Genomic DNA, 57,501 nt, shown 5'->3' with positions numbered 1-57,501 from the left:
TACCTATACTGCTGGCAGAGCTGGGGTCACTGCTCCTGATTTATAGAATTACAAAGTCAGTAGGGTACATAGAGGAGACGGCCCGACGGGCGGTACTACTGTATGGGTTAAACCCACTGGTACTTGCCGAGCTGACGGGCAATATCCACTACGAAGGCGTGACGATTTTCTTCCTGCTGGGCAGTCTGTACTTTTGGCAAGAGCAAAAGCGGAATCTTTCGGCCCTGATGCTGGCGGGGGCGGTGGGCATAAAGCTGCTGCCACTCATTTTTCTGCCCTTGCTGATAAGCCGGCTGAAGCTCCGGGAGCAGGTTAGCTACGCGGGCCTTGTAGGGATAGGTGTGCTGCTGTCGTTCCTGCCTTTCTGGGACCCGGCTATCTGGTACAACATGTCCGATAGCCTCGGGCTGTACTTCCGGCGCTTCGAGTTCAACGCCGGCCTGTACTACCTGCTGCGGTCGGCAGGTACCTGGCTGCTGGGGTATAACCCTATAGGTACTCTGGGACCGCTGCTGTCGCTGGTGAGTTTTTCGGCTATTCTTTTTCTATCCTTTTATAAAAAGATACACTTCTCGCTGTACGAGCGAGCCCTGCTCATCCTGACGGTGTACCTGCTGTGCGCTACCACGGTACACCCCTGGTACGTAACGCCGTTGGTAGCGCTGGGTGTACTCACCCGCTTCCGCTACGTGCTGGTGTGGTCGGCTTTGCTACCCCTAACTTACCTCGCCTACGGCAACGTTCCTTTCTCCGAAAACCTATGGGTAGTAGGGTTGGAGTACCTGGTGGTGGGAGGCTGGCTGGTAATTGAGGTAAATAAAACCAGGAATGAGTGGAGAGATAGAAGGTAGAGTATTTTCCTCCTTTTTACCTTTCCTGCTTTCTCCCTCTAATCGCTTATTCATTCTTTACGTACTCCGGATTCGGCTTCATCATCTGAGCATTTACCTCTTTGCCCCAGGTGTGTAGTTTGGCTGTGAGCAAGGCTGCCCGTTTGGGCTCCTGTTTCAGCAGATCATTCTGTTCGCTGGGGTCAGCTTTCAGGTTGAATAGCTCCTGCGAATGGTCTTCAAAGTACTCAATCAGTTTGTAGTCGCCTTCCCGGATAGCCCAGCCGGGCCGACCGCCCTGGTTGCTGTAGTGCGGGTAGTGCCAGTAGAGGGGGCGCTCCGGCAAGGTACCCTGCCGGAGCAGCGGAACCAGGCTTTTACCATCAGTAGTACCTCCACTCTCTACTCCTGCCAGGTCCAGAATGGTTGGGTACAGGTCGGTGAGGGTAACGGGTACCTGCGATACAAACGGCTGCTGGCGGGTACCTGGTAGTAGTACCAGCAGGGGCACCCGGATACCGCCTTCGTAGAGGTACCCTTTGCCGTCCCGCAAGGGGTAGTTGGAGGTTGCGGGGGTATTGGGCCCTTCCTTCACCGATAGCCCACCATTGTCCGACGTAAATATCACCACCGTATTTTTGTCCAGCCCCAGTTCTTCCAGCTTCCGCAGGATTCGCCCTACGCTCTGGTCCATGCTCTCGATCATAGCGGCATAAATGGCATTACGCTGGGTACCTTCGGAGGGTACTTTTTGCTGGTACTTAGCAATTAGGTCCTGCTTGGCCCGCAATGGAATGTGTACGGCATAGTGCGCCAGGTACAGCAGGAAGGGCCTGGCGAGGCCCGGTTCTCCTTTCTGTTGGGCCAAAAACTGCTCTGCCTCGTCGGTAAGGCGGTCGGTGAGGTACTCGCCGTCGGTACCCTGTTCGAGGCCGGGCATCTGGTCTTTGCCGGTCTGCCGGTTCCGGTAGGGGTAGAAGTAGTTGGTGGGACTACCGCTGTGGTTGCCGGCAATGTTGCTATCGAAGCCCTGCTGCTGCGGACCGTGGCCTTCGCCGCCCAGGTGCCATTTGCCAATATGCGCGGTGGTGTAGCCTGCTCCCTTAAGTACCTCGGGCAGGGTCGTAGCGCTGAGTGGTAGTTCGGGCAGGAGCTGCGCCCGGAGCATTTTCTGCGAGGGGCGGTCGGTACGGCCGGGTAGCCAGTCGGTAATCTGCAGACGGGCCGGGTGCTGGCCGGTCAGGAGAGAAGCGCGGGTGGGGGAGCATACCGGTGAGGGCGCGTAGGCCTGCTTAAACTGCACCGAGCGGGCCGCCATGCGGTCCAGGTTGGGGGTCTGGTAGTAGGTACTGCCGTTAAAGCCCACATCCGCCCAGCCCAGGTCATCCATCAGGATAATGATGAAGTTGGGTTTACCGGAGGCTCCGGACGTAGTAGCGGCTGTTTTTGTGCCGGAGCGCTGGCAGCCGGACTGGACAAACAGAAATAGACTTAGTAGTACCAGGAGGCAGTTTTGTGGCTTACGGCTCATACAGAGAAATAGAAAATAGCAGGCTCTTTTAGATAAAGCAAAATTCACTAACAATTTAATGGTAGTGGGTAGCTTGATGATTAGGTACTCCTACAAGACGTTCATAAAGGCCCTGCTACTGGTCGGCAGTAGTGCGCACTTCGATCTGTTTCTTGGCGTTGCGGGGAGGTAGCGGTATTATTCTACATCAACTTCGGTGAAGAAACTCTTATTGAGCAAAAGGCTGGTCTTGCGATCGCGCAGTTCTTGCTCGGTTTTTTCCTTTCCTTCCTTGGGTGTTGGGGCGTATCCATTCTCCAAACCCAATAACAAAAGGATGGTAATGCCTAAAATTTTGCAAGAAGTTTTATATTTTTTTTCATGCTTTTGGCAGTTTTTTGGAATGAAAATTATTTGGGCAACAGTACGAAGTCGTACTTGGTCTTTCCGCCCATGACTACAATACAACAGGTGCTCTTCTGGACACCATTTTCATAAATGAGCCGATTCTGAGAGCTATACTTGCTACTAAGTGACTCAAAGTCCAGGGACGATACAATACTAGCATACAGATACTTTTTCGGCACATCGACTACGATTTCATATGAACCATTAGAATCGGTCAAGGTCTCTTTTATAGGAACCCCGCCGCTCACTCCTTTGTGTCCTGCAAATAGTATGGTTACGCTATCTACCGGCTGCCCGGCCTGGTCGGTAACCCGTCCATAGACAACAGTAGTTCGGTCTAACTTGCGGATACACCCACTGGTATTAGATAAGACAAAGGATAAGAAAAGAAAGGAGAGAACACCCGACCAGCGGATTGATAAGCTTTTCATAAGAAATAGTTTTGTTGTAATACGGACTTAGAAGGCATAGCCTTCACGTTCGTGATAAAAGATTACCCCAGCAAATGCGGTTAGCACTTCTCTTTTTAAAGTCTTAGAGGCTTCTCTGGCTAACAAGTGGAAGTATCGTTAGATCGGGAAGCAGTGCATAGAGGAAAAGGTTTGGTGGTGGATTAATAAATTATTTGGGCAACAGTACGAAGTCATACTTAGTCTTTCCGCCCATGACTACAAAACAACAGGTGCCCGTTTGGACACCGTTTTCGTATACAAGGGATTCATAATACTTATCAAGCAATTCCTGCCGCCTACTAAACGACAGATTGATACTAGCAGAATGATACTTTCTCGGCACATCGACCACAAGTTCATATGAGCCATTAGAATCGGTCAAGGTCTCTTTAATAGGAAACCCAGCTCTCACTCCTATGGTACCAGCGAAGAGTATAGTCACGCTATCTACGGGTTGCCCAGTCTGGTCAGTGACTTTTCCATGGACAACAGTAGTTCGATCTAACTTGCGGATACATCCACTGGTATTAGAGAAGACTAAGGATAAGAAAAGAAAGGAGAGAACACCCGACCAGCGGATTGATAAGCTTTTCATAAGAAACAGTTTTAATGTACTGATTATCATCTTGTAAATTAACCAAATAAGCCGTACTATCTGACATGCCTGAAGTAGAGTTAGGTTATAAAGTTATGCATAAAGGAAGAAAATAGCGGTGGATTAATAAGTGTGGTTAAGTAGGCAGCAAGTATAGCTGAATAGTATAGGTAAAAGAATTGTTTGCAGAAAAAATTATCAAACGGTACTATTTTCATTATCCTGTTAAAGAAGTACCCAAAGCCAGAAGAGTCTGGCAGTTAGTGATGTATTTTGGAGTAAAGAAGCCAGGAAAGACCCCGAACGGCACGAGGTGACTATGGGGTAGTACTTAATAAAACAATAGCCCAGTACTTACATAGTACTGGGCCGGTCCGCTAGTATTTCTACGAGGGAATTCTGATAAGTAAATACTACTTCTGAGCAGTAATCCTTTTCTCAATCTGGCTGGGAGCGGGGGAAAGGTTAGAGGCGTGTTTTTTTACCATTTCCTCTATTTCCTGAATCACCTCCGGGTGCGCTTCGGCCAGATTGTACTTCTCCGACGGGTCATGCTGTAAGTTAAACAACTGGGGCTTTTCCAGCTTTTCTACCTTGGCCGGGTACCCGGTCGGATTGTTGCTGTAGTAGTACAGCTTGTAGTCACCTTTCCGGGCGGCAAATAGTTTTGACCCGTGGTAGTAGTACATATCATTGCGGGGGTTACCACCCTGTCCGTGCAGAACGGTAGTCAGATCATAGCCATCATAGACCCGGTCGGTGGGCAGCGTAGCTCCGGCCAGTTTACTGATAGTAGGCAGCAGGTCGAGGGTACTTCCCATACCGGAGATAACCGCTGGTTTTACCTTACCGGGCCCCCAGAAGATGGCCGGTACCCGTACCCCCCCTTCGTAGCTGGTACCCTTGGCTCCGTAGAGTGGACCCGCTGAGCCACCATGTTCGTTGAATATCGCCCAGGGACCATTGTCAGAGGTAAAGACTACGTAGGTATTCTTGTCCAGTCCCTGCTGCCGGAGGGTGTTCAGGATCTGACCAACGCTCCAGTCTATTTCCTCGATCACATCACCGTACAGTCCCCGTTCGCTCTTACCCAGGAAGTCTTTGGAGGCAAACAGGGGCACGTGCGGCAGTGAGTGCGCCAGGTACAGGAAGAAAGGCTTATTTTTATTCGCCTTGATATACTTCTGAGCCTCCTCGGTGTACCGCTTCACGATGGTGGTCTGGTCGGCTGGCTTCTCTATCACCTCGGTATTACGCATCAGAGGTACCTGGAAGTACTCGACTTTGGGGTTCAGGAAGGCTGCCTTGTACTCTACGTTGTTTACCCGATCCATATCGTTGCTGTACGGAATACCATAGTAGGAGTCGAAGCCGTGGCTGGTGGGCAGGTACTGGGGCAGGTGACCCAGGTGCCATTTGCCAATAGCGGCCGTACTGTAGCCTCGTCCTTTAAGTACTTTGGCAATGGTGTTTTCACTTTGGGGAAGTCCCGCGTCCGAATCCGGGAATAACACCCGGCGGGTATCGCTGTACATTCCGTTTCTTACGGGTAGTCTGCCGGTCAGCAGTCCGGCCCGCGAAGGGGTACATACGTTGGCGGCTACGTAGAAATTGGTCCATTTCTGCCCTTCGGCCGCCATGCGATCAATATGGGGCGTTTTGATGGAAGGATGGCCGTAGCATCCCAAATCGCCATAGCCCTGGTCATCGGTAAAGATGATGATAAAGTTGGGTTTGGCGGTGGTTTTTTGGGCCGCTGCTTCGTTAGGTCGGGCTATACACACTAAAAACAGAGTAGCTGCCAAAAGTGAATACAGCCACTTATTGGACTGTCTGGTAACGCTTACGTATTTCATAGTCTTTGATTTTGGTAATTACGGAGAAATAAAAATATAATTTTCAGGTATTGGCTGGCTTCTGCCAGGGTACTCTACCTCCATTCTGGATGTGCAGCATCAGCAGGCTATTGAGCTTTTTATAGACTTCGGGTTGCTCTTTTAGTACATTTCGGGTCTCCATGGGGTCGTCTTTCAGATTGTACAGTTCCATGGGTTGAAAAGGCTTGTTTTTCAGCAGCTTCCAGTCGCCCAGCCGCAGGGCATAGCTGCACTGACCGGCGTAGTCGGTACCACCTTCACGGCGGGTAAAGTAGAGCGGGCGATCCGCTTCGTTCATCTTTTCGCCTAATAAAGTTTTCTGAAAGCTTCGTCCCTCAATCGGATGGGGACTTTTAACACCGGCTATTTCCAGTAAGGTAGGATAGATATCCATGGATAAATTAACCTGGTCAGACACAGACCCTGCCTTTATCTTTCCCGGCCAGACTATACTGGTAGGTACCCGTAGCCCGCCTTCGTACATGCTCTGCTTCCCGTCGCGGGTGGGGCCATTGTTAGCGAGGCTGGGCAAATGTCCTCCGTTGTCGCTGGTGAAGATGATGAGCGTATTGTCGTACTGCCCACTTTCTTTCAACGCTTTTATAACCTGCCCGATACCGTCATCCATGTGTTCGATAAAGGCTACCAGTTCGGCCCGTTTTTCTGGCAGGCCCGGCTCCCGCTGCTTTACTTTCTCTAACCACTCTTTGGGCGGTTGCACCGGAAAATGCGGGGCGTTATAGGTCAGGTACAGGAAGAAAGGCTGCTTGTCTTTTGCCTGCTTCTTGATGTAGTCGACCGACCACTGCGTAAACAGATCGGTGGCGTGTCCTTTGGGGTCAATTGTCTGCTTGTCCTTCCGCATGTAGTTGATGTCGTGCCGGCGGTGCGTCAGGTAGTCGTCCATCATGTCGCCCAGCCAGCCGTGGAAGTAGTCAAAGCCGTGCTCGTTAGGTAGGTTAGGAGACTCAAGGCCCAGGTGCCATTTACCAATGATAGCCGTATGGTAGCCCGCTTTTTTGAGCAGGGCGGGAAGCAGCTTAGCCTTGGGGTCCAGGTACCCCCAGCTTTCCTGCGGATAGGTGCGGATAACCCCCGGTACTCCTACGTGATCCTGATAGCGTCCCGACAGCAGGGCCGCCCGGGTGGGAGAGCAAACGGTACTATTGGCGTAGAAGTTATCAAACCGCATTCCGTCCCGCGTGAGCTGGTCAATATGCGGCGTGCGCAGGTCCTTAGTCCCGTAGTAGGAGACATCGTGGTACCCCTGGTCGTCCGTCAGGATCAGCAGGATGTTGGGGGCAGTGGCTTTGGGAATAGCAGTAGCTTTGGGAGTATCAGTACCTGTATAAGAGGCGCAGATTACTGCAACCAGAACGGTTAAAAGTCCGGTTAAAATAAGCCTGCTACCTTTGATTCGCTTGTTCATAAAGAGCGTAAACTGTTTTAACAGTATAAAGGGGCATTTTGAGAAAAACTCTCTAAATGCCCCTTTACTATCTTTAATAACCCGTGTTCTGCTCTAAGTTAGCATTGGCATTAAGCTCGGTAATGGGCAGCGGGAACAGTACGTGGAAAGGCTGCGCATTTTTCCCCTTGGCTTTGGCATTGGAAATAAATTTCCCGTGGCGGATTAAATCTTCCCGGCGTTTCATCTCCGTGTAGAATTCCCATTCTCTTTCCTGAAGAATGTGGTCGCGCAGGGTTTCTTTGGTGAAGTTACCCAGCGTCAGAGGTGCGGCTCCCGCTCTGGTCCGGACTTTATTGATCAGGTCAATGGCTTCCTGGGTGGGGCCATTCAGCTCATTCAGCGCCTCCGCCCGGGCCAACAGAATATCCGCGTAGCGTACCACCGGAATATCATTACCCTGTACAGCGCCCGCCGCGTTGGGGTCAAATTCGTACTTGCCTGATAAAGACTGATTAATACCCAACAGTTTGGTGTATTTACCTGATGTGTTGGTATATTCCGTAACTATCAGATTCTTACGGGTATCACCGGGGCCAAACGAATTAACAAAGTTGTCAAAGAAGTACGAGCGGGCGGCAAACACCTGCTGGTTAGGCTGGGGCAAGGGGTAGTCGGTAGGGAAGGTAAGGGCTACCAGGTTGTGCCCCGCCTGGGCCGAGGCCGGGATTACCCACAGCATCTCGGCGTTACCTTCGTTGGCCAGCGCAAACACATTCTTATAGTTAGGAACCAGGGAGTACTTGTTCAGGTCCATGATCTGCTTGGTCATGTCCGCGGTTTTTTGCCACTGCTTAGTATTCAGGTAAAACTTAGCCAGTATTCCCATCGCCGCTCCTTTGGTGGCCCTGCCGTACTGAGCCTGGGAGAGTGGCAAAATGGCTGCTACCTCGAGTAATTCTTTTTCAATGAAAGACTTCATCTCCTCATCGGTAGCCCGGGCCAGCCTGAACTCGTCCGGAGTGGAGGTTAAATACAAAGGTACCGGTCCAAACCAGTCGTAGAGGTGATTATAGGCGACGGCGCGCACAAAGCGGGCTTCGGCATTAAGCTGCTTGTCTAAGGCAGAAGCATCCGCAGCGCTGGTATTATCAATAACGATATTGGCGTCGCGAATAGAAGCGTACAGTTCCCCCCATGCCTGGTTAAAATACTGGTGGTTACTGTCCCAGGTAAAGTTGGTCAGCGGCGTCAGGAGGGCTTCAATACTGCCACCCTGGTTCCAGACTTCCTGTGAGGTGTGGCCTGATAGGAAAAGATAATAATGTCCCCGCATCTGCAGGTTACCGTAGGCAGAGGTGAGTACAGCCTGTTTTCCGGTAGTTGTATTGAGAAAGTTGCCGGGCGTCAATTCAGAATAGACGTTTTCTTCCAGTACACTTTCACAGCCCGCGCCTTGTAGGAGTAGTACCAGCAGGAGTGCTTTTAAGCTATTTTGTTTCATATTAATTTCTGAATTTTACGATGGATCAATTAAAAACCTACATTAACGCCCAGCATCCAGGTACGCGCCAGCGGATAACCGTTGTAGTCTACCCGCACGTTGCTCCGGCCGAAGGCATTGGCCTCAGGGTCAAAACCTATGTAGTTGGTGAAGGTAGCCAGGTTCTGCCCCACGACGTACACCCGCGCTGACTGAATGAATTTCAGCTTCTCAACGGGCAGATTATAACCCACCGAGAGGTTGCGCAGACGTATGTAGGACGCATCCTGTAGGGCTAGTGTAGTCACTTTCCCTGCACCATAGGCTGTAGGTTGTACGCCAGAAGGCCACTTAGCCGTCGGATTCTGGGGAGTCCAGCGGTCAAGTACCTGCTCCGTAATCCGGTTCCGGCGGGCATTGTTGGGGTACATGCTTTCCAGTACATTTATATTCAGCATATCAGCCCCTTGCTGTCCCTGAAAGAAGAAGTCCAGCTGGAACCGCTTATAGGTAACGTTATTACTGATACCAAACGTAAAGTCGGGGAAAGGATTACCTATGATCTGCTGATCCAGAGGTGTGATCTTGTTATCCCCGTTTACATCCCTGAATATGGGGTAGCCGGGCTTGGAGCCAGGCTGAGCCGAACCGGCAATATTATCACCCTGCTGGAAAAGTCCCGTTACTTCATAACCGTAGTACGAGAACGCCGGATACCCTACCGTCACGATGGAGGTAGGCCCAATGGATTCAATAGAGCCCGTTATGATGTTTGTTACATCACCCAGGTCGGTTATTTTGTTTCGAATGGCGGCGAAGTTCAGGGTGGTACTCCACGAAAACTGTCCCTTCTTTACATTGGTAGAGGTAAGCATTACTTCCACCCCCTTATTCTGCATTTTACCTACGTTGGACAGTATGGAGTTGAAACCAGTAGCCCGTGGTAAAGGCAGATCAATCAGCATATCCCGCGTATTCTTGATGAAGTAGTCAACGGTAGCGCTGATACGTCCCTGCAGGATACTGGCGTCAATACCAATGTTGGTCTGCTCGGTCGACTCCCATTTCAGGTCAGGATTGGCTATGCGCGAAGGCCTGGTTCCTACATTAACCGCGTTATTGAATACAGCAGTAGCTCCGGTCGTGTAGGTAGTCAGCGACGCATAATTGTTTATCTCCTGGTTTCCGGTCAGGCCCCAGCTGGCCCGAAGTTTCAGGTCGTAGAAGAAGCTTGGTAAAAAGCCTTCTTCGCTCAGCCGCCATCCCAGGGCTACCGATGGGAAGTACCCAAATTTATTATTTGCTCCAAAGCGGGAGGAACCATCAGCCCGCAGGGAAGCCGTAAACAGGTACTTATCATTGAGGGTGTAGTTGACCCGGCTCAGGTAGGATAGGATGCTGTTGTCTTCCTGACCGCTGAACAGGTTATCAAGATTGGTATCACCCAGGCCCAGGTTATTGGTGGAGAGGGCATCGGAGGGAAAACCTCTGATAATTCCTGAGAAGGACCTGTTGTTAAAGTACTGGTAGGTAACCCCGCCCAGCAGGTTAAGCGTGCTCTTCTCGTTTAGCTGCCGGTTGTAGTTCATGGTATATTCCATCAGTACATTGGAACGTTCCAGGGTGGCAATGTTAGCTATACCCTTAGCCGAAAGTCCGTTAAGGGTCTTGGTGGAATTGAACAAGTCACGGCGGGAGGTCTGGCGGTCTGAGCCGAAATTCAGTTTGGCATCCAGTCCGGGTAGAATGGTGTACTTCACGAAGATGCTACCCATAGTCCGGTTTGTAGCGTTGGTACTTGACAAACCTTCTATTAGGCTTACCGGGTTGTTGATAGTCAGGTTCTTGGATTGTGAGAACCTGCCGTCCCCGGCAAAGATGGGCTCCGTGGGATCATACAGTAGGGCGGAGTTAATAGGGCCGGCGTTTTCGTTGTTGTTAACACCATCGATGCTATTAGCGTCCTTAACAAGGCTGGTATTGATGTTAACGCCAATAACAGCCCGCTCGCCCAGCTTTCTTTCCAGATTTACACGGGCTATGTACTTCTTTATTCCTGATCTCTTCACGACACCTTCCTGATTGAAGTAGTTAAGAGAAGAGAAGAAAGTAGTTTTATCATCCCCGCCGGATACGGATATGTTATGACTATTAAGCGGGGCCTTCTGATAAACCTGGTCCTGCCAGTCGGTACCGGCTCCAATCTGAGCAATGTCAGCAGCAGTAAATACCGGTGCCTTGCCTTCGTCCTTCGCCAGGTCATTCATGAACTGGATGTACTGGCTGGTGTTTAGTACGTCCAGTTTGTTGGGGACGGTCTGGATGCCGGTGTTGAAATCGTAGTTAACTCCGATCTTGCCCTTGTTTCCTTTCTTGGTGGTAATCAGGATCACTCCGTTGGCACCTCTGGACCCGTAGATGGCCGTAGCCGAGGCATCTTTCAGGATTTCGATGGAAGCAATATCATTAGGGTTGATGGAGTTCAAAGGGTTCCGGGGGTTGTTATTTGTTCCCGTACCGGCACCACCACTGGAAGCTGAAAGCAGCGAGCCGTTATCAATGGGTAATCCGTCAATAACGTACAAGGGTTCGCTGCCCGCGTTAAGCGAGTTGGCTCCCCTGATCCGGATGGATACTCCTCCTCCGGGCTCAGAGCTGGTCTGGTTGATCTGAACGCCCGCCGAGCGGCCCAGCATCATTTGATCTACGGAGGCGTTGGCACCGGGGTTAAAATCTTTGTCCCGTAAGGATGATACCGATCCGGTCAGGTCACTTTTCTTTTGGGTACCGTAGCCCACTACTACCAGTTCTTCCAGCGCCCGTTCATCGGATTGCATCCGGATATCAAGCACCGACTGGTTTCCTACGGGTACTTCCTGGGGAGCGTATCCCACAAAGGAAAAGATGAGCGTAGCACCATTATCAGGAACGGCCAGGCTAAACTTACCATCGGCATCGGTGGTGGTACCGCGCTGGGTTCCTTTGAGCACAACACTCACACCCGGTAGGGAGGCTCCTGCCTCATCGCGTACAGTACCTGTAACATTTCGCTCCACAGCCGCACTGATGCCAGGGGCATTCAGATTTCTTCCGTCTGCTGTTACACCTCTTCTGGAGGTACCTCCTAAGGCTTTTTCGTCGGTTTCAGTGGTACCTTCCTGAAATCGGGCATCGGCCTCAGCCTTGTTGGTAGTTTTTCTAGTCTCCGTAATCAGATAGGAGCTCTTGTTAACCTTTTTGTACTGCAGCCCCGAAGGTTTTAATAACCTTTCCAGGTTCTTTTCCAGATCCTGGCTTTTGTTAATACTGTTGGCAGGAGCAGTGAGTCCATCTACTACTTTCAGTTCAAACAGGATATCGACCTGATACAGATTCTTCAGGTCATTAAGTACATCTTTGAGTTTCAGGCTGGCCGCCTTTGTAGCTTGCTGAGGTACCTCCTGTAAATTCCGGGCCATGGCGACCGATTGGGCAAAGCCCGGTTGCTGCCCCATTAGTATTACTGTGAGAATGAGCCCCAAACCAGAGGCTCTGTGTAACAATTGTTTCATATAAAATGGATTAAGGGTAGTAGGTACTTCTTTTATTTATCAGAAAGCTGAACATGGTTACCTTGTCTGACTACATTAATATCCAGCAGTTCAGAAATGGACAGTAATAGCTCATCCATGTTATTAGCCTTGAAAGAGCCCATAAGTACCCTTTCGGATAGCTCCTTGTCTTTTATCTCTACTTCCAGGCCGTAGTTTTCCTGCAGCAGGCAGGCTACTTCTTCGAGGGTAGTCTCTTCAAAAACAAAGCGTTTTTCTTCCCATTCCGAGTATTTCTGGGCTTGCTGGGTGGTCTTCAGCTCGACCCGGTTTTCCCGGTCCAGCGTCACCAGATCGCCCGGCTTCATCATGACTTCCTTCTGCTTATTGGCTTCCTGGTAGCGAACCTGCACTTTTCCCGTTTTCAGTACCACCTTGGAGTTATGCTGGCGGGCGTACATGGTAAATTCTGTACCCAGTACCACTACTTCAAACTCTTTGGGGGTTTTGACAACAAAAGTCTGGTCGTCGGCGGTATGAACTATGGAGAAGTTCGCCTCCCCGGTCAGGTACACTTCTCTTGTATTCTTTCCAAAGCCCCAGCGGGGTACCCGGAGCGAGGAGTTGGTGTTGAGCTTTATGACACTGCCGTCGGAGAGCGTTATGGTTTTAACTTCTCCGTAGGCGGTCTGGTAGTTTTTGTAGAGCAGGTCATCCCGCAGTACCCAGCCTCCCAGCAGTAAAAATAGCCCTACGGAGGCCGCCAAGAGCCACTTTCTCCAGAATGACCGGCCGGTAGGTTCTCCGGAATCCGGTACTTCGGTTTTGGTTTCTTCTACAACCAGTGGATTAGTCTGCAAAAAAGCGGCGAAACGTTCCAGGGCTTGTTCGGTCTGAGCGACGTATTGCGGATACCGGCTTTCCCATTCTTCCAGCCACTCATAGTACTGTTCTTCGTGGGCTTCGTTTCGTAACCATTCTTCGATCATCTCCCGCTGAAGGGGAGACGTTTTACGAGCGAAATGGTCAAAAATCAGCTGTTTGGTTATACTTGTTTCCATGGATTGTCCCTGGCTATTTAAACATAAGACACTTTTGTATCTAATCCCTTAGTCTTATGGTGGTGGAATGTGTGGCTTACAGTATAGAAGTGATTTTTTAGCCGCTAGGCCAGAAGCAGGAGAAACACCGATACCAGCCAATGGTCTTTCAGCCCCTGCCGCATGGTAGTAAGGGCTTTGTGCATGTGTACCTCCACGGTCTTGACCGAGATACCCAGTTCGTCGGCTATATCTTTGTACTTGAATCCTTCAAAACGATTCATGAGAAAAACCTTGCGGCACTGCGGAGGGAGTGACTCGACCAGGACTTCAACGCGGGTGAGTACCTCTTCAAACTGGGTAATATGGTCGGGGCGCTGGCTCCGTGATGATTCCTGCATCTCTGCCATTTCTATTCCTTCCAGCTTATGAAACTCAAGCCTGAGGTAGTTGAAGGCTTCGTTCCTGATGCACCGGAACAAGTAAAAGCGGTAGGAAGTAGTTACCGATTCGTAGGCCCTGGTTTTCCAGAATTTGAAGAAAACTTCACTGACCAGGTCTTCGGCTATTTCTTTGGAATAGACAATGCGGACAGCATGGCTGCATAAAACCTTATGGTAACGCCGAAAAAGCAATTCACACCCCTTCTGTGGACATTCTTCAAAAGTCCGCCGAATGAATAGTTCATTATCGTTTCGAAGTTTCTGCGCCAGGTTACTCTCCTCATTCTGAACGCTCTGAGCCAGCATTTGCCCGTTCAGGGGAGAGGTGCCTTCGGAAGTACTTACGGGTAAAATTGCTCGCATAACCAACTCCTGCTAGTAAATGAATGCTCTATAAGTAGAGACAACATCTGTAAAAATTACCCTTAGTCTTTTTTGAATATTTCTATATTATTTTTTGCTATACCAAGTCCGTAACCTGAGTCTTCTCCCGCTTCTCTGCTTCCGGAATGTCCTAAAAACAGTAATATTCTCCGGGATGCCACTTTTGTTCTTAAATCCTCTTCCATGAACCATCCACTTGACCCGCCCCAAAACATCACCGGACAACTTAAGTACCTGGGCCCCGGCTTCATTATGTCAGCGGCCATTGTGGGCTCCGGCGAATTAATAGCTACTACTACGCTGGGTGCCAAGGCGGGGTTCGTTACGTTCTGGGTGATTATTGTGAGCTGTCTGGTGAAGGTGGCGCTGCAGCTGGAATTCGGCAAAAACGCCATTTATACAGGTACCTTTACCATGTACAATTTTAACCGGTTGCCCGGTGCCCGCTGGCGGGGTACCCACTGGAGTATCTGGCTGTGGCTGTCGCTGCAGGGACTCAAGCTGCTACAGGTAGGTGGTATCGTAGGCGGCGTAGCCATAGTACTTAACATGGCTTTTCCCGGTGTGTCCGTCAACATCTGGGCGCTGCTTTCGGCTTTGATAACGGCGCTGCTGGTGTACCGGGGCTACTACAAGCCTATTGAGAAAGGCTCACTAGTCATGATTGTGCTGTTTTCGTCGGTGGTACTTGTTTCACTGGGATTGTTGCAGGGCACCCCTTTTGCGGTGCGGTGGGAGGATATTCAGGAAGGAATCAGTTTCAACTTACCGCCCGAAGCCGTGGCAGTAGCCTTTGGGGCCTTTGGCATTACGGGCGTAGGCGGCGACGAGATCATGTACTACAACTACTGGTGCATCGAAAAAGGCTACGCCGCCTACGCCGGCCCCAACGACGGCAGCGCAGCCTGGGCCGAACGCGCCAAGGGCTGGATCAGGGTCATGTACCTGGATGCCATCCTGTCGATGGTGGTTTATACCGTCGTGACGGCGGCCTTTTATCTGCTGGGCGCGGCCGTGCTGCACCGCAGCGGCGAAGTACCCGAAGGCTACCGGATGATTGGTGTCTTATCGCGAATATTTACCGAAACACTGGGCCCCTGGGCCGAAACCCTGTTCCTGGTCGGGGCGTTTACGGCGCTGTACTCCACGCTGTTTACGGCTACGGCCAGTTGGGCGCGGGTGTACGGCGATGCATTTGGGCAGTTGGGGTGGCTACCTTTTGGGACGGTCGAGGAGCGCCGCCGTTCCATCGCTATTTTCTCCTGGGTGTTTCCGTTTGCCTGGTGTATTTTCTTCCTGTTCTTCCAGTCGCCCGTCATGATGGTGATTCTGGGGGGCATCGCCACCTCCGTACTCCTGATTCTTATCGTATGGGTGGCGTGGGTGTACCGCTACCGTGAGCTGCCTAAAGCGCTTACGCCTACCCGGCTGTACGATGTATTTTTTTGGATTAGCATTGCATCCATTCTGCTGGTAAGCGCGTATGGGGTGTGGCAGGTGCTGGGGTAGTGTGGTACTATATTGCAGCGTAAGCAGAGAATAAATACTTTTGCCGCATATGTAAACCACCATACCACCTACGCTCATGCGAATTCTTTGCCTTTCAGTTCTACTTGCGCTGTCTTCCCAGCTCTGTTTTGCCCAGTACGGTACTACTACCCGCATCGATCCATCCAGTAAGCTCTACGATAAGGCTACCGGCCAGCCGCTGCCTTACAAGGAGTTTGAAAAGCTGATGCGGGCGGACCCAACCGGCTACGTATTTATTCCTTTCTACGATAAATACGGACAGCTGGATTACCACTCGGTACATAAAAAGACCAAAGAGGAACGGGAGACAAACTATTTTAATCCTTTTGATGAGTACGAGAAACAAAAGGTGGGGCAGCCGGTAGCGCCCTTTGTCATGAAAGGAGTAGATGACAAGGTTTATAGCTCCAGTGAATTGAAAGGCAGTTACGTGCTGCTCAGTTTCTGGTTAAAGCTGAGTAAGCCTCATCTTAGTACGAATCTGGCTAAAGACCTGGGTACCTTGCTTACCAAGGCTGCGGCCAAAGGGATACCGGTGATTTCGTTGGGGGTAGTTAATTACAGCTCGGCTGAGGAGTGTCGGCAAGCCGTGGAGGAATTTAAGCTATCTTTTATTCCCATTCCGGACTCTAAGGGCTTCGTACATCGCTATGCTTTGCCTAATTCTCCCTCTTTCCTGCTAATCAGTCCGGAAGGAACGGTAATGGCTATTAGTGAGGGTGAGTCGCCTTTGAAGCTGGAAAAGTACCTTACAAAGAAAAATTAGCCCCTTCTCACTTCATCCGCCCGCCCGTACTGCTTCATCAGTTCAAGTACCTTCTGGCTTAGAACCTCGACGGAGGTTTTCTTTTGCTTAAAGGCCGTCAGCGTCAGGCCGCTATCCTTACAGGAATGTCGAAAGAAGCAAGCAGTGTAACTAATTCCTGTAGTAGCTCCTGGCGCATTGATTCATATTGAGCCTGCATAGAGGCATCCCGGCTTTGGTCGCGGTGAAAGGCGATCATTTTATTGAGTTCATCAATACTCTCTAGTATATCGGCAGTACGCGCTGCTCGTTCTGAGATAGTGTGAGCCATAGCTTTATGGAAAGTTTAGTTCTACAAACCCCTTATTAAATTTATGGCCTGCCCGGTTAGCCCTCGTCCGGCTGAACCAGTTGTTCCAGTAAGCCAAATCCATCTCGGTCTGCCATCTTCGTTCGTGGTGTTCAGGGTAATGCCTTATGGTATACGCATCTACTCCGTACAAGTTCCGTGCCCCCTGCAAGCGGAACCACTGCTCTATTAGCGCCTGGTGTAGCTGATAGATTTCAGCGTCTATAAGCGTAACAAAATCTATATCATTTGGATTGACGGAGGTACTTATAAAACTCCCATTTATCCACTGAGTAAAAGTTGGAGTTACCAAATTAGCAAAATCAGCTAAAAATTGCTCGTACCGTTTAAAAATAGGATACCGGGTTGAATCAGGTTCAAATGAATTAACGAATATCTGTTTTACATCGTCAATATTCAGATTAACCTTGTGAGCAGGCGTTACATTTCCTCTTATATCAAAGGTAAGCTCCATAGCAGACGTAGGGTACTTCAAATATACAATAGAAACCAGTAGATACCTACCGCCCGTACTGCTTCATCAATTCAAGTACCTTCTGCTTCGGCAGCGCCTCTACGGTATGACCCTGGGTACCCGTCATGGTTTCGGCCATGAAGAGGGAGTTGACGATGGCCTCCTCGGTCGCTTCAATGGCGGCCAGGAACAGGGGCGACATGTAGTCATTGTGCAGGAGCGTGACAGGGGCGGTGGGCTGGTTGGTATCGTGGGGGATACGGTAGGCCGTTGAGAAGGCAATGACGTAGTCGCCGCTGCCGTTGGAGGCGATACCGCCCGTGCGGGCCAGTCCCATAAACACCCGCTTAGCCAGCCGCTTGAGATTTCGGGCGTCAAGCGGCGCGTCGGTGGCTACCACCATCATGCAGGAGCCGTCGGACGACTTATCCAGCGATTCTTTAAACGAGTATTTGCCCAGTTCTTCCCCAATTGGTACGCCGTCTATCTGAAGTACACCACCGAAGTTGGTCTGCACCAGTACCCCTACGGTATAGCCGCCGAGTTTGGCGGGCAGCTTGCGCGAGGAAGTACCTATGCCCCCTTTCCACCCAAAGCACACGGTACCCGTACCGGCGCCGACATTGCCTTCGGCTACGGCACCACCCTGCGCTTTTTGTAGCGCTTCAAGTACGTGCTCTTTCCGGACATGCCGCCCCCGAATATCGTTGAGGTACCCATCGTTGGTTTCACCCACTACGGGATTCACCGAGCGTACCTGCTGATTACCGCCCTGGCTGAGTGTCCAGTCGATGAGGGCGTCGGTGGCGGTAGGTACGTTGAGGGTATTGGTTAGGACAACGGGGGTTTCGAGGGTACCCAGTTCCTCTACCTGCGTGTAGCCCGCCAGCTTTCCGAAGCCATTCCCGATGTAGATGGCGGCAGGTACTTTCTGCTGAAACAGGTTGCCCTCCTGCGGAAGAATGGCCGTGACACCGGTACGTACATCGGCCCCCTGTACCAGCGTTACCTGCCCCACTTTGACCCCGGCTACGTCCGTAATGGCATTATGCGTACCCGTAGGTAGTACCCCGATTTTTATTCCCAGTTCGCGGGGACGTTGTTGAGCATGTATATCCACAAAACAAAAAATGAGCAGTAAGGGTAGGAGAAAAAATCTCATAGAGAAGTCAGGAAGCGAAGGTTAGTTCCAGAGAATGGAAACTTGGGGTTGGTAAGGCGCTAATTTGTCATCCTGAGTAATAAGCGTCATATCTTCGGCGATAGCCTGTGCTATCAACATCCGATCAAAGGGGTCATTGTGGAAGAAAGGAAGTGATTCAAACGTTTCGTAATGCTTAAAATCAAAATCCAGAATTTGAAATTGATTCTGGATAACCAATCGCCGCAGTTCTAACAGCGAAACTGACATTTTGAGCTTTCCAATAGACGATTTTATAACTATTTCCCAAAAAGAGGCATGACTGACATAGACTATATTAGCCGGATTTCTAATGATAGCCAACACATTAGAGTTCAAGAGTGAACTTTCCTCGGCATGCCATATAAGGATGTGAGTATCAAGGAAATATTTCATTGTCTTCATCGAAGCCAGGGGGAATAAAATTATCGAAATCATCCGATACATAGGTAAAAATTCCCTTACCCCATCCCGGCTCTCTTGGAGCTTTAGGCAACGACTCTTCCAGTAGCAGCCCTACGGCTTCCAGGAGTTGCTCATCTTCCAGGTTGGCGATTTTGCTTATCAACGCTATTTTTTTTTGTTCGGTAGTCATAGCCAATAAGGTGATATACAAATATACCAATTTTTACCCTGATAACCCGCAGGCGACGGTTTACCCCTGACACTCTTCACAATAATAAGTACTGCGCCCCCCAACCCGAATCTGCGTGATAGGCGTATGGCAGCGGGGGCAGGAGCGGTGCTGCTCTTTATCTTCGTAAGGAGAGGTATCCCAGGCCCGGGCGTGGATGAGGTAGGAAGGCGGAAAATCGGCGTAGCGGGCTTCCTTTTCAATAGCTGTATGAAGTACTTGCTGCGTGGCGGCGTGCAGGGCTTGTACCTCCTGCTCCGATAGCTGATTAGCCGGTTTTTCGGGATGGATACCCGCCTGAAAAAGCAGCTCGTCGGCAATCCAATTCCCTACGCCGGCGGCGACCTGCTGGTCGAGCAGGGCCGATTTGATAGCGGTTTTACGGCTGGCCAGCACAATGGCGAAGTCCTCTACGGTCATCTCGAGGGCATCTTTCCCGATTTTCTTGTCGCGCAGGTAGGTTTCAATATCATGGACCAGCCCCATGCGTTCAAACTTGCGCGGACAGATAAAACCCAGATTGTACCCACTCCGGAAGTAGATGACGACACGGGCGTGGCGCGGGCGGTCCAGCGACTGGTGGTAGTACTCCAGGTCGCCGGTCATACCAAAGTGCATGTGCAGAACTACACCCGGCCGGTCTGTCAGCACAAACAGGTTTTTGCCGACCCGACGAGTACCCACGAAGGAGGCTCCGGCCAGCGTATCAAGCAGCAGGGCGTGCTCAGTAGTCAGTAATTTGGTGTCTTCTACGTCCAGGCCTTCAACGGGCTGGTGCAGCGAGGTGGCTTCCAGGTAGCGGCGGTATCCTTCTACTTCGGGTAGTTCGGGCATAGGGGGTAGCGGTAAGTTTATCGGTTGTGTAACCCCCTGCCGACCCAAATGGTTTGTCAGACAAAAGCCAGTGGATAGAGTCGCTGCTGCTCGCGCAGGAGTCCCTGATAAGCCATCACACCGGCCACCAGAAAGAGCCAACTCAGCCAGCAAAGCAGCGGAATGAGCAGCATCCAACCTCCCGATAGCGTAGGCAGCAATAGGATATAACTAATAAAAAAGCTCTGGTAGGGGTTGAAAAAGATAGCCGCCTGGAGCAGGCGGTAGTACTGAATTATAGAGAGTCTATATCCTTTTTTAGGTTGGCTTCTGATAAAAAAGAGGGTAGCCGCCACCCCCGCCGCCGCGGCCAGGGAGCCGTTAAGTAGCAGAAAAGTAGAGGCCCCGAGGTAGTCAAAAGCAACGCACAGGAGCAGCGCTCCCAAGCCCGAGCTAAACAGGAATGGAAGCCGGAACAACTCTTTCAGGTACTTCCACCATACCCGTCGGTCACGATGCGTCAGGGCCTTTTGCTTTTCTTCCAGTACTTCGGTAAAGCCAAAAATCCCGAACCGGGCGTATACTTTCTGCAAGGCCGACTCAAACGAGACGGTTGGATCGGCGGCCAGTTGTTGCTCCACCTCGCTTGCCAGGTGGTCCACGAGTTCAAGTTGCAAGTCGTAGTAGGCGACGTCTTTTTTCTTCACAAACCTATAAAGGGTGTCAATCTGCGAGTCGGTAAGGTGAATAGAGGTCTGCATAGTGCTACCTGATATTTTAATATTAATAAGTTATTTTTAAACCGAAAAACTTCAAAACCAGCCTGTTAACCCAGCGACAGCTTTGCACCCAGCAGTTGCTGCATGTGTCTCACGAACTCTTCCAGTTCGGCCAGTCGGCTTTCGGTCTCCGTTTGTCCTTTGGGGGTAATAGTATAGTACTTACGCATCCGGTTTCCGACGGGTACCACTTCGGCCGTAAGCAGCCCATCGGCTTCCAGCCGGTGCAGAGCCGGATACAGCGCCCCTTCGTTAAGGGCTACCTCATTGGCGGTGAGTTCCTTTACTTTCTGCGTCATTTCGTAGCCGTACATACGGCCATTCTCTTTCAACAGCTTCAGCAGTACGGTACTAAGGCTGCCTTTATATAGTTGAGAGTTGTTCATGGTGCTTCTTTTAGTTGTCGTACAAGGGCAAATTTATACCTAATTTTATTATGCATCAATAGTTGAGGTATAAATTCTAACTTGACTTTCTCTCTTACATAATATGGCTGTACCCGACGAAATTTTACTAATTTTGCGCACCGAATTGCCACTCAAAGAGTTAACCATTTCCATAACTATCTAAGAATTACAATGCTACTTAGCGAACAGGAGCTACTACGCCGGCAAAAGCGCGAAGAACTCATGCGACTGGGAATAGACCCCTACCCCGCCGAGGAATTTGAAGTGAATGTGACGGCCGCCGATATTCATAAAAATTACGAAAACCGGAAGCTGGACTATAAGAGTGTGTCCATAGCCGGGCGGCTCATGAACTTCCGCATTATGGGTAGCGCCTCCTTTGCCGAGTTGCAGGATAATACTGGACGCATCCAGTTGTACTTCCGCCGCGACGACCTGTGCCCCGGCGAGGATAAATCACTTTATAATACCGTTTTCAAGAAACTGCTCGACATTGGCGACATCATCGGAGCCAAAGGTTTTGTGTTTACTACCCAAACCGGCGAAATCTCCATCCATGTCCAGGAATTTAACATCCTGACCAAGTCGCTGCGGCCGCTGCCCGTGGTAAAACGCGACGACGAAGGCAATGTGTACGACGGCTTTACCGACCCTGAGCTGCGGTACCGCCAGCGTTACGTGGATCTGATCGTGAACCCGGAGGTGCGGGATATATTTGTGAAACGGGCGCGGATCATCTCCACCATGCGCCAGTACTTCGACGGCAAAGGCTGGCTGGAAGTAGAAACTCCCGTGCTGCAGACTATCCACGGCGGTGCGGCGGCACGACCTTTCAAAACGCACCACAACGCCCTCGACGAAGACCTGTACCTGCGCATCGCCACCGAACTGCACCTCAAGCGGCTGATTGTGGGCGGATTTGATGGCGTATATGAATTCGGGAAACTGTTCCGGAACGAAGGTATGGACCGTACGCACAATCCGGAATTTACAACGGTAGAACTATACGTTGCTTACAAAGACTACCACTGGATGATGCAGATGACCGAGCAGGTACTTGAGCAGGTGGCGGAGGCTGTAAACGGGACAACCAAAGCTACCTTCGGCGATAAAGAGCTGGACTTTGCCGGTCCTTACCCGCGCCTGAGTATTACCGAAGCCATTGAGAAGTACACTGGCGTCAACGTGGAAGCGCAGGATCTGGCGTCGTTACAGGCGCAGTGCCGCGAATGGGGCATGGAGATCAACGATAGCATGGGCAAAGGCAAGCTTATTGACGAGATATTCGGGGAAAAGGTAGAGGCCAATATTATTCAGCCTACCTTCATCATTGACCATCCGGTCGAGATGTCGCCGCTGACCAAGAAGCACCGCAGCAAACCGGGCCGGGTGGAGCGCTTTGAGCTGTTTGTAAACGGAAAAGAAATCGCCAATGCCTACTCGGAGCTAAACGACCCCATTGACCAGCGGGAGCGGTTTGAGGACCAACTGCGCCTGAAGGAGCGCGGTGACGACGAAGCCATGGAAATGGACGACGACTTCCTGCGGGCGCTTGAATACGGCATGCCACCTACCGCCGGTATCGGTATCGGCATTGACCGCCTTACCATGCTGCTCACCAACAACGCCAGCATTCAGGAAGTACTTTTCTTCCCGCAGATGCGCGCCGAAAAGAAGCCCGAAGTAGCCACCGAGGCCGACTACGAAGCAGCCGGAGTACCCAAATTATGGGTACCGGCCCTACAGAAAATGGGCCTGCTGACTATAGAGCAACTCAAAGGCGCTAACCCCAACAAGGTATTTAATGACCTGGGCGGCATGCGTAAGAAACTAAAAATAGACGCCCCCATGCCTCAGAAGGAGGAAGTCGAGGGCTGGCTCAGCTAGGTACTTAGCGTACCCGCAAACAAAAAAACCGCAGCAAAGCCGCGGTTTTTTTGTTTTTCACTGCCAGAAAAAGAAAAATTATATCTTTCTTACTTGTACGGCATTAAGTCCTTTTTTGCCTTCTACAACCTCGTACTCAACGCGGTCGTTTTCACGGATGGTGAGACCTCCCAAGCCAGTCACGTGAACGAAGATGTCCCTGTTTGTGTCGTCTTCAACGATGAAACCATACCCCTTGGCTTCGTTGAAAAATTTTACAGTACCTGTCTGCATGATAATAAAAAATGAAATTGTAAAAAATAATAAAAAGGTTAAGAATTGAAAATGCCCGCTTCAAGGATAGAAGCAACGCGCACTACCCGCATGTTATGATGAATCGGGAAAGACTCCGGATACAAAAACATTGAGAGGTTGTTTTGATACTTTTTGCCAGCCAAAGAAGTAAACATTTTACAGATTCTTCAAACGCAAAGAAACAAAAATTGTTTGGATTCCAACTATTTTGCCCAAACAATTTGATTGTGCGGTAGTTATAGCCCGTATAATCCGTGGTTTTTTCAGAAATTAGCGTAGCGGATGGATTTGCTACCAATGTTAAATAGTAGTACTTTGGAGCTTTAAATCATGATCAAAGGGATGAACCGGATTCGCTATTTCGTAGAAGACCAAATTTTTGGTGTGTGTGCCCGCCTTGGGGAAAAGCTTAGCATTTCGGCCAGCAGCATCAGGCTGTACTTTATCTATGCCACCTTTCTTACCTTTGGTTCTCCTATAATTATCTACCTGGTGCTGGCTTTCTGGATGGAGCTCCGCAAGCACTGGCGTCGCCACAACAGCCCTACGATTTGGGAGCTTTAGGAAAGCCCTTCCGGTACAACTGGGGAAGCTCCGGAAACAAATGTTTTTTATTTACAAAATACTCCCATACCACACTGCGGTAGTACAACGGTGCCCGGTATGTACTACGCTTCAATTCCTTTGACAATTCAGGGACCATACCATAAAAAGCAAAGTGCGCCCGTACAATGGCCCATACGTCGGGCCAGGCTCCGGTGGCCATAAAGCGGACGCTGGACGTACCGTCCAGTACCAGCCGCATCAGAATAGTCTTCCAGCGCCTGCCCGAGGGCAGGTTCTTGTACAGCATAATCAGGTTATTGCGGTAGTTCAGGAAGGTCTTGCGCGGGTTGGACTTGTGCAGGGTACCTCCGCCTACGTGGTACACCGTCGAGAAGCCGCAGTAGGTAATGCGGTACCCCTGGTTCAGGAGCCGCCAGCAGAGGTCTATCTCTTCCATGTGGGCGAAAAAACGCGCGTCAAAGCCTTTTACTTCGTGAAACGCACCGGCCCGTACAAACAGGCAGGCACCCGTAGCCCAAAATACATCGGCAATGTCGTCGTACTGTCCCTGGTCGGCCTCGAGGGTGTCAAATAGTCGTCCCCGGCAGAAAGGGTACCCCAGGTAGTCCATGTAGCCTCCGGCGGCACCGGCGTATTCAAAGTGGGTAGGCAGGTGGTAGGCGCGTATTTTGGGCTGGCAGACCGCTACCTGCTCATCCGTTTCCAGGTGGGCTATTACGGGTTCAATCCAGCCGGGCGTAACTTCGACGTCGGAGTTTAACAGAACGTAGTAGTCGGCCCGGATGGACCGTAAAGCGTAGTTGTAGCCTCCGGCGTACCCCTGATTGGTAGCGAGCGGCAGGAGATGTACCTCCGGATGCCGTGTGCGCAGCCAGTCCGGGGAGCCGTCGGTGGAGGCGTTGTCGGCCACCCATACCTCATGGCCGGAGGAGTGAGCAAGTACGCTGGGAAGAAATTTTTCGAGATACTGTTTTCCGTTGTAATTCAGGATAACAATGGCAACCTGTGACATCCGAAGCGCCTTTATTTCATAAAGCCGCCCAGGTCCAGACCCGGAATATTGGGAAGTACCCCTTCGGTCGCTTTTTGTAAATGTTCTTTTACTTTGGGCTCAATATTTTCCAGCGCTTTGTTGACGGCCGCCACCACCAGGTCCTGTAGCATCTCCTTGTCGTCTGGCTTGATGAGGTCATTATCTATCTCCAGCGAAACTACTTTTTTCTGCCCGTTGACGGTTACACGTACCATACCGGCACCCGACTCAGCTGATTCCGTAATGCCGGACAGCTGTTCCTGCGCTTCCTTCATTCGGGCCTGCAAGTCTTTCATCTTGCCCATCAGGCCCATCATATCACCCATATTTCCAAACATCGTATCTTACGTTAAATTGAAAAGATAATACCAGTCTCTTAAGAAGCGCAAAGATAACGCATTTAGCGCATAAGCAGAAGCGTTCCGGTTTTTACGAACGGCCGGGAGGTGTTGTCTTTGATTTCAACCCGGTAAATGTAATTGCCTTCGGGGGCGCGTACGCCATTGATAGTACCGTCCCAGCCCTGAGCGGCATCCGTAGAGCGGTGTACTACTTCGCCCCAACGATTGTAGATCAGCATCAGGAACGAGTCAAAATAGACGCCCTTTACCTGAAACACATCATTTTGTCCGTCGCCGTTAGGCGAAAAGGCATCAGGCAGGAACAGGGCCGCTTCCCGACGGAAATTAATGACGTTGGAGTAGCTCAGGAAGTTGCCATTGCGCGAGCGTACCCGTACCTGGTAGCTGAATTCCTGCTCGTTGGGGTCGTCGGCGCGGGGGTCGTAGGTAGTATTGAAGCCAACGGGCGTTTCGCTGGAGCCACCATTGGTATTCAGTTTTATTACAAAGTAGGAGCCTACGTTGTCGATAAAAGGTTCATCGGTGGTCCAGCGAATGGCGGTACCGTTGCGCTGCAGCCATACCGTACAGATCGCCTCGCTGGGGTCGGAGCGGTTACCGCAGGCGTTTTCGTACGAAATGCGGTAGCAGTAAGAGCGGGCGGAGGTTTGAGCTGTCTTGTCAGTATACCGGTTGTTGTTGGTCATTACCCCAATTTCCTTGAAGTCGTTACTACCGCTTTCGGCCCGCTCAATAAACATTTTGAAGGAGGTGGTTTGCCCTAAGACCGGCGGCACGGCCAGCAGCGATACGGAACCATCCTGCTCTACACTTACCAGCGCCTGCGTAATAGTACCGGGCTTTCTGGTGGAGATGGCGGTTACCTCAACCGGCGCCGATACTGACATGATTGTTTTTGTTTCGGCAATGACCTGGTAACGGTAGGTAACGCCGCATTCCACGTCGGTATCAATGTAAGAAATATTTTTAACGCCCGTAATAGTTTTTACGACCACATTGTTGCGTAGTACCCGGTACTCCACAAAGCCGGTAGCCATGGGGTATTCCGACCAGCCCAGTACATTGCGCTCGTTTTCTGGTGTTCCCCTCAGGACCGTGGTACAGACTTCGTTGGACTCTTTGCTGTTGCCGCACACATCCGATGTCTTTATTCTGAGGCAGTGTACTACGTTGGGGTCCGGCTTGGGTAACGTTATCTGATGGTTACCGCCCACCTTGCTCTTAATACCCGTTCCGCCGTAGTTGCCACCTCCGCTCTTGATCAACACCTCCGACTCGGCTCCCTGCACGCCTGCGTACGAAACGATAACATTGCTGTCGGCCCGGCTTTCCACCCGGCTGACAACCACCTTATCAAGCTGTATATTATTAAGCGTAACAATATAGTCATTGGATTTACCACCGTTACAGCTACCCGAGAAGTACACGCCGCGTACCCTGATTTGCCGCTGGCCGGTACCCGAGTACGTATGTTCCAGTTCCAGGGGTTCGCCTTTGTTAACGTAATTCACCCCGGAGCCGTCGTTCCACTGTACTTCAATTTGGTCGTACTGCTGAAAAATGCTGTCGTCCACTACGGTCAGCTTTACCTTGCCGTCCGCGCAGGCTGTAACCTTTACATTGGGCTGAGTGGTATCCAGTACTTTAACCGTTTTGCAGGCGGTAAAGCCGGTCCCGCTGGCGCTTCCGGCCTGTAGAATAGTGTAAGTACCTGCCTTGGTATACGTGTTTGTAAGCGACTGGGTGTAGGTAGGGCTGGTTTGACCCTGGTAGTTGTAGTCCCAGTTAATATTGGAGGCACCGGCTTTGGTATTTCGCACGGTCACGGTAAGGGGGGCACAGCCTGAGGTGGGAGCTACCGTAAATTCTCCCCGCTGGCTACCGGCGTCACAAAGCCCCTGCGCCTTACTTTCCTGAATTCTCAGCAGTGCAACCAGCAGCAGCAGGCTGAACAGGAAGCATTGGCCCGATACATATTTAGAAAGTAGATTTTGCCTCACAGTCCCGCTGCTAAAAAGAGTTGATTCTCTGATAGAAAGTATAGACAAGAAACGGATTGCCCTAAACCTTTGTTTATTCAGTAGTCAAAAGTAAGAGTTTCGGAGCTAACCCTGTACCTTTACCGTTTAAAACGTTATTAATTGCTTAACTATTTTTCATCAACCTCACTAATGAGCAACAATAGTACCAAAATTTCGCTTGATTCCATCGAAGACGCAATCAAAGATATACAAGCTGGCAAGATAATCATAGTCGTGGATGACGAAGATCGTGAGAACGAAGGAGATATGATTTGCGCCGCCGACCGGGTTACGCCCGAAATAATAAACTTTATGGCGCGCGAAGGGCGCGGTCTTATTTGCGTGGCGCTTACCGAAGAACGCTGTGAGGAGCTCGAGCTGGAGATGATGGTTGGTAAAAATACGGCTACGCACGAAACCGCCTTTACCGTATCCGTTGACCTGCTGGGCCAAGGCTGTACCACGGGTATTTCGGCGAGCGACCGGGCCAAAACGATACAAGCGCTGGTTAATCCCGAAACCAAACCCGAAGACCTGGGCCGTCCCGGCCATATATTTCCTTTGAAAGCCCGGCAGGGCGGTGTACTTCGCCGCACAGGACATACCGAAGCCGCCGTGGATTTCCCTCGTCTGGCCGGACTGGCACCCGCCGGCGTTTTGGTGGAGGTACTCAACGAAGACGGCTCCATGGCCCGCCTGCCCGAGCTACGGCAGGTGGCCGACCGGCTGGGCATGAAGCTCGTTAGTATCAAAGACCTGATCGAGTACCGCCTGCAGCAGGAAACGCTCATTAAGCGGGAGATAGGGGTGGATATGCCTACCGACTGGGGTCATTTTGATCTTATCGCCTACCGTCAGCTGAACACCGGGGATCTGCACCTGGCCCTGGTGAAAGGTATCTGGGAGAAAGACGAGCCGGTACTGGTACGGGTACATTCGTCCTGCGTAACGGGCGATATTTTCGGTTCATGCCGCTGCGACTGCGGCGGACAACTCCACGCGGCCATGCAAATGGTGGATAAGGCCGGCAAAGGGGTAGTACTGTACATGAACCAGGAGGGGCGGGGTATTGGGCTTATCAATAAACTAAAAGCGTATAAGCTACAGGAAATGGGTCGTGATACCGTAGAAGCCAATCTGGAGTTAGGCTTTCAGATGGACGAGCGCGACTACGGCGTGGGCGCTCAAATCCTGCGTGACCTGGGTATTACCAAGATTAACCTTATTTCCAATAATCCGAAAAAACGCGTGGGTCTGATGGGCTACGGCCTGGAAATCGTGGATTCTATTGCCATTGAAATTGCCTCCAACCCCCACAACGAGCAGTACCTGCTGACCAAGCGCGACAAAATGGGCCACCTGCTGAAAAACCTCACTATCCTGAAAGAATGATCTCCATACTGAAAGCTACCTCCGATGAAGACCTGCGCAAGTGCCGCCGGGTCGTACAGGCACTTCGCCCCAAACTTTCCGACGAAGCCTACGCGGTGGCCATTCGTCGTACCCTGGCCGATAACCGGCAGATGATTTTTGTAGAGGAAAAAGATGCAGCGGGTGTTCCGGAAGCGGCGGCGGTAGCGGTATTTGAAACGGGCTATAACCTCTTCCGGGGTAAGTATATTTATATTGATGACCTGTCGACCCTGCCGGAGTACCGGGGCAAAGGCTACGCGGGCCAGCTACTGGACTGGATTCTGGACTACGCCCGGCGCGATGGTTACGACGAGGTACACCTGGACTCCGGCGTGAGCGAAGCCCGTACCGATGCGCACCGGCTCTATCTCAACAAGCGTTTTCAGGTCACAAGTCTGCATTTTGCTTTAAAATCATAACGTACCAGGTACCTGGTTTTACCATTAAAAAACGCATGGGAAGATTATTTCTCATGCGTTTTTTATGTAGCTACAATTATTTTCTCCAATCACTATTACTTCAGGCAACCCTTCTTTACCTTCGGTCGTATATGCTGTATAAAGAATGACCGACAACATGCCCGGGTACAACTCCGCTGTTCTTCTTGAACTGCTCGACGGCTGTTTGCTCAAAGACCGTCGTAGTCAGGAATTGCTCTATCGGCAATTCTACGGCTACGCCATGGGAATCTGCCTACGCTATACCCGAAGTCGGGACGAGGCCAAAGAAATCCTGAACGACGGGTTTTTGAAAATATTTACCAAACTGGAAAGTTTTGACTCGGAACGCTCTTTCAAAGCCTGGATGAGCCGGATCATGATCAACACGGCGCTGGACCATTTCCGCCGCGAACAGAGGCAGCATCCACTGGGGCAGTCTCCACTGCGGCAGCATCAGGGGCACGAGGGCGTAGAGGCAGCCGAAAATGTTTCGGTGGACGAAACCGCCACAAGTCAGCTGTCACACGAGGAACTGATTGGTATGATCCAGCAATTGCCGCCTTCGTACCGCGTCACGTTCTGTATGGCGGTCATAGATGGCTACACCCACGAAGAAATAGCCGAACAACTGGGAATAACGGTGGGAGGTTCCAAATCAAACCTGTCACGCGCCCGCCAAAAACTAAAAGTAATGTTAGCCCAAAAAAACGCAGATGACTATGAACGAGTTACCAGATGACCGGCTGGATGAGCTCTTCAGGAAGTCTGCTGAAGAGCTGAAGCCCGCCTACGACCCCGCCGACTGGGACAGCCTGCGGGAACGGCTGGATGACTCTCCCGCCCCGACGGGCACGGGTCAGCTCAGGAAATGGTGGCTCGGAGGAGGCCTGTTGCTGCTGTTGCTCGCTGGCGGACTGGGTACTTACTACCGGAGCACAACTACTGACGCAGAAGAACAAAGGGCAGCAACCACGTCAGGAAAGCCGGTAGCGGAAGCAGCTCAGCCCCAAATGGATACTGATAAAAGTAGACAGGGACCGCAGCAAAGCATGATACCTGTGCGTACTGAAGGTCGGGTAGCAATTCCGGCTGCTTCGGCGGAACTGAAAGGACTAACTAGTACAGAAAATCAGGAGCAGAATGCTCAGAAGATACAGCCCCGGCGCCAGCCAGACGCAAGCGGAGTGCGGCTACAATCTACCCTTTCTGGTAGAGCGGAGGGCGACGGGGCATCCCATCAAAATAGGGATAAAGGTACCGCTCAGCAGCGTATACGTAGCAAGGGTGAGCTTTTATCGAATCAGGCCGAAAAAATCGCTGATGGTTTAGGGACTGTTGAAAGTGGAGGAGAAGGCCTTGCGGCCACAGCCAGTGAAACTACCTGGGAGAGTGTGCCGGAAGAAAACCAGGTGCAGCTAAATCGGGTAATGGAGGTAGCACCTTTACTACCCCGGCTGACCTACCAGACTAACCACCACTTCGCTGCGCCGGTGGTTAGCCCCGGGGTTCCCGGGCCAGTAGTTAAGTATCGCTCTCCCGCGGCCAAATGGGCGGTGCGGCTGGGGGTATCACCCGATATGAGTTCGGTTGGCTTAAGAGACTTTACTTCACCGGGTCTATCCAGACCGGGACCGTCAGCCTCGTTGCTGATAGACTACTCAGTAACCTCCCGGTTGTACCTGCAGACGGGTGTAATCAGGAGTCTGAAAACCTACCAGGCCTTACCCGGCCAGTATGAATGGCCCGCCTACTGGAATCAGTACGTTAAGCCCAGCAGTGTAGACGGCGACTGCCAGGTACTCGAGATTCCCCTGAACCTGCGCTATGATATAGAGCAGGGTACTCGTTCGACCTGGTTTGTGGGAACGGGGCTGTCGTCCTACCGCATGCAGAAAGAAATATACAAGTACCACTACGAGCGCCCTGATCCCAGCATAAAGCGCTGGCGCTGGGAAGGCCAAACGGGCTGGTACTGGCTGAGCCACCTCAACGCCTCTGTTGGCTATGAGTACCATCTTTCTGACCGGTTATCCCTGCTGGCTGAGCCCTACGTGCGGCTCCCGCTCCGGAAAATAGGCTACGGAAAAGTAAATCTGTTTACGACGGGCATGTGGGTATCGGTCAGGTACCGGCCGGTGAGGGGGAAGTAAAGCGGCGGCAAATGCCGTCCTGATTATTTAACAATAAAGTAAGATAAAGATGGAAATCAAACAAGAAAAAGAAACCTTGAAAAGAGGAGAATTCCTGCGCAGCCTGGGCTTGAGTACCTCAGCTCTGATGGCATTTTACTGCATGGGTACCCTGACCGCCTGTAGCTCCGGCGATGACGACCCCACCCCTACCGGAGGTAATAATAACGGTGGCACGGGGAACAACAGCGCCGGCCTGACTGGTAACGCTACGGGTGGTAACATCAACTTTACGCTGGACCTGACGAGTAGTAATTACAGCAAGCTCAAAACCGAAGGGCAGTTTGCTATAGTGGGCGATGTCATCGTAGCATTGGCTTCCGGCAACCGCTATGTAGCCCTATCCAAAGCCTGTACCCACCAAGGGACCACTGTTGAATACCGACTGGCACAAAATGACTTTTATTGTACCAACCACGGCTCAGCTTTTAATACCGATGGTACCGTAAAACAAAGCCCGGCTCCTTCGCCCCTAAGAGTTTATAAAAGCGAACTCAGCCAGAACGGTAATTCCCTACGAATTTTTGAATAATTTTTTATGCATGTACTGCGCATAGTACCCTTTTTGCTGATTCCCCTGCTGAGCGTTGCCCAGGACGACCTGCTGGGCGAACTGGAAAGTCAGGCCGGACCGCTGACCGTACCCGTAGAGGCTACCTTCAAGTCTACCCGGATTATCAACGGCCACTCGGTCGAAACCATGAAGCGAAACCACCTCGACTTCCGGATTTCGCACCGTTTCGGACGGCTGAACTCGGGTGCCTACGAGCTGTTTGGTCTGGACCAGGCTACGCTACGGCTGGGGTTTGAATACGGCCTCACGGACAACCTGATGGTGGGCGTTGGGCGCAGCTCGGAGCAGAAAGCCTATGACTTCTTTGCCAAGTACCGCGTTCTGCAGCAAACTACCGGCGCCCGTACCGTTCCGGTGTCGGTAACGCTGTTTGGCAGTACCGTAGTCCGGACCATCCGCTCGTTCATACCGGGCGAAGCGCAGCGTTCCTTTCAGGATAAGCTTTCCTATACCGGACAGGTACTTATAGCCCGAAAGTTCAGCGAGCGGCTTTCGCTGCAGTTGAGCCCTACCTACCTCTACCGCAACCAGCCCGAACTACCTGCCGACGACCGGCTCTTGCTGGCGGTGGGGATAGGTGGCAGGTACAAGCTCAGCAAACGGGTATCCCTCAACGGCGAATACTTCTGGACCGCTCGCGACGCCGGAAGTACTTCGCTCCCCTACTACAACTCCATGGCCGTAGGGGTAGACATCGAAACGGGCGGGCACGTTTTTCAGCTGCACTTTACCAATTCGCTGGGGATGATCGAGAAGCAGTTTATCGGCGAAACGCTGGGTACCTGGGGCAAAGGCGATATTCACTACGGATTTAATATTTCCCGGACTTTTAGTCTGGAAAAGAAAAGCAAACAAAACCCGGTCGGCTGGTAGCGGGCAAGGGAGTCAACTATGAATAAGTACTTATCAATATACCTGCTCTTGCTGGTACTGAGTTGGGGGCTTCCCCAGCCGGTACTGGCCCAGAGCAAGCTGTACGCAACCGCAGCCGGACAAACCAGTTTTTTCTCGGAAACTCCGGCGGAGAACATCAGCGCGGTGAATAAAAAAACGCAGGCTCTGCTCAATACCACCACCGGCGAGCTGGCCATCCGGATTACCATGCGTGACTTTGACTTTCCGAACAAGCTCATGCAGGAGCACTTCAACGAAAACTACGTGGAGTCGGATAAATATCCCACGGCCACATTCCGGGGCAAAGTAAACCAAACGATTGACTACAGCCAGAATGGTACCTATCCGGTAAGCGCTACGGGGCAGTTTACCGTCCACGACGTCAGCCAGAACCGTACCTTACAGGGGCAGCTTACCATCAAAGACAATACCCTAACCCTCAGCTCCGACTTCGACGTAGCGCTGACCGATCATAAAATAGATGTACCTAAAATCGTCTTCATGAAGATCGCCCAGGTTATTCAGGTAAAAGCCCGCTACCAGCTAACCCCCTACACCCGGCCCTGAAGAATTCGCAGATTTTATAAAATCATTCACTACCGATAAGTACTTTCCAGCGGCCAGGCTTCTACCTTCCGCACGGCCGTGCCCGCTATTTCTATGTCGGTACTTTCTGGCCGGGGAAATATCTGCGCTGTAATGGTTGCCGCGCCGTCGTTAGCAAATACTTCGACCGAGGAGCGGTCCAGGAACACGTGAAGCTTTATTTTACCGTCGGCGGCGGGGAGTGGCGCTGCGAAGCGAGCCGGGAAATCTTTATGAAACTGCACATGGCCCGAGCGGGTGCGGTCGAGGTACAGTTCGCGTTTGGCGGCGTCGTAGCCCAGCAGCGTCTCTTCGCCATCGCCCTTGCGTAGCTTTACTACAAAATCTTTGGGTTCGGCTTCTATTTTCAGTTCCAGGGTGGTGGTATTCAGGCCCGACAAGGCCCGGCTCAGGGAGGCGGCGGTCATGCCCTCAAGTACCAGCGGGGGCTGGCGTAGCTTCTGAAGCTCGGCTACGGGCTGCTGGCGCAGCTCGTAGGTATTCCCTTTTTTGGCCAGGCTCAGCTCGCGCGGCAGAGACATGGCCCCCTTCCACGGGCTTACCGGCAGGTCATTGGCGTACTGCCAGTTATTCATCCAGCCTACCGTTACGGGGCTGCTCAGGTGGTTGTAATGAATAGCGGCGTAGTAGTCCTTCCCGTAGTCAACGTAGCGAAGCTGCCGATCCTGCGGTTTAAAGCTTTTCCCGTCAAATTCTCCCACAAAGTACAGCATTCCCGAGCCACCCGCTACCGAGCCGTTGCCGATGGACTGCAGCAAGACCCACTTTTTCCCGGGGGTACCTTCCACGGGTACTTCCAGCAGCGAGGGGCACTCCCATATTCCCAGTTTATCGTTCAGTACCTGAAACTCCCCGGTTTTATTCCAGGCGGTCAGGTTTTTGGAATTATAAAAAAGTACCTTTTGTTCCTCAGGAATAACCACCGACATCACCCACTGACCCGAGGCAGCGTGCCAGAATACGTTGGGGTCACGGAAGTCTTTTTTCTCTAAATCAAGTACCGGATTTTTGTCGTATTTGGTCCAGGTGCGGCCGTTGTCGAGACTATAGGCAAGGTGCTGGCTCTGGCGGTTTTGCTGGTGGCCGGTATAAATGGCGACCATAGGTACCTGCCCGTTTTTGCCGAACCCGGTTGAGTTGGTGAAGTCCATGACCGCGCTACCCGAAAATATCATGATGCCGTTTTCTTCGGGAATAGCGGGCGGAAGTTCTTCCCACTGTACCAGGTCACGGCTGACGGCGTGGCCCCAGGTCATGTGCCCCCAGCGCTGCCCGAAGGGATTATACTGGTAAAAGAGGTGATACTCGCCCTGGTGGTAGAGCAATCCGTTGGGGTCGTTGATCCAGTTAACTCGGGGTGAAAAATGGTACTGAGGACGGTGGGGCTCGTTCAAAAGAGTGCTTTGAGCCTCCGCGCACAGCTGTAGCAGGAGCAGGAAAGCGATGAATGAAGCAGTGCGGCGCATGAGTAGTCAGTTAGCCTGTATTTAGTAAGAATAGTCATTTTCAGACAACAAAGTAGCTCCTTTTTCTCTTAATGCAACATTCCCAGCCACCTATATATGGACATTCTACAGGAACTTAGTCAAAATGAAAACCTCGAGTCGGTACCCCAGCCGCAACTACAGTGGCTGGCCGAACAAGGCCGGTTAATACACATAGAGGAGGGCGAGTACCAATTTAAAAAAGGCGACCCGATAGACAACCTGTACATTGTCATGGAAGGCATGCTGCGCCTGTACGCCGTACAAAACGGGGAGCAACGAAGCCTGGAAGATCAGGGAAAAGGCTACGTAGGAGGCCTGCTTCCGTATTCCCGCCTTAAAAATGCCGCTGGCAACGCTATGGCGGTAGAGCCTACTACCCTGCTGCTGTTGCACCGGGAAAAGTTCCGGGAGATGATCGAGCACCAGGATGAACTCGTGGAAGTACTGGTACATTTAATGCTGAACCGGGTCCGGAATTTTACAAAGTCGCAGCAGCAAAACGAAAAGATGATTTCGTTGGGAAAACTCTCGGCCGGACTTGCCCACGAGCTGAATAACCCGGCTTCGGCGGTGGTACGAAGCGCTACTACCCTGAAACAGCACCTGAGTACGGTACCCGAAAAATTCAAAGAGGTTATTTCTCTGCGCATGGCCCCCGGGCAGGTAGACCAGGTAAGTACCATCCTGTTTGAAAAACTGACCGCGGGCGCACCAAGCCAGCTGACGCTCATGCAAAAATCAAATCAGGAAGAGGACCTGTCTGACTGGCTGGAAGAGCACGAAGTGTCGAACGGGTATGAACTGGCCGAAAATCTGGTAGAGTACCGCTTTACAGTTCAGGACCTGGAACGAATTAAGGAGTGCTTGTCGGGCCAAAGCCTGGAGCCGGTCCTGAACTGGGTCGATAACGTACTTACTACCGAGCGATTAGTGACCGAAATAACGGAAGCCTCCCAACGAATAGGTGATCTGGTAAAGTCCGTTAAAGACTATTCGCACATGGACGGTGGAGCCGACAAGAAAAAAATATCGTTGCGGGAAGGACTACAAAGTACCCTCCGTATATTGCAGCATAAGCTCAAAAGCAAGAATATTTCGGTACAGCTAAACCTGCCCGACCACCTGCCCGACATCTGCGTACGCCCCGGCGATATGAATCAGGTCTGGACCAACCTGATCGACAATGCCATTGATGCCTCACCGGACGGAGGTGAAATAACTATTGAAGCCGTACACGACCGGGAGTTTGTCATTACCAAAATCATTGACCGGGGCAGTGGTATCCCTGATGATATCAAAGGGCAGGTATTCGATCCTTTTTTTACTACTAAAGACATAGGCAAAGGTACCGGACTGGGCCTGGAAATAGTACAAAACATAGTGGAACTACAGCACAAAGGTCAGGTAAAAGTACAGTCCGAACCCGGCCTGACCGAGTTTAGCGTATGCCTGCCCATTGAGTAAACTTTTCATTCTACCCATTACTACTACTTTTAGTTATTCATGAAGAAACCCATTATCCTGGCGGTAGATGACGATATGCAGGTACTGAAGGCGCTGGCCCGGGACCTTAAAGGCCGCTATCAGAAAGAATATAAAGTTATGAATACCAGTTCAGCCCATGAAGCCCTGGAAACGCTGAAGGAGCTGAAACAAAAAAATGAAACCGTAGCCCTCTATATATCCGACCAGCGAATGCCCGAAATGCTGGGCGTTGAGTACCTGACCGAAGCCAAAAAGTACTATCCCGAAGCCAAGCGGGTATTGCTGACGGCCTATTCGGATACCGATGCCGCCATTAAGGCCATCAATGACGTGCGGCTGGACCACTACCTGATGAAACCCTGGGACCCCCCCGAAGAAAAGATTTATCCGGTACTGGACGGCCTGCTGGACGACTGGAACGTCTCTTATATACCTGACTTTGAAGGCATGAAAGTGGTGGGGTATCAGTTTTCCCCCAAGTCGCACGAAGTAAAGGATTACCTGTCGGGTAACCTGCGTCCCTACCAGTGGCTCGACCTTGAAACCAGCGACAAAGCCAAAGAACTCGTAGAATCGCACAGTCTGAAAGAGAAAGATGCGCCCTTTGTATTTATGGAAGATGGTACTTACCTGGTGCAGCCGGACAGCCGGCAACTGGCCGAAAAACTGGGCCTGAATCTGGAAGCATCCAGCGAACAACTATACGACGTGGTCATTATAGGAGCCGGACCGGCCGGGTTGTCAGCGGCGGTGTACGGGGGGTCCGAAGGACTCAAGACGCTACTCATCGAAAAGCGGGCACCCGGCGGACAGGCGGGTACCAGTTCCCGCATTGAGAACTACCTGGGCTTTCCGTCGGGCCTGAGCGGAGCCGAGCTTTCCAACCGGGCTATTACCCAGGCGAGGCGTTTTGGCGTAGAATTTCTTTCGCCCGAAGAGGTAGTTGATATTCAGGTAAAAGATAACTACAAGTTACTGACACTAAAGAGCGGAGGTCAGGTCAATACCAAGAGCCTGGTTATCACCACCGGTGTCAACTACCGGAGGCTTGAAACCCAGGGTGTGGACCAGTTTACGGGAGCCGGGGTGTACTACGGAGCGGCTACCACCGAAGCGCATGGCTGCAGCGACCGCGAAGTTTTTGTGGTGGGCGGGGGCAACTCCGCCGGGCAGGGCGCCATGTACCTTTCGCAGTTTGCCCGCCGGGTGTACATAGTTATTCGTAAGCCCGACCTTTCGTCGACTATGTCGCAGTACCTCATTGACCAGATCAACGCTACGCCCAACATTAAAATCCTAGCGGATTCGGAAATAGTAGAAGCCCGGGGTAGTGAGCATCTGGAAGAACTGCTGATTCAGGATATCAATACCCAGGAAACCCGTACCTTCCAGGCCAATGCACTCTTTATCTTTATCGGGGCCAAACCCTATACCGACTGGATCACCAACGATCTCCAGAAAGACAAGCGCGGTTTTATTATTACCGGACGGGACCTGGTGCTGCATCCGGATTTTAAGCGGATATGGAAAAAAAAGCGGGAGCCCTTCCCCCTCGAAACCTGTGTGCCGGGTATTTTCTCGGCGGGAGACGTCCGGGCCGACGCCATGAACCGCGTAGCCTCGGCCGTAGGGGAAGGCGCTATGGCCATAAGCTTCGTCCATAAGTACTTATCCGAAATATAACCCCAACTCTATCCCGAATGACATGATTATTTACGAATCAAACAAGAACTTCCTCCGCGACATTACCCACCTCACCCGTAGCTGGACCATGCAAAAGATACTCCGGTCGGCGCTGGGGGTGGGAGCCATTACGGCGGGGCTTACCGTAGCTTTCGAGGAAATATGGCCCATGGAGGTCAATGTCCCTTCCAGTATTTTTTCGCTGCTGGGTATTGTACTGAGCGTCCTGCTGGTGTTCCGAACCAACACCGCCTACGACCGCTGGTGGGAAGGGCGCAAGCAGTGGGGCGCGTTGGTGAACAACTGCCGTAATCTGGCCGTGTCGGTACATAGTACTTTCCCGAAAGAAGATACCCAGGGCCGTTTTGAAATAGCGGTCCTGGTTTCTAACTTTTGCATTGCCCTCAAGGAACACCTCCGGGCAGGTACCCGGGTAGAAGAGCTGATTTTTATTAGCCCCGACGAAGCCGGGAAATACAAGGAGCGGGCACACGTACCCAACTACCTGGTTACGCAAATTCACCAGAAAATACAGGGCTACTACCGGGCAGAGGCTATTTCAGGTACCGACCTGCGCAATATGAAGCCGCACCTGCAGGCCCTGCTGGACATTGCCGGTGCCTGTGAGCGTATCAAAAAAACCCCCATTCCCTTTTCGTACAGCGTGTACATCAAGCTGCTGATCCTGGGTTACTCCCTGATGCTCCCCTTCGGCCTTATCCGGGACTTCGGGTACTTCACTATTCCGCTGGTGACGTTTATCTTCTTTACTTTTATTGGTATTGAAATGATGGCCGCCGAAATCGAAGAGCCTTTCGGCCTGGACTGTAACGACCTGCCCACCGGCGACATAGCCCATACCATCAAAACCAATGTTTTTGAAATTCTGGAAGTAACGCACGTACACCTGCCCGAGCGGGAGGAAAAACTGTATCAGAAGGTTTTCTGAGGCATCATCCTGCTGCTGTACCTTTTGCCCTGCTCCTGCATAAACAACCGGATCGTAGCGGCAAACCAGGCACCGCTCTCCTGAAAGGGACAGTGGCCGCCTTCGTAGAGAACAGTACGCACGTTGGGAAAGCGGAACGAAGTGTAGTGTTCAGGCCCCACGGCATGGTCCTTCTGACCAGCCATAACGAGTACAGGTACTTTAATGTGGGCCGTAAGGGGCGTAAAGTCCTGCTGGTACTCGGTGTAGCCCCATACCTTGTTGCCGTAGTCGTAGTTAAAGGCGCGGCCAATGCTAAGCGTTATCGAGTCACTTACCACCTTGGCTTCCGGCGTGGCAAACATCAGCTTGTACCAGACGCCCTTTTCATTGAGCTGTTCGTGTACTTTTCCCAGGCGCTCCATGGGGTTAATGGCCGGGTCGGTGTAGGCCTTATCGGTAAGGCCAAGTTCATTAATGCCGAAGCTGATGTGGCTGTTGATGGAATAAGGCAGATTGAGGGTACAGTTGACGTAAATAGCCGAACTGACAAAGCGGGAGTAGTGGTCGAGGTAATTGGTCATCAGGATACCGGCAAACGAATGCCCCATAACCGACCAACGCGGGTAACCCAGGTACCGGCGTAGTTCTTCGAGGTCTTTCTCAAGGCGGGCTATGGAGTAGTTGCCGTTGCGGGCGCTCTCTGATCGCCCGGACCCCCGCTGGTCGAAGTAGATCATCTGCAGGAATTGCTCCACCTGGCTTCCCTCCGACTTTTCGAAGTAGTTGCTGGTTGAGCCGGGGCCACCGTGTATAAAAACACAGGGACTCCCCTGCCCGGTAACCCGCACGTATAGTTTGACACTATCGGACGTGGTGAAGTAAAATTCGCGTTCTGCGGTAGCACGTGCGAAAGCCTGGGTGGAATAGGCAAGCATAACCAAAACGAAAATACCGATAATTTTTTTCATAGCTGTTTCCTGAGTGTTTAGGACTCAAAGATGACAGCCTCTTCGAATATAGAAAAAAACAGCTTACCCAAATGGAAAAATCAGCTGATGAAAGTACGTAGAGGAGCGACGAAAAAATCAGGAGTTGGTACAGGGTTGCCTGATACAGAAAACCCCTGCCCTAGGCCGAATGATGAAACAGCAGAAACAGGAATAAGTAAATCCAGAGTACATCTACAAAGTGCCAGTACGTAGTAATGAGCTTCATCTTGAGACGATTGGGCGGATTGACACTATATACGAAAGCATCAATGTAGGTCATATTCTTTAAAGAATCCCAGAACGCGAATCCCAGAAAAGCTAATCCCCCGATAATATGCGCTATGTGCAGCCCCGACAGCAGGTATACAAAAGCCCCGGGTGCGCTATCCTGCATGCCTATGCCCTGGTCCAGCATCTGAATCCATCCCCATAGCTGCATAAATACAAACATAACCCCCAGGGTTAACGTTGCCCCCAGGCAGGAGCGGTATATCGGAAAACGTTCGCGCAGAAACGCCCGGTGCGCTTCGTGCATGGTTACACTACTCAACAATATTACAAAGGTACTGATCCAGAAGATACCCGGCAGTGAAACCTGTTGCCAGTCGGGCCCTACTTTGCGTATGATATAAATGGCCAGCAAGGTTGTAAAAATCAGCACGCTTCCTCCTATACCCAGCCACAGCATGAATTGTAGTGGTTCGCGTCGCTTGGTAAATGGATTCTCCGGGCTTCGGGTGGTCGGTTTTATTGGCATGATTCGTAAAAGCTTTCGTTGGTCGGCATACAGTTAAAAAGAGAAAATAAAATTATCTAATATAAAAAAGCATGCCCGCAGGACTCAGATTAGAACAATTCAACACATTTTCTTCCTACTCGCAGAATCAGGAGAGTTCTCCTTGCCAAACGGCGTAGGGGCTGAAATTGTTCGAACCCTCAGGTTCATTCTCAAAAATTCCATAGACTGTGGAACCTGAACCACTCATACTGGCATATAATGCCCCCAACTCGTACAATTTATCTTTTATAGCCGACAACTGCGGGTATCCTGGGAACAAAGAGGCTTCAAAATCATTAACAACTGTAGTACGCCACCCGGCTATAGGTAGTTGCAGAAGCTCACGCAAATCTGTAGCCGGTCGGGCCGGACGCACCCGGGCGTAAGCCTCGGCCGTAGCTATGTGCAGCCCCGGATTAACCAGCACAATCCATTTACCGGTAAGGCGGAGGGGTATTTCCTCAAACTGATCACCTTTACCGTAGCAGTAGGTAGGTTTATTTTCAATAAAAAAAGCGCAATCGCTGCCCAGAGTACGGGCGTAGTCCTGCTGCCGGAGCGTGGTAAGCTGTAACCCGAAAAGCTCATTCAGCGCCCTGATGGTAAAAGCAGCATCGGCCGAACCGCCCCCCAACCCGGCCCCGATCGGAATGGCTTTCAGCAGATGAATCTCCACCGGAGGCAGGGAATAATCACGGGCCAGCAGCTCATAGGCTTTCACACATAGGTTAGTAGACACTTCTGACGCAGTTCCTCCGGGAGGAGCGCCTCCCGGAGGAACGCTTCCCGGAGGAGCGCCTCCCGGAATCGTTAAACCGGAGGACTGGAACGAAAAACGTTCAGCGGGGCGAATTTCAAGCGCATCCGCCCAGCCCACGGGATAAAAGCACGATTCAAGGTTATGAAACCCGTCGGGGCGCTTTTCAGTAATGCGGAGGCCAAGGTTAATTTTGGCGCTAGGGAAAACTACCATTCATCAGAGCAAGTCAGTACAGGGGCAAATATCGTAAAATCTACGAAAGCCCTTTCCAGGAAGGAAAAGGGCTTTCGCAGGTTGACACAAAAAAAAATGGAGTAATTCGTAAACTAATTTTTTACCCAGACACCTACATGTTCAAACGAATCCCACTAGTAATGCTACATCATGTTATTAGGTGCTATCTCTCGAATTCAAACTTTTTGGTATTATAAATTCTCTTTTTCAGGTACTTATCTGTTTGAAAGGTAAGCTCTACTCTTTCATTATCAATAAAGACAGCCTCTTTTCTCCAGTATAACGATGAAGTTGACTTACTATAATCATTCAGAGGAAAAGGGCTGATTTCTTCAAGTTTGTAGGTGCTCTTTGCATCTCCTTTTTGATTATAAATCACAAATACATTCACACCGTATCCAATCGAATACCAATTATCAAAAGTTGCAACCGACGAACCATTATTAGCGATTATTGCATGAACAGGGCAAGAATAGTTCAGCATACTTCGCTTCCATATCAAGACACTTTCTGATCCACTTACATCATACAGCTCTCCAATACAAGGAATCAGAATTGTGTCCTGTGCTGAAATATTGCGCATAAATTTATCCGTTTTACGCAGAATCTTGTTCGTTTGTGGATGTCTGTTACTTTTAAAGTATTCCCATTGATAATACTTCTCAGGAACGATTTGAGGCGTTATGACTAATTTATATTTCAGATTTTCTGAGTAATACATTTTTACTCCTGGCGGCTGCCAAATATCAGCCCTAGCTTTGATCGAACCTAAAGTCCCCCAAAGTAAAATGAAATAATATAGATACCTATAGGACTTATAAGCCATATCTATATAGTCTAACCTCTTTAAAATAAATGCTAGTTACGATTTCTTTAATTTGAACGTATATATAGTCCAGATCATCCGCCATGCCTCGAACCTGATCGGTCAATTCGTCCATTATATAAAGTAATGGACTATTTTATGAACAGTACCTTGAACTCCGTGCGGCGGTTGCGCTGGTGCTCCTCTTCGGTACAAAGCACGCCATCCCTGCACTGATTGATAAGGCTGGTTTCGCCGTAACCTTTGGCAGCCATGCGGTTGCGGGCTATACCTTTTGAAGCCAGGTAGTTTAGAACAGCCTTGGCGCGACGCTCAGACAGGTACTGATTAAACTGCGCAGTACCCTGGCTGTCCGTATGGGAGCCAATTTCGAAGCGCAGCGATGGGTACTTGCGCATGGTAGCTACCATTTTGTCCAGCTCCCGGGCGGCGTCGGTACGTATGTCCCACTTACCCGAGTCGTAGTAGATGTTGTCCAGCGTTACTACGTCACCCACTTTCAGCATTTTCAGATCCGCCGATACCAGCTTAGGCTCCGACTTGGCGGGTATCTTTTTAATAGCGTTGGTATTGGTACCGTAGGTAGATTTGGAGGCTATCAGTTGGTAGTCGCAGCCTTCGCGCAGCTCAAACTCAAAGCGTCCGTCGGGACCCGTTACGGTTTGTTTTACCGAATTGTCACACTTATTTCTAAGTACAATTTTTACGCCTTCAATGGGCTTTTTATCGGATTCGCCGGTTACGGTGCCGCGCAACGTTGAAATAACGAGCTTATCCCGCCCCTGTCCGCCCGATATACTGGCGGGCAGGGCATCTTCCGGCTCCGTTTCAAACTTCAGCAGGGAGTACTCCAGCCGGGTCGATTTCTCGTCGGTAAAGCCCGAGGTAGTAAAGCCAACGGTACCCGCCAGGTACCCTTCGTGCGATACCTCAAAAATAAAGTCATTATTAGCTTCCAGGCAAATGTTTACCTCTCCGTTGGCATTGGTATATAGTTCCTGCTGGTCACGGCCTTCGCCCCGCGCCTTTACAATAACCAGCGCACTGTCCAGAGGAGCCGAAGTACTTTCATCAAAGACCCGCAACGTCAGATTACGGCAGCCAGAGAGGGAGCTTTCACGGATAAAGCGAAAAATATCGTCGTCGCCGCGCAGCCGGTTACTGCTGAAGTAGCCCGTGCTGCGGTTGCCATCGGTAATAAGCCCAAAATCGTCGGCGGCGGAGTTGATGGGGGCATCCAGATGGGCCACCTGCCCTACCACGGCCCCGTTAAGCATAGGAACCGTATAAATATCCAGACCGCCTAACCCGGCGGCCTGGCCGCTGGAAGCAAAATAAAGATTCCCATTCTCATCCACAAAAGGAAACATTTCATCCTTGGTGGTATTGATCTGAGGTCCCAGATTCCGGGGTGCCGACCAGCGTTCATTCTCCCGGCGCGACAGGTAAATATCGGTACCTCCCTGCCCTCCGGGCCGGTCCGACACGAAGTAGAGCAGCTTGCCGTCGCGGCTCAGGGCCGGGTGCCCGGTTGAGTACTCATCGCTGTTGAACGGGAGTTCCTGTACATTGGACCAGCCGCTGTCGGTCAGTTCAGCCGAGTATAGCTTAAGCTTGGTTACGTTGTCGCTGCTTCGCCCCGAGCGGCCTTCGGTATAGTTATTTCGGGTAAAGATAATCTGACTGCCATCCGCCGAAAAAGTGACCGGTCCCTCGTGGTAGCGGGTACTGAGCTCCTTACTGAAGATCTGGGCGCTACCTCCGGCGGCGGTTGTTGCGCTCTTCAACCCCAGCCCTTCCGAAAAACCGATGGGAGCGTAGGTACCTATGGTTGGAGAGTCGTTGGAAGTGGAGCGGGTATAGGTATCCCGGCCCAGTTTACGACCTCCGGTGCTGGATGGGGCAAGTCCGGTACTCAGGGAAATTTCTTTACCATCAGCCCCAAAAAAGCTAATGGGCCGGGCGTCGGCCCGGTTGGGCAGGTAGTAGAGGTCCAGGTACCCTTTATTGGCCGAATTAGCCCCGCCCGCGCCTTTACCGGCTACGTACACCAGCCCTTCCCTGAAAAAGGCCGGACTAAACTCCGAGCCGGTCGAGTTGATATTCAGGTTTTCGACCCGGTAGGTTGCTTTACCTGCGTTACCCACCGCCCTGGTTCCGGCGTTATTACTCCCCTGGGGCGTAGCGTTTTTCAGCTCCTGGTAGCGGGCATACATGCGTTGCGCCTCGTCAAGTTTACCGTTATAACCCAGCGCCTGGGCGTAGTAAAGGTAAGCCATCTGGTACTGAGGCGTAGGCTCGCCCAATTCCAGAAACTGCCGGTATACGGTTTCAGCCTTGGGCGACTCCCCAAGTTCTTTGTAAGCATAGCCCAGGTTATATAGTACATCTTTACGTCCCTCAACCGTGAGCGAATCCTGACGCAGTAGCGCTACGTAACCCTCAATGGCCCGTGCGTACGACTGGGTATAAAAATAGCGATCGGCCTGCTGTCTCAGGGTATCAACCTGCGCGTGTACTCCCAAGCCCCACAACAGCATACAAACCAGCAGCAACCCCCGCAGGGGCCCCTTCAGGCAATGATATGCATAGCAAAATAGAGGCATATAATAATTAGGTGTCGAATATCTTGCGTTGAACTTTTAAGAGCTGAGCTTAGGAATACTCCTCCGTCAGTGGTGGCCCTCCGGGCCTTTTGTTGTAGCTACCCTGCCCACAGGTGGGTCTCCATCGCTACTTCCTTTCAACGATACGCATAACCGGTTCGGTACATTCCTGCTGGTAAAACAGCTCGTGCCCTTACTGCTGTACAGTAAATAAACATCCGGTAAAAAAGGGCTTTGTAAAGGCAGGGCTGGTAGCATCAATCCTAATAGGCCAGCGGGAGCATTGAAAGCAGCAATCAGGTAAAATAGTGTATGTGCCAATGGTAAATATTTATTTAATGTTACGTCCGGGTTCTGCTGCTCGCTGGTACCAGGTCCCTCGCCCTTTCTTTATACTATTCCGCCCGAACGAAATTCATGCCAACGCCTTTGGGGCAAATTTGCCACAGAAATAATCCTACACTAAATAAGATTATTTATAAAAATCAAGATGGAAGTTTGGGTAAAGGTAGTGAAGCGCGGGATAAAAGGGCGTCTGCACAAACCATGCCACCTTGTTGCCCAAATAGGGTTCAGAGTAGGGCCTACTACCATAGTGGCTACTACCATAGTGGCTACGGTATTTCAGGAGCAAGCAGAAAGACGACGTATGGAGCAGGGAGTACCTTTACCGTCCCTAAAACTACTCCCCGCGACAACCAGACCTCCGGACTCCCGCGTACAGATTGCTCCCTGAGCGGGCATTTCAGTACCAGGGCGCGTGGCAATCTGCTACCGGATCAGGCACTACCAACGCCACTCCTGACCAAGTACCAGCTCCTGCTTGAGGCCCTGCGCTATGAGGTAGTCGCGGGTTTGTTGGGTAGTGAGACGCTTAGCGGGCAGTGTATTAGCACTGGCCAGGGTATACAGGTACATAGAGGCAATACGGACGGTATTCTCCAGCTCCTGCTTATCGACCAGGTCAAAGCTGTCACAGTCGGCATGGTAACATTGCAGCGCCGAAGGCGACAGACTACCCGAAAGTCCGGCTACCGGAATGCCGTCGAGCATGAAAGGCTGGTGATCGCTGTGTAGTCCGGCGCGGTTGAGGTACTGGTTGGGGTAGGTTTCGTCTACCTTCCTAATAGCGGTACCTACCCGCTGAAAAAACTCACTCATGTCATCCCGGCCAAAGGCGTTAATGCCTTTGGGGTTGTTGGTCATATCCAGGTTCATCATGTAGCGTACTTTGGCTGCTTCGCCGGTACGGTTCAGCTCACGCACAAAATGCTTGGAACCCAGCAGGCCCTGCTCCTCCCCCATAAACATAACAAACTGAATGGTACGATCGGGCTTTATTCTGAGCGCTTTAAAGGTACGGGCAATGTCCAGCACGGCAAAAGAACCGATGCCGTTATCAATCGCTCCCGTAGCCAGGTCCCAGGAGTCGAGGTGACCGCCAATGATTACCTTTTCGCTGGACTTGCCTTTGAGCGTAGCGACCACATTGCGGGCTCTGATGGTTCGGGAGAAGTTGCGCATATCAATGTGGGCCTGTAGGGGGCCTTCCTCCTTGAGCCAGGACCGGAGTTCACGGCCGCTGTCATTGGAAATAGACACCGCCGGTATGGGTATGAGGTCGCCCGTTACGGAAGCGGTACCCGTCAGCAGAATCCGGCCCGGTGCCTGATTCACCATAATGATACCCGAAGCACCGTACCTGATAGCCAGGGCGGTTTTTTCGGAACGGTGCAGGTTTTTCTTATCCGGTGCTCCTACCAGCCCAATATTGGCCAAGGCGACCTTTCCCTTTACTTTGTCTTTCAAAACTTCAAAATCCTCTTCCAGTCCGTTTCCCACGTCCACAATATCAGCATGCAGGCTGGCTTCAACGGGCGAATGAGCCAGCGCCACTACGGCCACGTCCCGGAAGTTGTCGCTGCTCTTGGGTACTATGCTAAGCGTAACGGTATCGCGCATCCAGGATACCACCTCGAACGGCTGGTACTTCACGTCACTAAAACCGTAGCTTTTGAGGAGTTTGTAGGCGTACTCTTCGGCGTTGCGTCCATTGCTGCTCCCCGTCAGCCGATGCCCGATTTGCTGCGTAGCTTCGCCCAGGGTCTGGTAGGCCCGGCTGTTTTTTCTAACTTCCGTATCGATCCGGCTAAAGGCTTTTTCCCATTCGCTTTCTTCGGTGCGGAATCCGGCTAACACAACACAAAGGCCGCCCACTACGGCAACCAATATTCTTTTTTTCATGATTAGTAAATCAATCAATTTCAAACGGTAACTTACTAGAATATAGATTTTTGTATAAACAAAGATACACCGCTTAGAGTGCCTGAAGTAACGAGGTGCCGGGCCGGAAAGTACAATTAAGAAACTAAATTAGGCAAGAATTTTATTTAATTGTATACTCTTAAAAATCAAAACCGACAGAAACCCGGAAAAGTTATACGATGAATTATTTTAACACCAGCCCCCTACCTCCACAACCAGCTAAAATAGAAAAGGTTATGACCCTGCATGGCGACGCACGCACGGATGCCTACTACTGGCTGCGCGAACGGGAAAACCTGGATGTGGTAACCCACCTGGAAGCCGAAAACCAGTATACAGAACAGGTACTGGCGCCCCTCAAAGGTTTTCGGGAAGCCCTGTTTCAGGAAATGAAAGCCCGGATAAAGGAAAAAGACGAGTCAGTTCCCTACAAAGACGGCAACTACTGGTACTATTCCCGGTTTGAAGAAGGGGCCGAGTACCCGTTTTATTGCCGGAAGTTCCAGACCATGGAAGCCACCGAAGAACTCATGCTGGACCTGAACCAGCAAGCCGCGGGGCAGGGGTACTATCAGGCTACATTTCCCGAAATAAGCGACGATGAAACCATCGCGGCCATTGGAGAAGATACCGTCAGCCGCCGACTTTATACCCTGCGCTTCCGCAACCTGACTACCGGCGAGTGGTACGCTGACGTTATTCCCAACACCGAAGGCGGTAATTACGCCTGGGCTGCTGATAACAAGACTCTTTTTTACATTCGGAAAGATGTAGATACGCTACTGGGGTACCAGGTATGGCGGCACGTGCTGGGTACCGACGTACGGGACGACGTACTATTGTACGAAGAAGCCGACGACCAGTACTACCTGGGGCTGTACCGTATGAAGTCCAAAAAGTACGTAGCGCTGGTGGCCGACCATAATGGGGTAGCCACCGAGTACCACCTGCTGCCCGCCGCCATACCGGCGGGTACCTTCCGGGTTGCCATACCCCGGCAGCGCGGGCACGAGTACTCCCTGGAGCATTATGAAAATACATTCTACGTGGTCACGAACCATAACGGGGCCGAAAACTTCAAGCTGGTAAAAGCGCCGGAAGATAACGTACAGGATACCGGACAGTGGCAGGAGGTACTCTCCCACCGGCCCGACGTGTACCTGGAAGGCATTGAGGTATTTGCAAAGTACCTGGTGGTGCAGGAGCGGAAGGAAGGCCTGCTGCACATCCGTATCATGGACCAGCAGTCGGGCGGAGAGCACTACCTGAATTTCGGCGAACCGGCCTATACCGCCTACCTGAGCGCCAACCCCGACTTCCAGACCTCGGTACTGCGTTATGGGTATACGTCCCTCACGACGCCCAACTCTACCTACGACTACGACATGGAGAACCGCACCCGAACCCTGCTCAAAGAGCAGGAGGTAGTAGGTGACTTTGACAAGAATAATTATGTGACCGAGCGCCAGTACGCCCCCGCCCGTGACGGTGCCCGGGTACCTGTTTCGCTGGTGTACCGAAAAGACTTCGTACGTAATGGGCAGGGACCGTTGCTCCAGTACGCCTACGGTTCCTACGGCGCTTCTATGGACCCCATGTTCAGCTCGGCGAGGCTGAGCCTGCTCGACCGGGGCTTTGCCTACGCCATCTGCCACATCCGGGGCGGACAGGAAATGGGCCGGGCCTGGTACGAAGGGGGCCGCCTGCTGCGCAAGATGAATACCTTCCACGACTTTATTGACTGCTCAAAGTACCTGATCAGCGAGGGCTGGACCTCGCCTGATGGGTTGTTTGCCATGGGCGGCAGCGCCGGAGGCTTGTTGATGGGCGCGGTGGCCAACCTGGCTCCGGAACTGTATAAAGGTATGGTCGCGCAGGTACCCTTTGTAGACGTAGTCACTACCATGCTTGACGAAACCATTCCGCTCACGACCGGCGAATATGAAGAGTGGGGCAATCCCAATGAAAAGCCCTTTTACGACATCATGAAGTCGTACTCGCCCTACGACAATGTCAGGCCGCAGGTGTACCCGCACCTGCTTGTTACCACTGGCTTCCACGACTCGCAGGTACAGTACTGGGAACCGGCCAAGTGGGTAGCGAGGCTGCGGGAACTAAAAACGGACAATAACCTGATTCTGCTGCACTGCGACATGGAAACCGGCCACGGCGGTGCCTCGGGCCGTTTCAAGCGCCTGCACGATATAGCGCTGGACTATGCGTTTGTGCTGGGGCTGGCGGAGAAGGTAGGGTAAACGCCTTGTACGGGCAGAATGCCTTTAAGCATAAGCCGTTCCGACTGCGAAACATAAGTTAAAAAGCATTGTTAAATGGCAGGTGTTGTGTAGCGCCTGCCATTTAATTTATCCGGTACTTATTAAAATGAAAACTTTTCACTGCGGCTGCGGCAATAAACTATTCTTTGAAAATTCGCTGTGCCTCTCCTGTAAGCGGGAGGTAGGCTGGTGCCCGGTTTGTCAGGGAATGCACGCCATGGAGCCCGATGAAGGCAGCGGTTACCGGTGTACCAATCCGGACTGCCGCTCCAGTCTGGTAAAATGCTATAACTATGCTACCCATTATGTCTGCAACCGGATGGTCGAAAACACCGGTCAGCAACCGTCGCAACTGCCCTTGTGTGATTACTGCCACCTCACCGAAACCATACCCGACCTGTCGGTAGAGGGCAATCTGGCCAAATGGTACATGCTGGAAGTTGCCAAAAGGCGCCTGCTGTATCTGCTTGACCTGATAGGCTTGCCCTACAGCTCCAGAAACGAGCAGCTGGAGCTGCCCCTTTCGTTCGACTTCAAACAAGACATCGAGCCCACCCGGTTGGGGTGGCTTACCATTGGGAAAGGCGAAAAAGTATATACCGGGCATGCCAATGGGAAAATCACCATCAATATTCAGGAAGCAGACCCGGTAGAGCGCGAAAAACTGCGTGTGGCCTTTGGCGAAACCCAGCGGACGCTCATCGGACATTTCCGGCACGAAGTGGGCCACTACTACTGGCAGTTGCTGGTACAGGGGAAAGATGAAAAAGCGTATAAGGCCGTCTTTGGCGACCACAAATCACCCACCTACAGCGAAGCCCTGGACCACTACTATAAAAACGGCCCTAAGCCCAACTGGCAGGAGAGCTACATCAGCGCCTATGCCACCATGCACTCCTGGGAAGACTTTGCCGAAACCTGGAACACCTACCTGGATATGATCGCGGTACTGGATACGGCCGATAATACCGAACTGCTGGAAATGCCCGGTGAAGACCTGCAGGATATACAGCTTGAGCAATTGCTGAGCCGCTACGTAGATTTAAGTATCCGGGTAAATGAAGTTAACCGGGCCCTGGGGCTCCCCGATCTGCTCCCCGAAGTATTTACCAGGCCGGTAGTAGATAAGCTACGGTACATTCACCGGTTAATCAAAAGAAGTCGAAGCAAACCCTGATGGTTTACGTTTGGCCGGAGACTGTGCCGCAGGAATAACCGGATGTTTTTAATTGGTTTTGGGACGCTTATCCTTTACTCCTGGAATGAAATGATAAATTTTGTCCCTTCGTTGATGGTACTTTCTACGCTGATTTGGCCGGCCAAGCTGGTTACGTGATTGAACACCAAGTAAAGGCCAATGCCTTTGCTGTCGGTGTGGTTGTGAAACTTTTGGTGCAATCCAAAAATCCGGTCCTTTACTTTCTGCATATCAAACCCCATTCCATTATCTGCGACTACCAGCCGGTTTATCCCGTTTATTTTTTCAGAGAAAATCGAAATTACGGGCAGGCAATCGGGACGCGCGTACTTTATGGAATTAGTTAAAAGATTCAGGAACACACTTTCCATGTATACCTTATTAAACTTTACTTTGTCCAGCCTCGAAAAGTCGGCCTGGACGGTAACTCCGGCGGTTTGGATTAAAAAAGAAATGGAAAGAAGTACATTATTCAAACTTTCCTGTAAGTCTACTTCTTCAATAGCGGCGTGCAGGCGCTCATTTTGGCTTAGTACATCCACGTAGTTATTCAGGGTATCTTTCAGTTCCTCGCCGGTTATTTTTAAAATACCTATTAATTGAATCGTTTCGGGATCGCTGATTCGGGAATTATCAATCAAACTTAAAATAGACAGCAAATTACTGACCGGCGACCTCAAGTCGTGGGAGGTAGTATAGGTTAACTGCTTCAGATCTTTATTAATCTTGGTAAGATCCGCCAGCAGGGTATTCCTTTCTTCTTCCAGTCTTTTTTTGTGGGTAATATTTTTGGCAATGGCAAAAATCAACTGGTCGCTTTCTACCGGGAGTGACGTCCATGACAGCCACAGAATATTTCCCTGCTTGGTTACGTACCGGTTCTCAAAATTTAAAAGGGGTTTGGAGCGGGTAAGCTCTTTCCGGAACCTGGAGGTAATCTCTTTGTCTTCCTCATAAACAAAATCATTGATCGGCCGGGCGTACAATTCCTCCATGGTGTAGCCCAGCAGGTTTGACACGGCAGGATTTATCCGTTTAAAGTACCCATCGTATCCGGCAATACATAGCAAATCTGGTGATGAATCAAAGAAAAGCTCAAACTTGAAATCACTACTGTTCATGGATGTAGAGGTAGGATAGGTTCGCGTTCTCAGTTTGTATAATCAGTTACTACTCAAAATTATACTACTGCGATTCATTTTCAAGGTACTACGATGATAATACGAAACTTTTTAAAAGTAGGAGAGCGAGCCGACGAGGCCCCCGGAGAATTATTACTATTTGCTGCCCCAGCCACTAAAAAAGGGCCCTTGGGGCCCTTCCGGTTTTATAACCTTATAAAATAGGTACGGTATTCAAATCAATTGGTGTATTGAACAAAACCGCCGTCCAGATTATTAACTACATTCTTTAGTACATCTACCAGTTTTGTAAACCTGCCGGGCTTAACAATACAACCGGTTGAGCCCAATTGCCTGGCTTCTGTCAGATCCGAAGCTGTCAGTGAGCCGGAGTACATAAAAGTCGGTACATCTTTCAGATGTCCAATCGTTTTTATCTCTTTCAGTACCTCTTTCCCATTCATCCGGGGCATTTTCAGGTCAATAAAGATAAACAACGGTTTTAGGTCCGGTTCATTCCTTACCTTTTCCAGGGCTTTGGTACTACTACTGATAGCAATACATTCCAGCTTTGGATTTACCTGAGACAAGGCAAAGGTGAAGAGGTTATGCTCATCCACATCATCATCAATTAGCAGGCAGGAGGGGTGCATTGGCAGCTAGCTTTTGGTTTTCTGCCGCAAGTTACGAAATCTTTAGCTGCTGATCTTCAAACGAGTATATATTTATTAGCCTCTTTTTCGGGAGGCCCTCCCCAGGGCGTTTCAGTAAGCCGCCAGGCGAGCGGGCGCAGGGCTTTGACTGCTGTAATCAATGCTGGAAGGTACGGCATAGTCAACCGTAGCGGGCATCGCGAAATGATGCTTCAAACTCTCGTGCTTTTTGAGTACCTCTATCTCGGAAATACGAATGGGTTTGCTAAGAAAAGCTACGATACTTGAATAAGCCGAAGCCCTCCGCTGTTGCTGTGGAAATACCGCCGCCGAAAGCAAACAAATACTGGTTTGGGGAAACAAAAACTCAAAACGCCTACTGTAGTCTTCCAGGAAGTCCCAACCGTCCATAACGGGCATAGTAAGATCCAGAAAAATCAAATCCGGAGCAGGGCCTTCGCCATGGCTAACCAATTTCTCAAAATACATGATTCCCTCTTTACCATTCGTTAAGGTAGTTACCTGATCAGCAAATCGATGTTTGGTTACTGATAGTTTTATAAGTAAACCGGTTATGTTATCGTCGTCAATTACAAGTAAATTCTTGACCATCTGGTAGGGGTGGGTTTAGGGTTGCTGATAATCCTGACTTGTTGGGGTTGTCACTTTTTAGGTTGACAATTATCAGGCCAGAAAATAAACTTCTATTGCTTCCAAAAAGCGAACCTTTTATCCTAATTTGCATTAAGCCCCCCTTGCTTCGTACCTTTGCTCTCCATATTCCTGTAACCTCTACTACTATGTACTTTATTGGGTTTGACGTAGGTAGCTCGTCCGTAAAAGCCTGCCTTCTTGATGCCGACACGGGACAAACCGTAGCCTCGGCCTTTTTCCCTGATTCAGAAATGGCTCTGTCGTCACCCAAACCGGGTTTTGCCGAACAGCAGCCCGAGCAATGGTGGCAGAACGCCTGCCTGGCGTCACAGGCGGTAATGCAGAAAGCCCTCATACCGGCCGACGAGGTAAAAGCCATTGGTATTTCCTACCAGATGCACGGCCTGGTGGTAGTAGACAAAGATATGAACGTACTACGCCCTTCCATTATCTGGTGTGACAGCCGCGCGGTAAGTATTGGGAACAAGGCACTGCGGGAACTGGGCGCGGACGTCGTACTACCCCACCTGCTCAACTCCCCCGGCAACTTCACTGCCTCCAAGCTGGCCTGGGTCAAGGAAAACGAACCGGAAATATTCGCCAAAGTACATAAGTTCATGCTCCCCGGCGACTACCTCGCCGCCCGCATGACGGGCGAGGTAGTTACGACGCCTTCGGGCTTGTCGGAGGGGGTACTCTGGGACTTCATGGATGAGCAGCCCGCCGGTTTCCTGCTGGACTACTTTGGTTTTGATGCCGATATGATACCCACCGTAGTACCTACCTTCAGTAATCAGGGAGAACTTACCGCCGAAGCCGCCGAAGCGCTGGGGCTGGCAGCGGGTACCCCTATTACCTACCGGGCGGGCGACCAACCCAACAATGCCTTCTCGCTCAATGTACTTGAACCGGGTGAAGTAGCCGCTACGGCCGGTACCTCGGGCGTTGTGTACGGGGTAAGCGACCAGTCAAAGTTTGATTCCAGGTCAAGGGTAAATACCTTTCTGCACGTCAACCACGCCTTGGGTAACCCGCGCTACGGAGTACTGCTGTGCGTGAATGGTACCGGTATCCTCAACAGCTGGCTGCGAAATACCCTGCTACAAGGTACTATCTCGTACCCCAAAATGAATGAACTGGCCGCGCAGGCGCCCATCGGTTCCGACGGACTGGTGTGCCTGCCCTTTGGCAACGGAGCCGAGCGGGAACTGGAAAACCAGGACCTGGGCGCGGCCTTCCGGGGGCTGCAGTTCAACCGCCACGGCATGAACCACTGGATCCGGGCTTCGCAGGAAGGTATCGTGTTTGCGCTGTACTACGGCATGCAGGTTATGGAAACGCTGGGCGTGTCGCTGAAGCGGGTACGGGCCGGCGAGGCCAATATGTTCCTGAGTCCTGTTTTCCGGGAAACTTTTGCTAACGTGTCGGGGGCAACTATTGAACTATACAATACCGACGGAGCCCAGGGTGCTGCCCGGGCGGCGGGGCTGGGTTCGGGTTACTACAAGAGCCGTGAAGACGCCTTCACCGGCCTCACCGCCGTCCAGACTATTGAACCGGACGCGGTCCGGCAGCAGGCCACGCAGGAAGCCTATGCCCGCTGGACCGAAGCGCTACATGCTTCTTAAACTCTGCTAAACAGGATTCTTAAGGAACTGGGCTCCATATAAATATAGGGATTGGAAAGTATCTTTCCAACCCCTATATTTATTACCGATCATACTACATTCTACATCCAATGAATCGACTGCTGTTGTACCTCCTTTGCTTTGGCCTTATGCCAGGCCTGACCTCTTGCCCAGGTACTATTTTTAATAAACGACACGGGAAGTTTCAGGAGAAAACGATTAATCTGGAAGAATTTAACTCCGATACGGACGATTACAATTCGGACCTCCCCTCAAACCGGGGCGGGCAGGAGTATATAATATTTTCGTCTAAACGCGACCGTAAGAACGTATTCAATCTGGTAGTCAAGCCCTTTGAATTCTTTTACGACGACAAAGCTGAGCAACTCAAAGCCCGGATCGGCAGCTTTCGTGGCTTGCACTTAGAGCGGGAGGAACACTACTTCCACCTACTCACGCAGAAGGCGAACCAGAACAGCAATGTACTGGGGCCGGTGATTTACTCGTATGATAAAGTTCCCCTGGGCTCCGAAAGGTACCTGCTGTTCTTCGCCGACGACAGCAAGGGGAATCTCCAGATCAAGTTTGTTCATAACCTTACCGACAAGAATATCGCTGAAGGTCCATTTGAAGTGAGCTGGCTCAACAGCCCCTTCGACGATGCCTACCCTACCTTCACGAACGACTTCTCGACTCTGTACTTCTGCTCCAACCGCGACGGCAACTTTGACATTTTTGAGGTAGTTCTACCTACCGACAGAACCCAGCTTCTGGAAACCCTACTCTCAAATAAGCCTATAACCGTTACCAAAAACACCCGACTCTCTTCTCCTGCTGACGATAAGTGCCCTCACTTTGTACCAGACTGGCCGGGTAATGCCATGTACTTTGTATCTAACCGTCCCGGCGGGTACGGAGGCTTTGATATTTACTATTCCCTTTCTGCCAGTACTTCCAGCGTGAGGCCACAGTGGAGCACTCCCAAAAACCTGGGTAAGCGCATCAACACCGCCTACGACGAGTATCGTCCTGTTGTACCCCGGGACCGGAACTACTTTACCTATCACTTGGGCATCTTCTCGTCTAACCGTCCCGGCGGCAAGGGTGGCTTTGATTTGTATATGGCGGGCTTTTTAAAGAGCAAGGAAACCCAACCTTGATAATGAGAAAAGTAGTTTACCAGACAAGAGCGGCAGCCCGATGGGCTGCCGCTCTTAGCTTTATCAGTACCAGTACTTAAAATAGCTCGTAGAGAATAAAATCTGCACTCTCTATAAACTCTTTAATTACAGGTGCTTTGTCCAAAATAAGATCCGCTAGGAAGGCGGTGGAACAATTACCGGTACGAATCCATACTACTTTTGGAGGTGCTGAATAGGCATTTAGTAGTCGCACGAAGTCATCATCCAGCGTTACCACTGCGTCAAATCCTTGCGAGCGTGCATACATAAATATAGTATGGTCGTTAGCATCTATAAGGCCCTCATCTTTAACATGTCTTATCGTAGCAGGAAATCCTTCTATTTTTCCTAACAACCGGTAAGAAATATTCTGGTCTACCAACAGCTTCATGCCGCAACATCAAAAAATGTACGGCGCTGAAGGAGCGCTGAAAATTCAAGAGCTACCAGAATATCCTCCCTGGTAAGTTCCGGAAAGTCTTCCAGAATATCCTCCGTAGTCATTCCGGAGGCCAGCCAGCGGAGTACATCCTCAACGGTTATGCGCATTCCCCTTATACAAGGCTTCCCGCTGCGCTTCCCCTCTTCCAGTGTTATGATATTCTTAAAAATATACATATTTCCTAAATTAAATTAATAGCGATAACCACCAACCCTCCTACACCAGCTTCTTGTACTTTATGCGGGTCGGCGTAGCTTCTGTACCCAGGCGTTTGCGGCGATTTTCTTCGTATTCGGAGAAATTCCCCTCAAACCAGTATACCTGCGACTCGCCTTCAAAGGCCAGGATGTGCGTAGCCACGCGGTCAAGGAACCAGCGGTCGTGGGAGATTACTACGGCGCAACCGGCAAAATTTTCCAGACCTTCTTCCAGCGCCCGCAGGGTGTTTACGTCCAGGTCGTTGGTAGGCTCATCGAGCAGCAGCAGGTTACCGCCTTCCTTGAGCATCAGGGCCAGGTGTACCCGGTTGCGCTCTCCACCCGACAGGTTCCCTACTTTCTTTTCCTGGTCGGCTCCCGCGAAGTTGAACCGGCTTACGTAGGCGCGGGCGTTGACCTGCTTGCCGCCCAGCATAACCCATTCGTTCCCGTCAGAAATGGTTTGAAATACCGTTTTATTAGGGTCCAGATTATCGTGTTCCTGGTCCACGTACGACCACTGCACCGTTTCACCTACATCAAAATGCCCTTTCAGTGGTTTGGACTGGCCGGTAATTAGCTTGAATAGGGTGGTTTTACCCGCTCCGTTGGGTCCGATAATACCTACGATTCCCGCTGGTGGCAACGCGAAGCTCAGGTCTTCAAACAGCAGCTTGTCACCATAGGCCATCGCTACATCGTACGCTTCTATAACCTTACTACCCAGGCGCGGACCCGCCGGGATGAATATCTCCAGCCTCTCCTCCTTCTCCCTACCTTCTTCACTCAACAGCTTTTCGTAGGCGCCTAAGCGGGCCTTGGATTTGGCCTGCCGGGCTTTGGGAGCCATTTTTACCCACTCCAGCTCACGCTGCAGGGTTTTCTGCCGCTTCGACTCCTGCTTTTCTTCTTTCTTCAGGCGATCCTGCTTTTGCTCCAGCCAGGACGAGTAGTT

General features: G+C 51.2%; 53 protein-coding genes (2 of these 53 running past the window's edge). 20 read left to right on the top strand and 33 right to left on the bottom strand.

Annotated features, from left to right (window positions below):
• Positions 1-851, top strand: the 3' portion of a protein-coding gene (locus VGN67_RS22390) for a hypothetical protein (RefSeq protein ID WP_327489369.1). 475 nt of this gene lie to the left of the window's left edge; 851 of the gene's 1,326 nt are visible here — the last part of the coding sequence; its start codon lies beyond the left edge, outside the window; the stop codon is at positions 849-851.
• Between the two features lie 46 nt (positions 852-897).
• Here the strand turns inward: VGN67_RS22390 and VGN67_RS22385 are convergent, their stop codons facing one another.
• From VGN67_RS22385 to VGN67_RS22350, 8 genes are all read right to left on the bottom strand, one after another.
• Complete coding sequence (locus VGN67_RS22385; RefSeq protein WP_327489367.1) at positions 898-2,361, bottom strand: sulfatase; 1,464 nt, start codon at positions 2,359-2,361, stop codon at positions 898-900.
• Positions 2,362-4,208: 1,847 nt separating this feature from the next.
• Entirely contained in the window at positions 4,209-5,651 is a 1,443-nt protein-coding gene (locus VGN67_RS22380) for a sulfatase (protein ID WP_327489365.1), read from the bottom strand.
• Positions 5,652-5,694: 43 nt separating this feature from the next.
• On the bottom strand, positions 5,695-7,101 hold the full coding sequence (locus tag VGN67_RS22375; protein WP_327489363.1) for a sulfatase family protein: 1,407 nt from the start codon (positions 7,099-7,101) through the stop codon (positions 5,695-5,697).
• Positions 7,102-7,174: 73 nt separating this feature from the next.
• The gene (locus VGN67_RS22370; RefSeq protein ID WP_327489361.1) at positions 7,175-8,584 is read right to left on the bottom strand and encodes a RagB/SusD family nutrient uptake outer membrane protein; all 1,410 of its coding nucleotides are present in this window, start codon (positions 8,582-8,584) and stop codon (positions 7,175-7,177) included.
• 29 nt (positions 8,585-8,613) lie between these two features.
• Positions 8,614-12,114, bottom strand: coding sequence for a TonB-dependent receptor (locus VGN67_RS22365; RefSeq protein ID WP_327489358.1), 3,501 nt, complete (start codon positions 12,112-12,114; stop codon positions 8,614-8,616).
• Positions 12,115-12,146: 32 nt separating this feature from the next.
• The gene (locus VGN67_RS22360) at positions 12,147-13,154 is read right to left on the bottom strand and encodes a FecR family protein (protein WP_327489356.1); all 1,008 of its coding nucleotides are present in this window, start codon (positions 13,152-13,154) and stop codon (positions 12,147-12,149) included.
• A gap of 104 nt (positions 13,155-13,258) precedes the next feature.
• Positions 13,259-13,939 (bottom strand): RNA polymerase sigma-70 factor, encoded by a 681-nt coding sequence (locus tag VGN67_RS22355; protein WP_327489354.1) that lies wholly within the window; start codon positions 13,937-13,939, stop codon positions 13,259-13,261.
• A gap of 62 nt (positions 13,940-14,001) precedes the next feature.
• On the bottom strand, positions 14,002-14,145 hold the full coding sequence (locus VGN67_RS22350; RefSeq protein WP_327489353.1) for a hypothetical protein: 144 nt from the start codon (positions 14,143-14,145) through the stop codon (positions 14,002-14,004).
• On the opposite strand from VGN67_RS22350, the gene VGN67_RS22345 reads away from it, so the two are divergent.
• On the top strand, positions 14,144-15,469 hold the full coding sequence (locus tag VGN67_RS22345; protein ID WP_327489351.1) for an Nramp family divalent metal transporter: 1,326 nt from the start codon (positions 14,144-14,146) through the stop codon (positions 15,467-15,469). The two genes, VGN67_RS22350 and VGN67_RS22345, sit on opposite strands and share 2 nt — an antisense overlap.
• A 76-nt stretch (positions 15,470-15,545) precedes the next feature.
• Positions 15,546-16,256 (top strand): hypothetical protein, encoded by a 711-nt coding sequence (locus VGN67_RS22340; RefSeq protein WP_327489349.1) that lies wholly within the window; start codon positions 15,546-15,548, stop codon positions 16,254-16,256.
• Between the two features lie 103 nt (positions 16,257-16,359).
• On the opposite strand, the gene VGN67_RS22335 is transcribed toward VGN67_RS22340, so the two are convergent.
• From VGN67_RS22335 to VGN67_RS22300, 8 genes are all read right to left on the bottom strand, one after another.
• Positions 16,360-16,566 (bottom strand): hypothetical protein, encoded by a 207-nt coding sequence (locus VGN67_RS22335; RefSeq protein ID WP_327489347.1) that lies wholly within the window; start codon positions 16,564-16,566, stop codon positions 16,360-16,362.
• A gap of 4 nt (positions 16,567-16,570) precedes the next feature.
• Positions 16,571-17,059 (bottom strand): DUF6932 family protein, encoded by a 489-nt coding sequence (locus tag VGN67_RS22330; protein WP_327489345.1) that lies wholly within the window; start codon positions 17,057-17,059, stop codon positions 16,571-16,573.
• Positions 17,060-17,105: 46 nt separating this feature from the next.
• On the bottom strand, positions 17,106-18,221 hold the full coding sequence (locus VGN67_RS22325; protein ID WP_327489343.1) for a P1 family peptidase: 1,116 nt from the start codon (positions 18,219-18,221) through the stop codon (positions 17,106-17,108).
• Between the two features lie 21 nt (positions 18,222-18,242).
• Positions 18,243-18,635, bottom strand: coding sequence for a type II toxin-antitoxin system VapC family toxin (locus VGN67_RS22320; RefSeq protein ID WP_327489341.1), 393 nt, complete (start codon positions 18,633-18,635; stop codon positions 18,243-18,245).
• Positions 18,619-18,834, bottom strand: coding sequence for a hypothetical protein (locus VGN67_RS22315; RefSeq protein WP_327489339.1), 216 nt, complete (start codon positions 18,832-18,834; stop codon positions 18,619-18,621). Before VGN67_RS22315 ends, VGN67_RS22320 begins: the two co-directional genes overlap by 17 nt.
• 60 nt (positions 18,835-18,894) lie before the next feature.
• A complete protein-coding gene (mutM, locus tag VGN67_RS22310) occupies positions 18,895-19,707 on the bottom strand; it encodes a DNA-formamidopyrimidine glycosylase (protein ID WP_327489337.1) in 813 nt (270 codons plus the stop codon).
• 56 nt (positions 19,708-19,763) lie between these two features.
• The gene (locus VGN67_RS22305; RefSeq protein ID WP_327489335.1) at positions 19,764-20,447 is read right to left on the bottom strand and encodes a hypothetical protein; all 684 of its coding nucleotides are present in this window, start codon (positions 20,445-20,447) and stop codon (positions 19,764-19,766) included.
• Positions 20,448-20,512: 65 nt separating this feature from the next.
• Positions 20,513-20,851 (bottom strand): PadR family transcriptional regulator, encoded by a 339-nt coding sequence (locus VGN67_RS22300; RefSeq protein ID WP_327489333.1) that lies wholly within the window; start codon positions 20,849-20,851, stop codon positions 20,513-20,515.
• Positions 20,852-21,043: 192 nt separating this feature from the next.
• On the opposite strand from VGN67_RS22300, the gene lysS reads away from it, so the two are divergent.
• The gene (lysS, locus tag VGN67_RS22295; RefSeq protein ID WP_327489331.1) at positions 21,044-22,759 is read left to right on the top strand and encodes a lysine--tRNA ligase; all 1,716 of its coding nucleotides are present in this window, start codon (positions 21,044-21,046) and stop codon (positions 22,757-22,759) included.
• A gap of 78 nt (positions 22,760-22,837) precedes the next feature.
• Here the strand turns inward: lysS and VGN67_RS22290 are convergent, their stop codons facing one another.
• Positions 22,838-23,032: a cold shock domain-containing protein gene (locus VGN67_RS22290; RefSeq protein ID WP_327489329.1), complete on the bottom strand. Its 195-nt coding sequence runs from the start codon at positions 23,030-23,032 to the stop codon at positions 22,838-22,840.
• 363 nt (positions 23,033-23,395) lie between these two features.
• Between VGN67_RS22290 and VGN67_RS22285 the strand changes: the two genes are divergently transcribed.
• Positions 23,396-23,617, top strand: coding sequence for a PspC domain-containing protein (locus VGN67_RS22285; protein ID WP_327490210.1), 222 nt, complete (start codon positions 23,396-23,398; stop codon positions 23,615-23,617).
• Here VGN67_RS22285 and VGN67_RS22280 read toward each other — a convergent pair.
• The 3 genes from VGN67_RS22280 to VGN67_RS22270 form a co-directional block, all read right to left on the bottom strand.
• Positions 23,598-24,632: a glycosyltransferase family 2 protein gene (locus VGN67_RS22280; RefSeq protein ID WP_327489327.1), complete on the bottom strand. Its 1,035-nt coding sequence runs from the start codon at positions 24,630-24,632 to the stop codon at positions 23,598-23,600. The genes VGN67_RS22285 and VGN67_RS22280 overlap by 20 nt on opposite strands.
• A gap of 11 nt (positions 24,633-24,643) precedes the next feature.
• The gene (locus VGN67_RS22275; protein WP_327489325.1) at positions 24,644-24,991 is read right to left on the bottom strand and encodes a YbaB/EbfC family nucleoid-associated protein; all 348 of its coding nucleotides are present in this window, start codon (positions 24,989-24,991) and stop codon (positions 24,644-24,646) included.
• 62 nt (positions 24,992-25,053) lie between these two features.
• Positions 25,054-27,015: a gliding motility-associated C-terminal domain-containing protein gene (locus VGN67_RS22270; protein WP_327489323.1), complete on the bottom strand. Its 1,962-nt coding sequence runs from the start codon at positions 27,013-27,015 to the stop codon at positions 25,054-25,056.
• A gap of 171 nt (positions 27,016-27,186) precedes the next feature.
• Here VGN67_RS22270 and VGN67_RS22265 point away from each other — a divergent pair, with 171 nt between their 5' ends.
• From VGN67_RS22265 to VGN67_RS22235, 7 genes are all read left to right on the top strand, one after another.
• Positions 27,187-28,428 (top strand): bifunctional 3,4-dihydroxy-2-butanone-4-phosphate synthase/GTP cyclohydrolase II, encoded by a 1,242-nt coding sequence (locus tag VGN67_RS22265; protein ID WP_327489321.1) that lies wholly within the window; start codon positions 27,187-27,189, stop codon positions 28,426-28,428.
• Positions 28,425-28,868: a GNAT family N-acetyltransferase gene (locus VGN67_RS22260; protein WP_327489319.1), complete on the top strand. Its 444-nt coding sequence runs from the start codon at positions 28,425-28,427 to the stop codon at positions 28,866-28,868. The genes VGN67_RS22265 and VGN67_RS22260 overlap by 4 nt, the downstream gene beginning before the upstream one ends.
• Positions 28,869-29,013: 145 nt before the next feature.
• On the top strand, positions 29,014-29,628 hold the full coding sequence (locus VGN67_RS22255; protein ID WP_327489315.1) for an RNA polymerase sigma factor: 615 nt from the start codon (positions 29,014-29,016) through the stop codon (positions 29,626-29,628).
• The gene (locus VGN67_RS22250; protein WP_327489313.1) at positions 29,609-31,039 is read left to right on the top strand and encodes a hypothetical protein; all 1,431 of its coding nucleotides are present in this window, start codon (positions 29,609-29,611) and stop codon (positions 31,037-31,039) included. The genes VGN67_RS22255 and VGN67_RS22250 overlap by 20 nt, the downstream gene beginning before the upstream one ends.
• 49 nt (positions 31,040-31,088) lie before the next feature.
• Positions 31,089-31,610, top strand: a complete 522-nt coding sequence (locus tag VGN67_RS22245; RefSeq protein WP_327489311.1) for a Rieske (2Fe-2S) protein — start codon at positions 31,089-31,091, stop codon at positions 31,608-31,610.
• 6 nt (positions 31,611-31,616) lie between these two features.
• Positions 31,617-32,525: a DUF5777 family beta-barrel protein gene (locus VGN67_RS22240; protein ID WP_327489309.1), complete on the top strand. Its 909-nt coding sequence runs from the start codon at positions 31,617-31,619 to the stop codon at positions 32,523-32,525.
• 18 nt (positions 32,526-32,543) lie between these two features.
• Positions 32,544-33,113 (top strand): YceI family protein, encoded by a 570-nt coding sequence (locus tag VGN67_RS22235; RefSeq protein ID WP_327489307.1) that lies wholly within the window; start codon positions 32,544-32,546, stop codon positions 33,111-33,113.
• A 29-nt stretch (positions 33,114-33,142) separates the two neighbouring features.
• On the opposite strand, the gene VGN67_RS22230 is transcribed toward VGN67_RS22235, so the two are convergent.
• The gene (locus tag VGN67_RS22230) at positions 33,143-34,618 is read right to left on the bottom strand and encodes a glycoside hydrolase family 32 protein (RefSeq protein WP_327489305.1); all 1,476 of its coding nucleotides are present in this window, start codon (positions 34,616-34,618) and stop codon (positions 33,143-33,145) included.
• Between the two features lie 96 nt (positions 34,619-34,714).
• Between VGN67_RS22230 and VGN67_RS22225 the strand changes: the two genes are divergently transcribed.
• Genes VGN67_RS22225 through VGN67_RS22215 form a run of 3 tightly spaced genes read left to right on the top strand, consistent with a single transcriptional unit; the run spans position 34,715 to position 38,756 of the window.
• Complete coding sequence (locus VGN67_RS22225; RefSeq protein ID WP_327489302.1) at positions 34,715-36,103, top strand: ATP-binding protein; 1,389 nt, start codon at positions 34,715-34,717, stop codon at positions 36,101-36,103.
• A 39-nt stretch (positions 36,104-36,142) separates the two neighbouring features.
• Positions 36,143-37,807: an FAD-dependent oxidoreductase gene (locus VGN67_RS22220; RefSeq protein WP_327489300.1), complete on the top strand. Its 1,665-nt coding sequence runs from the start codon at positions 36,143-36,145 to the stop codon at positions 37,805-37,807.
• A 22-nt stretch (positions 37,808-37,829) separates the two neighbouring features.
• Positions 37,830-38,756 (top strand): bestrophin family protein, encoded by a 927-nt coding sequence (locus VGN67_RS22215; RefSeq protein WP_327489297.1) that lies wholly within the window; start codon positions 37,830-37,832, stop codon positions 38,754-38,756.
• On the opposite strand, the gene VGN67_RS22210 is transcribed toward VGN67_RS22215, so the two are convergent.
• From VGN67_RS22210 to VGN67_RS22190, 5 genes are all read right to left on the bottom strand, one after another.
• Positions 38,741-39,706 carry an alpha/beta hydrolase gene (locus VGN67_RS22210; protein ID WP_327489295.1) on the bottom strand — a complete coding sequence of 322 codons (966 nt, stop codon included), beginning with the start codon at positions 39,704-39,706 and terminating at the stop codon, positions 38,741-38,743. The two genes, VGN67_RS22215 and VGN67_RS22210, sit on opposite strands and share 16 nt — an antisense overlap.
• A 160-nt stretch (positions 39,707-39,866) precedes the next feature.
• Positions 39,867-40,484, bottom strand: a complete 618-nt coding sequence (locus VGN67_RS22205; protein ID WP_327489293.1) for a cytochrome c oxidase subunit 3 — start codon at positions 40,482-40,484, stop codon at positions 39,867-39,869.
• 127 nt (positions 40,485-40,611) lie between these two features.
• Positions 40,612-41,478, bottom strand: coding sequence for a 4-(cytidine 5'-diphospho)-2-C-methyl-D-erythritol kinase (locus tag VGN67_RS22200; RefSeq protein ID WP_327489291.1), 867 nt, complete (start codon positions 41,476-41,478; stop codon positions 40,612-40,614).
• Positions 41,479-41,662: 184 nt separating this feature from the next.
• The gene (locus VGN67_RS22195; RefSeq protein ID WP_327489289.1) at positions 41,663-42,325 is read right to left on the bottom strand and encodes a hypothetical protein; all 663 of its coding nucleotides are present in this window, start codon (positions 42,323-42,325) and stop codon (positions 41,663-41,665) included.
• Positions 42,326-42,456: 131 nt separating this feature from the next.
• Positions 42,457-44,931 carry a carboxypeptidase regulatory-like domain-containing protein gene (locus tag VGN67_RS22190; RefSeq protein ID WP_327489287.1) on the bottom strand — a complete coding sequence of 825 codons (2,475 nt, stop codon included), beginning with the start codon at positions 44,929-44,931 and terminating at the stop codon, positions 42,457-42,459.
• Between the two features lie 490 nt (positions 44,932-45,421).
• On the opposite strand from VGN67_RS22190, the gene VGN67_RS22185 reads away from it, so the two are divergent.
• A complete protein-coding gene (locus VGN67_RS22185) occupies positions 45,422-45,667 on the top strand; it encodes a hypothetical protein (protein WP_327489285.1) in 246 nt (81 codons plus the stop codon).
• A 50-nt stretch (positions 45,668-45,717) separates the two neighbouring features.
• Here the strand turns inward: VGN67_RS22185 and VGN67_RS22180 are convergent, their stop codons facing one another.
• On the bottom strand, positions 45,718-47,175 hold the full coding sequence (locus VGN67_RS22180) for a M28 family peptidase (RefSeq protein ID WP_327489283.1): 1,458 nt from the start codon (positions 47,173-47,175) through the stop codon (positions 45,718-45,720).
• Positions 47,176-47,375: 200 nt separating this feature from the next.
• On the opposite strand from VGN67_RS22180, the gene VGN67_RS22175 reads away from it, so the two are divergent.
• Positions 47,376-49,451, top strand: coding sequence for a S9 family peptidase (locus tag VGN67_RS22175; RefSeq protein ID WP_327489281.1), 2,076 nt, complete (start codon positions 47,376-47,378; stop codon positions 49,449-49,451).
• Positions 49,452-49,578: 127 nt separating this feature from the next.
• Positions 49,579-50,649: a zinc-binding metallopeptidase family protein gene (locus tag VGN67_RS22170; protein WP_327489279.1), complete on the top strand. Its 1,071-nt coding sequence runs from the start codon at positions 49,579-49,581 to the stop codon at positions 50,647-50,649.
• A 74-nt stretch (positions 50,650-50,723) separates the two neighbouring features.
• On the opposite strand, the gene VGN67_RS22165 is transcribed toward VGN67_RS22170, so the two are convergent.
• The 3 genes from VGN67_RS22165 to VGN67_RS22155 all read right to left on the bottom strand — a co-directional run bounded on the left by VGN67_RS22165 (position 50,724) and on the right by VGN67_RS22155 (position 53,056).
• Positions 50,724-51,791, bottom strand: coding sequence for a PAS domain-containing sensor histidine kinase (locus tag VGN67_RS22165; protein ID WP_327489276.1), 1,068 nt, complete (start codon positions 51,789-51,791; stop codon positions 50,724-50,726).
• Positions 51,792-52,030: 239 nt separating this feature from the next.
• Entirely contained in the window at positions 52,031-52,444 is a 414-nt protein-coding gene (locus VGN67_RS22160) for a response regulator (RefSeq protein ID WP_327489274.1), read from the bottom strand.
• A gap of 111 nt (positions 52,445-52,555) precedes the next feature.
• Entirely contained in the window at positions 52,556-53,056 is a 501-nt protein-coding gene (locus tag VGN67_RS22155) for a response regulator (RefSeq protein WP_327489271.1), read from the bottom strand.
• Between the two features lie 188 nt (positions 53,057-53,244).
• On the opposite strand from VGN67_RS22155, the gene VGN67_RS22150 reads away from it, so the two are divergent.
• Positions 53,245-54,726, top strand: coding sequence for a xylulokinase (locus VGN67_RS22150; RefSeq protein WP_327489268.1), 1,482 nt, complete (start codon positions 53,245-53,247; stop codon positions 54,724-54,726).
• Positions 54,727-54,836: 110 nt separating this feature from the next.
• A complete protein-coding gene (locus tag VGN67_RS22145) occupies positions 54,837-55,886 on the top strand; it encodes a hypothetical protein (protein ID WP_327489266.1) in 1,050 nt (349 codons plus the stop codon).
• 76 nt (positions 55,887-55,962) lie between these two features.
• Here VGN67_RS22145 and VGN67_RS22140 read toward each other — a convergent pair whose 3' ends face one another.
• The 3 genes in view from VGN67_RS22140 to ettA are tightly spaced (at most 40 nt apart) and all read right to left on the bottom strand, a layout consistent with a single transcriptional unit that may run on beyond the window.
• The gene (locus VGN67_RS22140) at positions 55,963-56,298 is read right to left on the bottom strand and encodes a DUF5615 family PIN-like protein (RefSeq protein WP_327489264.1); all 336 of its coding nucleotides are present in this window, start codon (positions 56,296-56,298) and stop codon (positions 55,963-55,965) included.
• Positions 56,295-56,525 carry a DUF433 domain-containing protein gene (locus VGN67_RS22135; protein ID WP_327489262.1) on the bottom strand — a complete coding sequence of 77 codons (231 nt, stop codon included), beginning with the start codon at positions 56,523-56,525 and terminating at the stop codon, positions 56,295-56,297. The genes VGN67_RS22140 and VGN67_RS22135 overlap by 4 nt, the downstream gene beginning before the upstream one ends.
• 40 nt (positions 56,526-56,565) lie before the next feature.
• Positions 56,566-57,501 carry the 3' portion of an energy-dependent translational throttle protein EttA gene (ettA, locus tag VGN67_RS22130; RefSeq protein WP_327489260.1) on the bottom strand. The gene runs 732 nt beyond the window's last position, so 936 of the gene's 1,668 nt are visible here — the last part of the coding sequence; its start codon lies beyond the right edge, outside the window; its stop codon occupies positions 56,566-56,568.

The sequence above is a fragment of the Telluribacter sp. genome (assembly GCF_035998675.1).
Classification (GTDB): domain Bacteria; phylum Bacteroidota; class Bacteroidia; order Cytophagales; family Spirosomataceae; genus Telluribacter.
The sequence above is the reverse complement of the archived record's forward strand: the minus strand, read 5'-3'. Positions and strand labels throughout refer to the sequence as shown.

Bases quoted from the DNA above. Each gene is read 5' to 3' on its own strand.
- VGN67_RS22180 (WP_327489283.1), bottom strand. From the start codon at position 47,175: ATGAAAAAAAGAATATTGGTTGCCGTAGTGGGCGGCCTTTGTGTTGTG.
- VGN67_RS22345 (WP_327489351.1), top strand. From the start codon at position 14,144: ATGAACCATCCACTTGACCCGCCCCAAAACATCACCGGACAACTTAAG.
- VGN67_RS22190 (WP_327489287.1), bottom strand. From the start codon at position 44,931: ATGCCTCTATTTTGCTATGCATATCATTGCCTGAAGGGGCCCCTGCGG.
- VGN67_RS22220 (WP_327489300.1), top strand. From the start codon at position 36,143: ATGAAGAAACCCATTATCCTGGCGGTAGATGACGATATGCAGGTACTG.
- VGN67_RS22175 (WP_327489281.1), top strand. From the start codon at position 47,376: ATGAATTATTTTAACACCAGCCCCCTACCTCCACAACCAGCTAAAATA.
- VGN67_RS22335 (WP_327489347.1), bottom strand. From the start codon at position 16,566: ATGGCTCACACTATCTCAGAACGAGCAGCGCGTACTGCCGATATACTA.
- VGN67_RS22135 (WP_327489262.1), bottom strand. From the start codon at position 56,525: ATGTATATTTTTAAGAATATCATAACACTGGAAGAGGGGAAGCGCAGC.
- VGN67_RS22375 (WP_327489363.1), bottom strand. From the start codon at position 7,101: ATGAACAAGCGAATCAAAGGTAGCAGGCTTATTTTAACCGGACTTTTA.
- VGN67_RS22370 (WP_327489361.1), bottom strand. From the start codon at position 8,584: ATGAAACAAAATAGCTTAAAAGCACTCCTGCTGGTACTACTCCTACAA.
- VGN67_RS22330 (WP_327489345.1), bottom strand. From the start codon at position 17,059: ATGGAGCTTACCTTTGATATAAGAGGAAATGTAACGCCTGCTCACAAG.
- VGN67_RS22205 (WP_327489293.1), bottom strand. From the start codon at position 40,484: ATGCCAATAAAACCGACCACCCGAAGCCCGGAGAATCCATTTACCAAG.
- VGN67_RS22315 (WP_327489339.1), bottom strand. From the start codon at position 18,834: ATGACTACCGAACAAAAAAAAATAGCGTTGATAAGCAAAATCGCCAAC.
- VGN67_RS22255 (WP_327489315.1), top strand. From the start codon at position 29,014: ATGACCGACAACATGCCCGGGTACAACTCCGCTGTTCTTCTTGAACTG.
- VGN67_RS22260 (WP_327489319.1), top strand. From the start codon at position 28,425: ATGATCTCCATACTGAAAGCTACCTCCGATGAAGACCTGCGCAAGTGC.
- VGN67_RS22140 (WP_327489264.1), bottom strand. From the start codon at position 56,298: ATGAAGCTGTTGGTAGACCAGAATATTTCTTACCGGTTGTTAGGAAAA.
- VGN67_RS22275 (WP_327489325.1), bottom strand. From the start codon at position 24,991: ATGTTTGGAAATATGGGTGATATGATGGGCCTGATGGGCAAGATGAAA.
- VGN67_RS22290 (WP_327489329.1), bottom strand. From the start codon at position 23,032: ATGCAGACAGGTACTGTAAAATTTTTCAACGAAGCCAAGGGGTATGGT.
- VGN67_RS22350 (WP_327489353.1), bottom strand. From the start codon at position 14,145: ATGGAAGAGGATTTAAGAACAAAAGTGGCATCCCGGAGAATATTACTG.
- VGN67_RS22385 (WP_327489367.1), bottom strand. From the start codon at position 2,361: ATGAGCCGTAAGCCACAAAACTGCCTCCTGGTACTACTAAGTCTATTT.
- VGN67_RS22300 (WP_327489333.1), bottom strand. From the start codon at position 20,851: ATGAACAACTCTCAACTATATAAAGGCAGCCTTAGTACCGTACTGCTG.
- VGN67_RS22340 (WP_327489349.1), top strand. From the start codon at position 15,546: ATGCGAATTCTTTGCCTTTCAGTTCTACTTGCGCTGTCTTCCCAGCTC.
- VGN67_RS22230 (WP_327489305.1), bottom strand. From the start codon at position 34,618: ATGCGCCGCACTGCTTCATTCATCGCTTTCCTGCTCCTGCTACAGCTG.
- mutM (WP_327489337.1), bottom strand. From the start codon at position 19,707: ATGCCCGAACTACCCGAAGTAGAAGGATACCGCCGCTACCTGGAAGCC.
- VGN67_RS22165 (WP_327489276.1), bottom strand. From the start codon at position 51,791: ATGAACAGTAGTGATTTCAAGTTTGAGCTTTTCTTTGATTCATCACCA.
- VGN67_RS22285 (WP_327490210.1), top strand. From the start codon at position 23,396: ATGAACCGGATTCGCTATTTCGTAGAAGACCAAATTTTTGGTGTGTGT.
- lysS (WP_327489331.1), top strand. From the start codon at position 21,044: ATGCTACTTAGCGAACAGGAGCTACTACGCCGGCAAAAGCGCGAAGAA.
- VGN67_RS22250 (WP_327489313.1), top strand. From the start codon at position 29,609: ATGAACGAGTTACCAGATGACCGGCTGGATGAGCTCTTCAGGAAGTCT.
- VGN67_RS22225 (WP_327489302.1), top strand. From the start codon at position 34,715: ATGGACATTCTACAGGAACTTAGTCAAAATGAAAACCTCGAGTCGGTA.
- VGN67_RS22160 (WP_327489274.1), bottom strand. From the start codon at position 52,444: ATGCACCCCTCCTGCCTGCTAATTGATGATGATGTGGATGAGCATAAC.
- VGN67_RS22325 (WP_327489343.1), bottom strand. From the start codon at position 18,221: ATGAGATTTTTTCTCCTACCCTTACTGCTCATTTTTTGTTTTGTGGAT.
- VGN67_RS22305 (WP_327489335.1), bottom strand. From the start codon at position 20,447: ATGCAGACCTCTATTCACCTTACCGACTCGCAGATTGACACCCTTTAT.
- VGN67_RS22170 (WP_327489279.1), top strand. From the start codon at position 49,579: ATGAAAACTTTTCACTGCGGCTGCGGCAATAAACTATTCTTTGAAAAT.
- VGN67_RS22215 (WP_327489297.1), top strand. From the start codon at position 37,830: ATGATTATTTACGAATCAAACAAGAACTTCCTCCGCGACATTACCCAC.
- VGN67_RS22380 (WP_327489365.1), bottom strand. From the start codon at position 5,651: ATGAAATACGTAAGCGTTACCAGACAGTCCAATAAGTGGCTGTATTCA.
- VGN67_RS22280 (WP_327489327.1), bottom strand. From the start codon at position 24,632: ATGTCACAGGTTGCCATTGTTATCCTGAATTACAACGGAAAACAGTAT.
- VGN67_RS22245 (WP_327489311.1), top strand. From the start codon at position 31,089: ATGGAAATCAAACAAGAAAAAGAAACCTTGAAAAGAGGAGAATTCCTG.
- VGN67_RS22365 (WP_327489358.1), bottom strand. From the start codon at position 12,114: ATGAAACAATTGTTACACAGAGCCTCTGGTTTGGGGCTCATTCTCACA.
- VGN67_RS22320 (WP_327489341.1), bottom strand. From the start codon at position 18,635: ATGAAATATTTCCTTGATACTCACATCCTTATATGGCATGCCGAGGAA.
- VGN67_RS22355 (WP_327489354.1), bottom strand. From the start codon at position 13,939: ATGCGAGCAATTTTACCCGTAAGTACTTCCGAAGGCACCTCTCCCCTG.
- VGN67_RS22185 (WP_327489285.1), top strand. From the start codon at position 45,422: ATGGAAGTTTGGGTAAAGGTAGTGAAGCGCGGGATAAAAGGGCGTCTG.
- VGN67_RS22240 (WP_327489309.1), top strand. From the start codon at position 31,617: ATGCATGTACTGCGCATAGTACCCTTTTTGCTGATTCCCCTGCTGAGC.
- VGN67_RS22195 (WP_327489289.1), bottom strand. From the start codon at position 42,325: ATGGCTTATAAGTCCTATAGGTATCTATATTATTTCATTTTACTTTGG.
- VGN67_RS22265 (WP_327489321.1), top strand. From the start codon at position 27,187: ATGAGCAACAATAGTACCAAAATTTCGCTTGATTCCATCGAAGACGCA.
- VGN67_RS22360 (WP_327489356.1), bottom strand. From the start codon at position 13,154: ATGGAAACAAGTATAACCAAACAGCTGATTTTTGACCATTTCGCTCGT.
- VGN67_RS22145 (WP_327489266.1), top strand. From the start codon at position 54,837: ATGAATCGACTGCTGTTGTACCTCCTTTGCTTTGGCCTTATGCCAGGC.
- VGN67_RS22200 (WP_327489291.1), bottom strand. From the start codon at position 41,478: ATGGTAGTTTTCCCTAGCGCCAAAATTAACCTTGGCCTCCGCATTACT.
- VGN67_RS22235 (WP_327489307.1), top strand. From the start codon at position 32,544: ATGAATAAGTACTTATCAATATACCTGCTCTTGCTGGTACTGAGTTGG.
- VGN67_RS22155 (WP_327489271.1), bottom strand. From the start codon at position 53,056: ATGGTCAAGAATTTACTTGTAATTGACGACGATAACATAACCGGTTTA.
- VGN67_RS22210 (WP_327489295.1), bottom strand. From the start codon at position 39,706: ATGAAAAAAATTATCGGTATTTTCGTTTTGGTTATGCTTGCCTATTCC.
- VGN67_RS22150 (WP_327489268.1), top strand. From the start codon at position 53,245: ATGTACTTTATTGGGTTTGACGTAGGTAGCTCGTCCGTAAAAGCCTGC.